Genomic DNA, 53,467 nt, shown 5'->3' on the forward strand with positions numbered 1-53,467 from the left:
CCTCGGCCGCAAGAGTGATGGCCTCGGCCGCAAGAGTGATGGCGAGCCTGGCGTGAAGACGATTTGGCTGGGGCTGAAAGAAGTTCATGTCGCGGCGAAGACACTGCGAGGCTTACGAGCCGTCGATGATGGGGACAATTGTGTATAACCACATGCCTTCAGGTGTCTCTACCGGATGCCGGATTTACACCGGCTTAGTCGCGCCGGCGGCCGCTGCTCGCCACCAGGAGCCCGATCAGAACGCCAACAGCGACGGCGATGCCGACTGTCTTCAGCGGTGATTCGACTACACCTTGCTGCAAGCCTTCCACCRCATGATCCACTCGCACACGGACGCGATGCGCGCCATCCTGAGCCATTCCACGAATGCCGCTGCTCAGGACATGTCCCCTGTCCTGCAGGCGACTTCCCGCCTTGGCCACTTCTTCCGGAGCATCGCGGGCGCGCGCTTCGATGAGGTGCTCCAACTGCGCGATCAACGCCTTGCCTTCCTCCAGCAGTGGCGTCGCCCCTTGGATAGCGGCCCGCCGCGTGTCTCGGACAGCGCGTTGGATTTCCCCTACCGGACTGTCGACGCTATCACTGAGGTTGAGCGCGGCCTTGGGAACCCTTGAATGGTGGAACAGCATGACGTGGCCTCCTTACTAGCTTCGAAATTGACGGGCATCATCTGCCCTTGCGGACCAGACTCATCACGAAGGTCACCAGCGCCACCACGAGAAAGATGAAGAACAAGATCTTGGCGATTTCCACAGCGCCTGCGGCGATGCCACCAAAGCCGAACACCGCAGCAACCAGGGCGATTAAGAAGAAAACCAGCGCGTAGTACAACATGATGTCCTCCCTTGTTCAAACCACGGCGGAGACGGCACTCCGCGCTGCTCGCGGGCAGCATTGCGTGGCTGGCACAGCACCTCATCCCCGGGAACGGAGACCCGCTCAATCCCATCGCACCTGGCGGGCAGCCCGTCCGAACACCCCATCCACGCTCGCGGGGTACCCGCCAAGATTAAACTGAGGGCTGGCACTTACGGGCTGCGGCGCACAAGCATTTCGCTACCAAGAGAAACACCTGTCGTAACTGCCGCAAGAATCTCCCTACTCAGTGAGATGCACCAGCCCATTGAACTACGCCTACAGCTTGCTATCACGCTCCCAGGCCTTCATCTCTTCCTCAACCTGTTCCTTCGTGAAGCCATAGCGCTCCTGGATTCTTCCGGCGAGTTGATCGCGCTTGCCTTGGACCCGGGTAAGGTCATCGTCGGTCAGTTTTCCCCACTTCTCCTTGACCTTGCCTTTTGCTTGCTCCCACTTGCCTTCGATCTGATCCCAATTCATGGTCAACTCCTTTTCGGATTCCTGATGGTGAGTCCGCGGCCGGACCCGCTCACCTCCAACAAGCGGCGACAGCATGCGCCGCGCACCTAGCCAACTACTCCAACTACTACTTTCCGTACTTCGCCTTCGTGTCCGAGATGCATTTGTCCTTGGCGCCGCCGGACATTGCGTCGCACTTTTGCTTGTCGGCCTCATAGTTAGCGTCCATGGTGTCCTTCTTGGCCTCGCGGCGGGCCTCGGAGACATCAGCGCCGGCACTCTCTTTCGCCTTTTCTATCTTGATGGCGCCTAGCGCCTTCTCATGCGCAGCCTTAGCTTCCTTCACGCACACGTCCTTCGCGTTGCCCGTCTTGTCGTCGCACATCTCCTTTGCGACATCGTAGTCCCGGTCGGCTTTGACCTTATGTGCGTGAGCCTGTGCTTTCTCTGTGCCCTCGCGCTTCACCTCAGCTTCCGCCTTAGCCACGTCGCGATCACGCTTTGCCTCGGCCTGGCAAATATCCTTGGCATTGGCTTTCAGTCCGGCGCATTTGTCACTAGCCACCCTATAGTCGGCGTTTGCCTGCTTCGTTGCGGCGTCGTATTCTGCTTTCGATCCCGCGGCGGGTGTAGCCAGCGCAATGCCTGCCGGTGCGGCGAACACCATCGCGTAAATCGCTGCCGATAGAAACTTCCTGATCATTGTCAACTCCTCTCAAGTAGCGAGCCTGCTTGCGGCTTGCGCATCACTGGCGTGTGATGCGTTGCTGCTCACCTCATATAGCCAACATATCGCTTCCTGACGCGCGCTCGGTCATACTAGGGACTCCACAGGGCGTGGAAGTCCAAGAGCGAAAATCTGGCAAGTGGTCTTTGACTTCCAAGCGCTGACGGTTAACTCACTATATTTGAGGAGTGGCCTTGAGAGTTGTCGTGCATCAAGCTTTCGAGACTATGGACCGTGGCTGCTATGGCTATAACGACCAGCCCCCCCGTGCCAATATGACGTGCGTCACCTATCCCTGATAGATTAGTGAGCAACGAGGTAGGTATGACCGTCAACAACTCATCCAAGGCAACGATGGCYGCCGTCAAGAATGTGTCCGATCCGGGCGCAACGCAAGGAGCCCGTAGGGCGACTGAAGAKGYGCCCGGATCGGCGACGCTAGCGTCAGCGTCCGGCACCGAYTCAGAGGTCGTTGCCCGCGCTCGACGCAGGCAATTTTCCAACGCCGACAAGCGCCGCATACTGGAGGCGGCTGACCGCTGCACCAAGCCCGGAGGGATCGGCGCGCTGATGGGCCGTGAAGGCGTGTACTCGTCGTCCTTGAGCACATGGCGGCGCCAGCGCGAGGCTGTCGAACTGGCTGCCCTTGCCCCACAAAAGCGCGGACCCAAATTCGACGAGAATCGGGCCGAGGCGCGGCACATCGCGCAGCTCACACGCGAGCGCGATCACCTCAGGAGCCGACTCGACAAGGCCCTGCTGGTGATCGACGTCCTAAAAGAACTGCTTTCGCGGCGCTTCCTCGGCCCTGTGGAAAGAAACACGCCTTTGCCTACACTGTGAGCGCGGCGGAACAGTGGCCGTCAAGTTTTTGGAGGCTCAAGTCCCCTAAAAAAAACTGGCCCAGGGGAAGCTGCGGACCCAATTGTGGTGGCACCACGCGTGACCCCGTTTAGGAAAGTGATCAGATCCGAGTCCCCGTCCGACGTATTCAACCGAATGGAGGTGATCATGTCGAAGGGATCGAAGGTGATGGGAATGCCGGTCATCAACGCGCGGGCGGCGGCGATCGATATAGGCGCGCGGATTCAAGTCGTCGCAGTGCCGCCTGAGATGTGCGACGAACCAGTTCAGACGTTCCAGGCATTTACGGCGGACATCAACCGCATGGCGGTCTGGCTCGTTTCGCTGGGCATCAAGACCGTGGCCATGGAGTCGACGGGCGTGTACTGGGTGCCCGTCTACGAAGTGCTTGAAGACCGCGGTCTCCAAGTCATTCTGGCAACGCCCGGGAATGCAACGCGGTGCCTGGCCGAAAGAGCGACGTCAACGATGCGCTGTGGCTACAGCAGCTGCACGCGTGTGGTTTGCTACGGGCCAGCTTCCGGCCTGGGCGCGACATAGCCGCGCTTCGTGCCTACATGCGGGTACGTGAGCGTCATGTGGAATACGCAGCCGCCCATATCCAGCACATGCAGAAGGCGCTGACCTTTATGAATTTGCAGTTGCACCACGTCGTCAGCGATATCACAGGCGTGACCGGGATGAAGATCATCCGCGCGATCGTCGGGGGTGAGCGCGATCCCTCGGTCCTTGCTGCCATGCGCGACGTGCGGTGCAAGGAAAGTCCCGAGACGATCCGGGCGGCCCTGGTGGGGAACTATCAGCCCGAGCATGTCGTCGCGCTGACCCGGGGTCTGCTGTTATACGACTCGTACCAGGCCCGAATACAGGAATGTGATGCGCAGGCTGAGCAAGCCCTGACGGCACTGATCGCCGACAAAGCGCAGCCGCAGGAGCCGTTGGCTAATGCGCGAGGTCGCACTCGGCAAGCCAATTCGGTGAACTTCGACACTCGTGCGCTGTTGCATCCACTCCCAGGTGTGGATCTCACGCAGATCCATGGGATTGGACCCAGCSTGGCACTGGAAATGGTGGCCGAATGCGGCACGGATCTGAGCCGCTGGCCCACCGAAAAGCACTTCACATCTTGGCTGACGCTGTCGCCGGGCTGCAAGATCAGCGGCGGCAAGGTGCTCTCATCGCACACTCGCAAGAGCAGTAACCGCGTCGCGGCTCGCCTTCGGCTGGTCGCGATCACGGTTGGGCGAACCGATACTGCGCTGGGAGCCTTCTACCGACGACTGGCCGCGCGCGTCGGCAGGGCCAAGGCGCTGACCGGCACGGCGCGCAAGATCGCCATCCTCTTCTACCGCGCCATGCGCTTTGGCATGCGGTACCAGGATCCAGGCACCGACCAGTACGAGCTCAGGTACAAGGAGCGCGTCATCAAGCAGCTTCAACGTGGTGCAGCGCATTTTGGCTTCACGTTGCAGCCGGCGGAGGTTGGTGTTTCTTAGGAAACTTGCAGCCTTGCTGGGCAATCCGATCGACGACGACACCGACAAGCCGTAATGGCGGCTGTGCAAGAGCTCACTCCGGCCCTGGGCGCGAGCGCGGCCTGCCATGCGCTGGGCGTGCCGCGCGGCACGCCTGCCTGGCAGCGGGCCCACCTGCGTCGCATGGCCTTCATCGGTCCACTGCCACGATCCACTGCCCGGCCCCGGCCACCGTTGGCTCTGGACGCCCTGGAAAATCAGGTGCTGCTGGACACCCTTAACAGCGAGCGCTTCGCCGACACCGCGCCGGCGGCGATACACGCCACGTTGCTCGACGAAGGCCGCTACCTGGCCCCCCATGGGAACCGGACCAGCGGGCGGAGAATCTCCAGGAGATTGATCGAATTCCTGCGTAATCTGCCATCCCGGACACCGCCTCCGGTGTGGAGGCTGGCTGGTCGGTCCCTTCTTGTCGCCGGAGCACACCTTGAGTTCGACCAACCCTGCCTCCTTGACGCCCCCAATATTAAGGACGTTGGTTGAACTCAGAGATCCGCATGGTGGCGCAATTTCAGAGCAGGAACGGGGCAGGCTTGTCGGCGTCGATGCCGTATCGCACCAGCGCCTGCGCAACCATCGCGGCGGACACCGTACCTTGTGCCGCAAGTGCCCGCAGCGCGGCCACGCAGACATACGCGCGATCGACCTCGAAGAAACGGCGCAGGGATGGACGGTTGTCACTGCGCCCGTAGCCGTCCGTGCCCAGCACAGTGAACGGTGCCGGCACGTAGGGCGCAATCAGCTGGGGATAGGCGCGCACGTAGTCGGTGGCTGCCACCACCGGGGTGTCGCCGGCCAACAGCGCTTCGACATGGCTGGGGGCGATGTTGTCCTGCGGATGGTGCAGGCGCTGGCGCGCGGTCTCGCGCGCCTCGCGCTCCAACTCGGAAAAACTGGTCACGCTGAACACCTCGCTGTCGACCTGCCAGTCCTCGGCCAGCATCCGCGCCGCGGCCTCCACCTCGCGCAGGATGGTGCCGCTGCCAAGCAGCCGCACCTTGGCACGCCCGCCTCCGTCCATTTGCGCAAGCCGGTACATGCCGCGCAGGATGTCGCGCTCCACGCCGGCCGGCATCGACGGCTGGGCGTAGTTCTCGTTCATCACCGTCAGGTAATAGAACACGTCCTCTTGGCGCTCCATCATCGCGCGCATGCCCTCGCCGACGATCACCGCCAGTTCATAGGCATAGGCCGGGTCATAGGCGCGGCAGTTCGGGATGGTGGCGGCAATGATGTGGCTGGTGCCGTCCTGGTGCTGCAGCCCTTCGCCCGACAGCGTGGTGCGTCCGGCCGTGGCGCCGACCAGGAAGCCGCGCGCACGCTGGTCGCCGGCGGCCCAGACCAGGTCGCCGATGCGCTGGAAGCCGAACATCGAGTAATAGATGTAGAGCGGCAGCATGGCCGTGCCATGGGTGCTGTAGGCAGTGCCAGCGGCAATCCACGACGACATCGCCCCGGCCTCGGTGATGCCCTCTTCCAGGATCTGGCCGTTGACGTCCTCGCGGTAGTACAGCATCGAGCCGGCGTCCTCGGGCTCGTACAGCTGGCCCTGCGACGAATAGATGCCGACCTGGCGGAACAGGCTGGCCATGCCGAAGGTGCGCGCCTCGTCGGCGACAATGGGCACCACGCGCGGGCCGAGCGTCTTGTCCTTGAGCAGGCCGGTCAGCATGCGCACCATCGCCATGGTGGTCGACATTTCCTTCTGGCCGGCGTCCACGGCGAACTGGCCGTACTGCGCCAGCGGCGGCACCGGCACGATATCGGCCTGGCGCCGGCGCACCGGCAGGTAGCCACCCAGGGCTTGGCGGCGCTCGCGCAGATAGCGCAGCTCGGCGCTATCCTCGGCCGGGCGATAGAAGCGCATGGATTCCAGGTCCTGGTCGGACAGGTCCAAGCCGAAGCGGCTGCGGAAAGCCTTCAGCGCCTCGATATCCAGCTTCTTCTGCTGGTGGGTGGTGTTCTGCGCCTGTCCGGCATCGCCCATGCCATAGCCCTTGACGGTCTTGGCCAGGATCACAGTGGGCTGCCCCTTGTGCTCGCGCGCGGCGGCAAAGGCGGCGTGCAGCTTGCGCAGATCGTGGCCGCCGCGGTTAAGCGCCGCCACTTCCTCCGGCGTCATGTGGGCAACCAGCGCCTTCAGTTCTTCGTTCTGGCCGAAGAAGTGAGCGCGCCCGTAGTGCCCGTCCTTAGCCTTGTAGGTCTGAAACTGGCCGTCCTTGGTGGCGGCAAAGGCGCGCAGCAGCGCGCCAGAGTGGTCGCGCGCGAAGATCGGGTCCCATGCACTGCCCCACAGCACCTTGATGACGTTCCAGCCTGCGCCGCGGAACAACGCCTCCAGCTCCTGCACGATCTGGCCGTTGCCGCGCACCGGCCCGTCCAGGCGCTGCAGGTTGCAGTTGATGACGAAGGTCAGGTTATCGAGCTTTTCGCGTGCTGCCAGTGGCAGGGCTGCGATCGATTCCGGCTCGTCCATTTCGCCGTCGCCGAACACGCCCCAGACGTGGCGCTCGGAGGTTGCCTGCAGGCCGCGATGTTCCAGGTAGCGCATGAAGCGGGCCTGGTACACCGACTGGATCGGGCCCAGGCCCATGGAGCCGGTTGGGAACTGCCAGAAATCCGGCATCAGCCACGGATGCGGATAAGAACACAAGCCCTTGCCTTCGGACTCGCGGCGGAAGTTGTCGAGTTGCGCTTCGGACAGCCGGCCTTCCAGGAAGGCGCGCGCGTACACGCCGGGCGCCGAGTGCGGCTGGAAGTAAACCAGGTCACCGCCGTTGGCGGCCGCCGCGCCACGGAAGAAGTGATTGAAGCCGACCTCGAACAGATCCGCCGCGGACGCATAGCTGGAGATATGACCGCCCAGCTCGCCGTAGGCCTTGTTGGCGCGCACCACCATTGCCAGTGCGTTCCAGCGCACGATGGCGGTAATGCGCTCCTCCATGGCCAGGTCGCCGGGATAAGGCAGCTGCCGCTCGACCGGAATGGTGTTCTGATACGGCGTATTGCTCTGCGCCGTGGTGGACACCCCCAGTGCCGGCGCGGCATCGAGCAGCCTGCCCAGCAGGTAGCGCGCACGCTCCTGTCCGCATTGCGCCACGACGGCTTCCAGTGCGTCGAGCCATTCCCGCGTTTCCTGCGGGTCTTCGTCGCCGTGACCCGCGACATGCGCGAGCAAACGGGCGTGGGGAGTGGCGAGGTTGGTCATGGGTGTGTCTCCGATAAGCTTTTCCTCATTCTATGGAAGGGTCCGCAGCATGAGATGCCGAGTTGGCGAACGGGCTGCGCGGATTTCGGCATAAGCCACTATCGCAGACATGATCCGCGAGCAACGATGCCGCCGGTTCAACGCCTGCCCGCATGTCGTGCCGGGGCGCGGCGGAAACGGCGGCGCTCGCCCGGCGGGGCGAGGCTCCGGAGAAGGTGGGGGGAGTGCGCTGCGTTACCGATGGGGTCGCCATCGGGGGCGCCTGGTTCAGGGCCTGAACGTATCGGCTGGCATGCGATCCACGAATTCGCTGGCGCGCGTGAGGTGCTCGCGGATCAATTGTGCGGATTTGCCGGCATCGCCACTCATGATGGCCTGGGCAATGAGGCGGTGCTCGTTGACCGACTCCTGCTGCGCTTCACCGTGAATGGCATTGCCAAGCTGGAACATGATCATCGGCAACTGCAGCCGCCCGATGAAATCAATGAGTTTTGCATTTCCGCATTCGTCGGCAATGGCCTGGTGAAAGCGCCTGTTCTCTTCGAAATAGGCAGCCGGAGTCATTGCATGGTGGTCTTCCCAGATCGGCTGGGTCGCCTGCATGAAACGTTCGCGCACGCATGCCTCGTTCATGCGGGCGGCCGCGCGGCGCGCCGCCAGCGCTTCAAGCTCCGCGCGCACCTCGAACAACTCCAGCATTTCAGTGTGAGAGTAGCGCCTGACCATGGCGGTCTGGTTCGGAACGCTCTCCACCAGACCTTCAGCGGATAGCCGGCGGAAAGACTCGCGCACGGGACCGCGACTCACGCCAAGCTCGCGCGTCAGGTCAGCCTCGACCAGGCGCTGCCCCGGGACGAGGCGCCCGCTCAGGATGGCCTGCCTCAGGCTCTCGACGACATATTCGAGCGTGCTGCGTGGTGGGGCGGATGGGTTCGTCATGTCTGTGGCTCCTCGCGATTACCCTGATTGTACCTCACCGCCTCGTACACTATTGTCCTACAATATCGTAGGTTTAAATAATAAAAAAGCGCTTAAAAAGACACCTGAAATACTTTGACAATCTCACCGCCCCCCACCTTTCTGTCTCATCCAACTACTGGGCAACCGGCTTCGACGGCTGCTCGCCAACCCGGAGGTAACAAGATTGAAACGGCATCCGCAATACAAGCGTGCACGGCGCGCGGGATTAATCGGCATCCTGGCGACCGGACTCGGCGGCGCCGCCGCCAATGCAACGGCGCAGACAGAAGCGGGGGCCCTAGGAGGGAGCGTTAATATTTATGGAGTACTCGATGCCGGTTATGTCTACCAGAGCGGGTCGGTCAATAATGCGAACGGCACTTCCTCTGGGCCAGTAGTAAAGAGTGCATTGCAAGGCGGGGTTGCGCGCGGCTCGCGCCTTGGCTTCCGAGGCAGCGAAAACCTCGGCAACAACCTGAAGGCCATATTTGCGGCGGAAATGGGGTTCTATGTCGACACCGGCGTGTCATCCCAGGGTGCGCAGGTGCTCAACCAGTATCCCGCGGGGCCGATGTTCGGCCGGCAGGCTTTTGTCGGGCTCGCCAGCAACGCCGGCACGCTGACCATGGGCCGCCAGTACACGCCGGCGTTCCTGGTGACCACGCTGGCCGACCCGTTCTTCCAGGGAATGGCCGGCAACATGGCCAATATGCAGAACACCAGCGGGCGCGCCAACAATTCGCTGATCTATCTGACGCCGGCATTTGGCGGCCTGACGGCTTCCGCCATGTACGCTTTCGGGGAAGTCCCCGGCGATAGCGCAAAGGGCCGCCAGTACAGCGCCAACCTGATCTACCAGGCATCCCGGCTGAATGTCGGGCTGGCTTTCTACAATGCCAGCAACGCCAGTGCCACCGCCGCCAGCAGGACCACCACGCTGGCAGCCAATTACGACGCTGGCATTGCGACCCTGTACAGCGACATCCAGATCCAGCGCGCCAGCGCCGAGAATGCGCCCGGCTCGGCGGTGCTTGGCGCAGATCGGGTCTTTACCAGCTACAACAGCTTCCTGGCTGGCGTTTCTGTTCCGCTTGGCCGCCATCAGTTCCTGCTCAGCTATATCTATAACCGGGACATGCGCAGCGGGCCTGGCTCGAATCGCAACGCCGGCCAGTTCGCTGTAGGTTATAAATATCATTTCTCGAAACGCACCTACCTTTATTCCGCTTACGGCGCCATTACAAATCACAATGGCGCCTCATACACCATCGGCGACGCACTTTCCGTGAATGGCAACGCGCGCCGCGCCTTCAACCTCGGCCTTTCCCACGATTTCTGAAATCCGGAGCGGCTACCCCCGCCCGCCATCGCCCAGACCTGCCGATTTCGGCACTTTCACAACCCTGATCCGGGCTAACCCTCATTGGCACGGCATGACCATCCACACTATTGTCCTACAAATTGGTCGATCAATGACGTGATGCTCGGGGGCCGACTAAAGTCTGGCAGCTTGAAGCACATCCGATGAGCGGCGGTGCGCGATGCCCATGCATCCCGACAAAAATGAATGGAGACAGTAATGAGCGCAAGCATTCAGCAAACCCCGATCGAGGCTGCGGTGCCCGATCTTGAAAAGAGYRCCTATGACAAGGTGTTCTGGCGGACAGTGCCGCTGTTCTTTGTCTGCTACGTGATCTCATACCTCGATCGCGTCAATATCGGGTTCGCCAAGCTGCAGATGCTTGGCGACCTGAACCTGAGCGACAACGTCTACGCGCTTGCGGCGAGCATGCTCTTCTGGGGCTATGTGCTCTTTGAAATGCCGAGCAACCTGATCCTGCACCGGGTCGGCGCGCGCCGCTGGATCTCGCGCATCATGATTAGCTGGGGTTGCGTCTCGATTTCGATGATGTACATCGAGCCGCTGGCCGCCGTGTTTCACACCAGCTCGGCAAACATGTTCTATGTGCTGCGTTTCCTGCTGGGCGTATGCGAAGCCGGCTTCTTCCCGGGCGTGGTGCTCTACCTGAACCAGTGGTTCCCCTCGCACAAGCAGAATCGCGTGCTGGCCGGTTTCATGTTCGCGCTGCCGCTGAGCCTTTGCATCGGCGGGCCGGTATCGGGCTGGGTACTGCAGAACATGAATGACGCGTTCGGCCATCGCGGCTGGCAATGGATGCTGCTGGTCGAAGGCCTGCCCGCCGTGATCCTCGGGGTCGTGGTGCTGGCCCGCCTGACGGACTCGGTCGACAAGGCGCGCTGGCTGAACGCCGATGAGAAGGCGCTGATCAAGCGCAACCTCGCCACGGATAACGCGCACAAGACCCACAATTTCGGCGCGGCCCTGAAGAGCCCCGTAATCTGGCTGCTGTGCGCGATCCTGTTGACCATGAACACCGGCTTCTACGGCCTCTCGTTCTGGCTGCCCTCCATCATCCAGGCCACCGGGCTCCAGAACGCCTATCACATCGGTCTGCTGTCCGCGGTGCCCTACGTGGTGGCAGGCGCGTTCATCGTGGCCAATGCCATGCACTCGAACCGGACCGGCGAGCGCCGCCTGCACGCCGCCATTCCGGCGGGCTGCGCCGGCATTGCCCTGATCCTGAGCGCCGCCTGCGCCAGCCAGCTGGAACTGTCGCTGCTGCTGATCTCCGTGGCGGCGGCCGGCATCCTGGGCATGGCGCCGCTCTTCTGGATTTTCTCGGGGCGCGCCCTCACCGGCGCCGCCGCCGCCGCGGGGCTGGCCATGATCAATTCGGTCGGCAGCCTGGCCGGCATCACCGGCGCCATGGTCACCAATGTCGCCAAGAACATCACGGGCAGCGTCAACAGCGGCACCTATGTGCTCGGCGCATGCCTGCTGCTGTGTTGCCTGCTGATCCTGCTGCTGCCGCGCGCCATCGTGTCGACCGACGCGCCCCTTCCCTGAACGGCAGCGCCCCTGGCGGGCCAACATATTCAACTGGAGCAAGACGATGGAAAAACAAGAACTGCGATCGGACATGGGCTGGAGCACGGCCGACCGCATCACGGTGCGCGGCCTGGATCTCTGCCAGGACGTGCTGGGCAAGATCGCGCTGGGTGACTTCGCCTTCCTCGAAGTGACGGGCAGAAAGCCAGGCGCCGCCGAATCAACTGTCTTCAACGCCATTCTCGCGGTGCTGGTGGAGCACGGCATGACGCCTTCCGCGATGGTGGCCCGCCTGACCTATCTGGGGGCGCCTGAGTCGATGCAGGCCGCCATCGCGGCCGGCCTGTGCGGCATGGGCACGACCTTCGCCGGCACGGCCGAAGGCGCCGCCCGGCTGCTGCAGGCGGTGCATCCGCTGCGCACCGCGAAAAGCTACGACGTGGAAGAGACCGCTGCGCGCATCGTCCACGACCATCGGCAAAGGCGCCTGCCGGTGCCCGGCATCGGCCATCCCGTACACAAGCCGGTCGACCCGCGCGCCGTGGCGCTCTTTGCCATCGCCGCGGAAAACGGTCTGGCCGGGCCTTACGTCGCGCTGATGAAAGCGATCTCGGTTGAAGCCGAGCGCGCTTTCGGCAAGCCGGGGCAACTGCCCGTGAACGCCACCGGCGCAATCGGCGCCATCGCATCCGAGCTTGGCCTGTCCTGGAAGCTGTGTCGCGGCCTGGCTGTGGTGAGCCGCGCCGTCGGCCTGCTCGGCCATCTGGCCGAGGAGATCGAGAACCCCATCGCCAATGCGTTGTGGGTGCGCACCGAGGAAGAGACCTCGTCGCACCTTGTACCGAAGGAGTCGTAATGAAAGTCCTGCAGAATATCCGCGTCATCGAGATCGGCCGTTTCATCACCGCACCGCTTGCGGCCCAGTTGCTGGGCGAACTCGGCGCCGAGGTGATCAAGGTCGAATCGCCCAAGGTAGTCGACCCGTTCCGTACCTTCGACGGCGGCCTGTACGCTGGCCACTTCCAGTCGCACAACCGCAACAAGCGCTCACTGGTGCTCGACTTCGCCTCGCCCGACGGCCGGGAGGTGCTGCAGGAGCTGCTGCGGGACGCGGATGTGCTGCTGCTGAACATGCGCCCCGGCAGCGAAGGCAAGCTGGGCCTGGACGCCGGGCACCTGCACCAGATCAATCCGCGGCTCGTGCATTGCTCGATCACGGGCTTCGGCGCAGACGGCCCCTACGCGCATCGCCCGGCCTTCGACAATGTCGGGCAGGCACTGTCCGGCTGGATGTCGATGTTCCATCGCGGCACCGACTCACGCGTGCCCGGTCCGCCGGTCTCGGACACCATCTCCGGCGTCTACGCCTGCATCGGCATTCTCGGCGCGCTGGTCGAGCGCGCCAGCACGGGACGCGGCAGGAAGGTAGAGGTCTCGATGCTGGAAGCGATGATCGCGCTGGCCACCGAACCGCTCGGGCAGCTGTCGGCCTATGGCAGCGCGCCAGAGTTCTTCAGCCGCGCCTCGAAGTCGCAGTCGTATCTGGTCACCTGCAAGTGCGGACGCCGTATCGGGCTGCACCTGTCGTCGCCGGAAAAATTCTGGCAAAGCCTGCTCGGCGCGATCGAGCGCCCGGACCTGGCACAGGCGTACCCGGACCGCCAGAGCCGCGTGCATGGCTATGACGCCATTGCGGCCGAGCTCAGCGCCGTCTTTGCCACCGCCGACCGCGACGCCTGGATGGCTCGCCTGCAAGCGCACGACGTACCGGCAGCGCCGGAACTGCGGCTAGACGAGTTGGAAGACAACGAGCAGGTGCGTCATCTCGACATCTTCTACCAGTTGGACCATCCTGAGTACGGACCGGTGCGCGCCGCCAATCGCGCCATCCGCTACGACGGCGACAATGCCAGCGGCTTCCGCGTGCCACCGGCCTTCGGGGAGCATTCGATCGAGATCCTGCGCGAGGCCGGTATCGAAGAGGCACGCATCGAGAAACTGATCGCCTCCAGCACGGTGCTCGATCATCACCGGTCGCAGGCCGGCGGCGCGCAAGGCTGAGGGGAACGGGGAACGGACGATGGGAAAGACGCTCTATGAAAAGGTGTTCGACAGCCACGCGCTGCGCGAGCTCGCGCCCGGCCAATACCAGATCGTGGTGGACCGCCACATGCTCAACGAAGTCTCCAGTCCGCAGGCGTTTGCGACGCTGCGCGAAAGGGGTCTGAAGGTGGCATATCCGGAGCGCACCTTCTCCACGTCCGACCATACCACCTCGACCCTGGGTGACCCCGAGGCCGTCGATGACGAGACCAGCACACTGCAGATCGCCACCATGCGCAGCAATGCCGTGGCATCCGGCATCCGCTACTTTGATCCGCGCCAGGGCGAACACGGCATCATCCACGTGATCGCGCCGGAGCGCGGGCTGATCCATCCTGGCATGGTGGTGGTCTGCGGCGACAGCCATACCTCGACCTACGGCGCATTTGGCGCCGTGGCATTCGGCATCGGCACCACCCAGGTGCGCGACGTGCTTGCCAGCCAGACCATGCTGTGCGAGAAACTACGGGTGCGCCGCATCGACATCGCCGGCCAGCTTGCGCCAGGCGTTCACGCGAAGGACGTGGCCCTGTTCGTGATCGCGCTTCTCGGTGCCAAGGGCGGCGTGGGCTACGCCTATGAATTCGGCGGCGACGTCGTGGAGCGCTTTTCGATGGAAGAGCGCATGACGCTTTGCAATATGGCGATCGAGGGTGGTGCGCGGTGCGGATACGTCAATCCCGATGCCACCACCTATGGCTACCTGCAAGGTCGCGCGCATGCGCCCGACGACGAACACTTCACGCAGGCCACGGAGCGCTGGCACACATTCCGGTCGGATCCGGACGCACGCTATGACGATAGGGTCACGGTGCACGCGAACCAGATCGGCCCGATGGTCACATGGGGCACTTCGCCGGATCAGGCGGTAGCCGTGCACGAGCGGATTCCCGTCGCGTCGCCAGTCGTAGCCGAGACGCTCCGTTTCATGGGACTTGAGTCGGGACAGCACATTGCCGGCACCCGCATTGACGTGGCGTTTATCGGCTCCTGCACCAATGGCCGGCTGTCCGACTTCGAAGCCGTCGCCAACCAACTGCAACGCGGCGCATATCGCGTCGCGGGACACGTGAAGGCGTTAGTTGTGCCGGGCTCGCGCGCGGTGCATGATGCGCTGGTTGCCAGCGGCATCGACCGTATCTTCACCGACGCTGGCTTTGAAGTGCGCGATGCCGGCTGCTCGTTGTGCTGCGGCATGAATGCTGACCGCCTCAGCGGCCAGGAGCGATGCGCCTCGTCGTCCAACCGGAATTTCCGCGGTCGGCAGGGTTCGCCCGAGGGGCGCACGATGCTGATGTCGCCGGTCATGGTGGCCGCTGCGGCAATCGCGGGCGAAATCGTCGACGCACGCCAGCTTTTCGGCATTATGTGAACCGCTTTCCGACCCTCATACACCATCGAGCGACATGAACCAGCGGATAGAACAGATTGCGGGCCGTGCCATGCCATTGTGCGGGGATGACATCGATACTGATCAGATCATGCCCGCGCGGCATCTGAAGTGCATTACCTTCGAAGGCCTGGAGGCCCATGTATTCGGCGACGAGCGGGCGCTGGCACGCGCTCAGCACCGTCTGCACCCCTTCGACGACCCGCGCTTCACCGGCGCCGAGATCTTGCTGGTCAATGCCAACTTCGGCTGCGGCTCATCGCGCGAGCACGCTCCGCAGGCCCTGCGCCGGTTAGGCATACGCGCCATCGTGGGCGAGTCGTTTGGAGAAATCTTCGCCGGCAATTGCGTGGCGCTGGGCATCGCATGCGTTCACTTGCCTGCTGATGCGGTGCGGCAGTTGCAGGCGTACTGCGAAACCCGGCCGGCCACCACACTCCAAATCGACCTGACCACGATGACGCTCACCCTTCCCGATATGACGCTGGCCATCGACATGCGCAACGGCCCGCGGCAGCAATTACTGAGCGGCAACTGGGACTCCCTGTCCGTGCTGATTCAGGCCGGCGCCGAGACCCACGCCAGGCTCGACGTCCTGCAGTCTCAACCTTGATTCGCCCATGATCGACCTCGACAAAATCGACCTCAGGATACTGGCCGAGCTGCAGCGCGACGCCAGTCTCACCAATGTGGAACTGGCCGCGCGCATCAATCTCTCGCCGTCACCGTGCCTTGCCCGTGTGCGCTTGCTGAAGCAGTCGGGACTGATCAGCGGACATGTCACGCTGCTGGATCCCCGCAAGCTTGGCCTCAACGTCAACGTGTTCATCCAGGTCACGCTGGAAAAGCAGACCCGTGCCGGCCTGGACTCGTTCGAGCGCGCGGTCCTGGCACTGCCGCAGGTGATGGAGTGCTATCTGATGAGCGGCGATTCCGATTACCTGATCCGGGTAGTGGTTTCCGAAGTGCAGGCACTCGAGCACTTCATCGTCGACAAGCTGACGCGGCTGGCTGGCGTGGCCAGCATCCGCTCAAGTTTCGCCCTCAAGCAGGTGAAATACCAGACTGCACTGCCACTGCCGGAGCCCACGCCAAGAAAGCAGGGGCGATAACGGCGGCCTGCCCGGAGCGCGGCACTTGCCGCAGATGCCAGCGCACGCGTGAGCGCAGCACATCATGCCGCCCGGACTTGTCACCTCGAAACTTTCGACGGCGCACCCCGTGCATTCGGCGCGGGAACAGCACTTCATGCTTCGTTCTCCTCCGTAGAATGGCCGAAAGCGATGCACATAACTCATCAAACTACAAATTGGCAGGAGACAGCATGCATTACCCGAAGATATTCCTCGGCCTGTTGGGCATCACCGCCGCGATTCTCGGCAGCATGCCTGCCCGGGCCAACGCCGAGGCATACCCTTCCCGCCCCATACGCCTGGTTGTGCCGTTTGTGCCGGGTGGCGTCACCGACGCCACCGCGCGCCTCGTGGCGGACAAGCTGGGCCAGTCGCTGGGGCAATCCGTCATCGTCGACAACCGGCCGGGCGCGTCCGGCAATATCGGCGCGGAGATGGTGGCAAAGTCGAACCCCGACGGCTACACCCTGTTGCTGGGCTTCGATGGGGCGCTGGTGACCGCCACCCACATCACGAAGCCGCGCTTCAACGTGCTGACCGACTTCGCGCCCGTCACCAAGGTAGGGGATGCCACCCTGATCTTCGTGACGAGTCCTTCCGTGCCGGCCAGGAACTTCAATGAGCTGGTCGCCTACGCGGGCACCAGGAAAGGCACAGGCCTGTCATTTGGCAGTTCCGGCACCGGCACCACTTGCCACCTTGCCGGGGAATTGCTGAAGGAACAGGCGGGAATCAACCTGCAGCACATCCCGTACAAGGGCGGCTCACAGGCGCTGACCGATGTGCTCGGCGGCTCCCTCCCCGTGCTATGCACTGCGGTCGCCAGCGTGTCCCAGTATGTGAAGAGCGGCCAGGTCCGCGCCATTGCCGTCACCGGCAGCCACCGGATCGCCTCGCTCCCCGATGTGCCGACGCTGATGGATTCCGGGGTCAAGAACTTCAGCGTGGATTCCTGGGTAGGCATCCTCGCGCCCGCCGGCACGCCGGCCGCCGTGGTCACCCGCCTGCAGCGGGAGACCAGGAAGGTGCTGGAGCAGCCGGAAACCAGGGCCAGGATGCTCGACCTCGGCATCACCCCGGTCGGCAACACCCCGGATGAATTCGGCAAGCAGATCCGCCGGGACTACGCACGATACGGCGAGGTGGTGAAAAAGGCCGGCATCACGCTCAACTAAAAATGTTTCCCAAGATCACGACAACGCTTCCTGCTTGTCGTTCCCGCGAAGGCGGGAACCCAGTGACTTGTCCCCAACAGGGACGTGAAAGACGCTGGATTCCCGCCTCAGCGGGAATGACGGTGGTTGTTCTTATGATGTCGCGAACTAAGGAAAGCTGAATAGGCAGGTGCGGCCATGTGGCGTCATATGGCTGCGCACATTCTTTTGCTTCCCACTCTCCTCTTGCCATGTTCTCTACCAGTGATCTTTCCGACGAGCACCCCGACACGACCTCCGTCTGCCAGCTGCAGTTCCGCAGCTTCGGCTTGCGCAAGCATTTCGCAGGCCCCTGCGCGACCCTGCGCGTGCAAGAGGACCACAGACCCGTCCTGCGCCGGCTTTCGACGCCAGGCGCCGGCCGCGTCCTCGTGGTCGATGCAGGCGGCTCCCTGCGCATCGGCGTCTTTGGCGACCGGCTGGCCGGACTGGCGTCAAGCAATGGCTGGGCCGGACTGGTCATCCATGGCGTCATTCGCGACAGCAAGACCGTCAATGGCATCGACATCGGCGTGAAGGCCCTGGGCACGACGGCATTGCGCAATGCCAGCGAGCAGCCCGGCGCCGAAGATGACGTATCGCTGACCTTCGGCGGCGTGACGTTCAGGCCGGGCGAATGGGTCTATTGCGACGCGGATGCCGTGCTCATCAGCCCGGAGGCGATCCGGGCAACGGAGCCGCCGCAAGCCTACTGACCAGCATGGCGGTGGGCGCGCACTGCGAACGTGCGCGCTTGCGGATTGCCTCCTCTCGTTCCACTTTGTGGCAGAGCCGCCGTTGCGCCGGCGGCCCTGCCCATCAGCATATTGCAGCCTATAGATCTTCCGAACGCCCGGACACGCGCCCGGCCTGTGCCTCCCCCAACACGCCTGCCAGATGGATCTGTTCAAAGTCAACTTGAATCTGCTGGTTGTATTCGATGCCTTGCTGATGTCGAAGAGCGTGACCAAAGCCGCCCGACAGCTCGGCCTGAGCCAGCCCGCGATGAGCTACGAGCTCAACAAGCTGCGCACGCTGTTCAACGATCCGCTGTTCATCCGGATCCATAACGAGATGTGCCCCACGCCGCGCGCACAGGCCTTGTCGGACCCGGTCCGGCGCGTCATCGAAGCCATCCGCACGGAAGTCCTTGGCTCGGAAGCCTTCGACCCGCTCAGTACGCGCCGGGAGTTTGTCTTCTGCATGAATGATGTCGGGGAGATGTACTTTATTCCCCGCATCATTCGGGCGCTGCAGCAGCATGCACCGCACGCGCGAGTCCGGGCGGTATCGCTAGGCCCGTCCCAGCTCGACGAAGCTCTGGAGAGCGGCGAAGTGGACCTAGCCATGGGGTATTTCCCCGATCTGATTAAGGCCAGCACCTATCAGCAGCAATTGCACAACGGCAGCTTTGTCTGCATTGCGCGCTGCGGCAATCCGTTTATCGGCAATGCCCTGTCGCTGCAAGGCTTCCTGGCCGCCCCGGCAGTCGCTGTCAGTTCCACGGTGCGGACCTGGGAACTGATTGAAAAGGAACTTCGCGCCGCCCGCTTCCCCTTGCGGATCGAACTGCGCGTCTCTCACTTCCTGAGCCTGCTCGACATCGTCGCAGAGACTGACATGATCGCGGCCGTGCCGCTGAATGCCGCAGAGTTCCTGGTTAAGAACGGGCGCGTGCGCATCCATGCGCTGCCGTTCGAGTCACCGACCTTCCCGGTACGGCAGCACTGGCACAAGCGCTATCACAACACGCCGGAAAACATTTGGATCCGCAGCCTGCTGCGCGATCTGTTCCAGGCTCAGCCGATAGCGCCGGCACGGTTCGCGCCCCATGCGATCTGACGGCACGCGCCCTATACCCTGAACTGCGCCAGCGTCTGCGGCGCGAACAGCTGCGCCGGCTCCCATCTGCGCTTCGACAGGCCCTGCTCACGGTGGTAGCGCAGGAAGGTGTCGAGCACGGCGTGGTTCTCGTGCAACCCGTAGGGCCACCAGTCGTCGCCCAGCGCCTGCCGTGTCTGCCTGGCATGTTCGCCCAGCCACGGCAGCATGGTCGTCAGCGCCGCCATGTCGTCCAGCTTCTGCTGTGCCAGCCGCTTTGCCGCCACGAAGCCCTTGTAGAGGGTCTGCGCCAGCCACGGATGGGCGCGGTCGAGCTCACGGCGAATCACGATGGTGTGCATGATCGGGAAGATGCCGGTCTTGCGGAAATAGGCGCGCTCAACCTCCGCGGGATCGGCAAACAGGCGCCTGACGCCAGCGGTGCCGAAACTCGAAGGGGTGCGCGCGGTATACAGCGCGTCGATTTCTCCATCCGCGAGCATGCGCGCCAGGGTCTTGCCCTGCCCTGCCGGGCGAATCCGGATCTCGCCAGGCAAGTCCAGCGCCAGTTTTTCCTGCCGGCCCGGCTCTTCCAGCCCCCCTGTCACATACTCGACGCTATGGACAGGCAGTCCGTACTCATCGGCCAGCATGCCCCGGATCCAGACCGAGGCCGTCATCTGGTATTCCGGCACACCGATCCGTTTACCGGCGAGCTGGGCAGGCTCACGGATATCGCTGCGCCCCGATACGAAAACGCAGGAGTGCCGGAAGAACCGCGAGGGAAACACCGGAATGGCAATGAAAGGCGGTTCCTCCCCCCCCAGCGACATCACATAGGATGACAACGACATCTCGGCACAATCGAATTCCCTGCCTTTCAGCATCCGGAAGAAGATCTCCTCCAGCGGCAGGGAAAGGGGCAGAAGGTCGACCCCCTCCAGGCCGATGCTGCCATGCGTGAGTGCCGCGGTGCGATCGTAGTCGCCGCAAGCGAGGGTGATTCGCAGTCTGTTCATGGTTCCGGTCCGTAGTGAAATGGCTGGATACTGCGGTGGTCGTATTACAGACGTATGCCCCGATAGAGCCATTCCGCCTCCGCGTAGGTATTGGCGGGCACTGACATGTTATTTCTTTCATCCCGTCAATTCATCGCATCGAATATGCAGAATCCAACAATCTAATTGCAACGGGTTTCTCCTGCCTGAATGGCGATGCCGGATGGAATGAAATCGAACGACGGCGCATCATTCCAGCGTGACCGACAGATTCCGCCACCACGCGGTCGCTCCCTGGCCGTGATTCGAAACGCTGCCGACACCAGGCATCGGCTTCTTCAGCGTGAACAGGCCAAGCCCGGGGGTAACGCTCTCGATATCAACCGGGATACCGGTGGTCRCATAGAAGCGCTTGCCATCCACGCTCCACTCGCAGGTATGCGCGCTGCGATCCAGCCTAATCGAATAGTGATGAAACGACTCCGGCGTGTTCTGCGTGACCAGCGGAGACTGAATCACGTGCACCCAGTCGCCGCCCGCTGAGATAATGCCCGGCAACGGCAGGCGCTCGTAGACAACTCCCGTCCTGGTTTCCGACACGATAAAATCGAACACCATTCCGGTCGCCTGGTCCACCACGTTGAAGGCGGCGAAGCCGTCCAACAAATCATCCGGATTGCCATGGTGCGACTTGCATGCCATGTCGCATGAAATGGTCACAGCTCCGTCCCTGGGTAGCCTGATGCGCTCGCGCATCATGTAGAGCAGCTTGGGATTGTCGAACATCGGGATCTGGTCATGCTGAAGCCGGAAGCGTTCGATTTCCAGCTTCAGCACGCCATGCTCCGCCTGCACCCGGGAACCGGGATCCTCATACCTCCATATGCCGCCGCCCTCCATAGGCAGCTGCACCACTTCCCATCGTTGCGCATCAATCTCACCAGAGTTGAAGCGGTCCAGTATCTGAGTAGTCATAGTGGCTCCGTTGTGGCATCAGCCGGATGAACCGGGAAGCGTCGCGCCGGCCTGCAAGCGGGCGTCCGACGAGGTTGGGCTGGCTCCGGCAAGCGGCTCGCCGTCCGCCCAGATGAATGTCACGCTCACGCGTACGAACCGCCATCCGGCCGGGGTGCGGCGGTAAACGTTGTCATACCACCCCCCAAGAACACTGCGTTTTGCCGGGGAGCCGGCACTCGCCACGCAAGTCGCCTGGAAGTAGGCGCGCGCAGTCGCGGAGTCGCCATCCAGCGCAATCGCATGATTCGAGATCATGTGATGCGTTGCCGAGAATTGCCCCAGTACTTCCGTTGAGAACGACGCGATGTCGGCCTTTCCCACCCGGCCGAACGGCAGGTCCAGCACGCCTTCTTCCACGAAGAGATTCGCTAACGCGTCAAACTCGCCGACGTCCACGCAGCATGCGTACTGCATCAGCAGCGCACCGATGGCTGCCTGATCCGTCAGCCACCTGAGTTGCGCTTGCGGCGATTGCGGTAACCGTTCCACGTTTCGATCTCCTGTGGCTGGATTGTTGGCAAGACCACGGTCGGGATGCAGGCGCTACTTGTGCAGGCCCCAATGCCCCGTCTCCATCCGTTGCGCAGCCGCAAGGCCCGACTGGGTCAGGCGCAGCGTGTCCCTGGATTCAAGCAGCCACGCCCAGTTCCCTTCAGGAACATCCTCCTCCGGCCCCCAGTGGGCGACCCCTTTGGGAACCCACGTCAGCGTGCCGGGCTGGTCGATCACCCCGCGCGCGCCCGGGCCGCGAAAATAGAGTTCGATCTCGTCATAGTCCGCGTTGTGGTGCAGAGGCGGCCGCGGATTCTTGCGCGAACTCATCGTGAAGAAGATCGTGTCGCGCGTGCTGGTTTCGGCGAACTGGGCGGGTGCGCCGGGCACGCCTGCGCCGAAGGAGATGCGCCCGATGCGCGTCAGGTTGAGCTTCCAGACCGGGGCCTGGCCACCCAGGTGCGCCGACAACGCGAGCGGATCACGCGGCAGCAGATAGCGCGTGATGCCATCGAAGGACTTGACCAGCAGCCGCGTCTGCCCCGAGCAGGTCGAAACCCGTGCCGGATCGGGCCGGTGCACGTCGCGGTCGACATCGACGACGCCAAACGGCTCCAGCGTGGCGATGCGGATGCGCTGCGGCGTTTCGACGATCAGTCGCAGCGTCGGCGTCGTTAACGGCATGACCCGATAGGTCACTGCCCGCCCCAGGTAGATGAAATCGCCGGGCTCCGCACGCAAAGTACCGAAATCAGTCACGTAGTCGAGCGTTCCCTCCTGGACGAAGTGCATCTCGTCATGTTCGGCATTGCGCCAGGCATAAGGCGTGGGCGCCGCCAGCGCCGACGCGCTCAACGAAAGGCCGCCCCGCCCTGCCAGGAACGCAACAGGAAGTGCCGAAGGATCGTTCCTGTCCGCCAGATCCAGGCTGGCGAGATCCAGGCGGTGCGGGGCATGTGGCCCATCCACTTCGATGTACTCGTGCGTGGGATAGGGCCGCAACACGGCACAGACATCACCGGCGAAGCCGTCTCGAGTGTGTACTGCCAGCGTATGGGGAGTTGCCTGCTTCGCTTCGTCCGGGCTCTTTGCGGCGAGAGGCTGCGTGATTGGCTGTACCATGCTCCGTCCTTTCTTCCGTCCTTTGGTTAACATGGAAGAGCACTGCGGCCCGACGGCTACAGTGCCTTGTGACGCGCTTACTTCATGGCCTTGCGCTTGGAGATGCCGATCATCTCGCGGTACTCGGCAGGCGTGGCCAGCCTTCTCCCGAGCACCTCGGCGGTCGCCTTGACGCGCGCCACCATCTCGAGATTGCCGCTCACGATCTCGTCCTTGTGGGGATATCGGTAGATCGCATCCTCGGTGCCCACGCGAACGTGCAGGCCAAGCATGATGGCCGCCGTGGCCAGGTAATGTCCGGCCCGGCCCGATGCGCAGACATAGATAAAAGCGTCGGCGTCGATCTCATGGATGCGGTCGACGATCTGGATCAGCTCGGTCATCATCGCCTTCGTATGCGGCAGGTAGGCGCCCAGCCGGTCGGTCGCATCGTCGATCGGATAGCCGATCAGGATGCACCAGCCCGACGGCTTCTTGACAATGCCGGTCGACAGCAGATAGCGATTCGCCAGATCCACTTCCGAGGTGGAGTGCACCGAGAAGAACAGTGCGGCCCCGTGCTCCTGCGCAACGGTCGCGGCCGATTGCATCCACTCCACTGGAAAATTCGGTGCCATCGGCATCGTTTCCGCATAACCAGCCAGGATCGGATAGGCGTTTTCGTAGAAGTTGTTGCCACGCAGGATGTTGCAGTCCACCACCCAGTCAGCATCGGTCGCCTTGCGCACGTCACTGATCACGCGGTCATGGCACTCCATCACGCTGAGCCCGGACTCCTGGATCGCGGCAAGGCCGCCGAAGTCGATATGGACCCCGCAGGCACCGGCTTCGACCACTTCGGCGGTCGCCCGCGCCACGCCCTCGAAATCCACCGGAAAGTCCACCGGCATCCCCGCGTCGTGCTCGAGCGCGATACGGCCGGAAACCGCACACGTGACCACCAGCAACTCGGGGATATCCCACTTTGCCTGGACTTCCGGCGGCGGCGGCGACTCCAGTTCGCGGCTGGCGCGGCGCTTCATCATTTCGTTGCGGGAAGGCAGTTCCTTCCAGTCCTTCGTGAGGTCAAACATGCTTAGGGTCTCCTTTGAGGTAGGACTTTTCTCGCGCCGCAGGACACCGCAGCTCCTGTCCGGGCAAGCGATGCCGCAGCCGATCGCTCGGCATGGGTCGCCACCGCCGGCAACGCCCGGTCGATTCTGCAGATGGAACTGCTACTGATGCTCGGGACAGTCGGTGTAGCCGCCGGCGCCGCCGCCGTAGAAGGTGGCGGGGTCCGCCGGGACCAGCGGGGTACGAAAGCGCATGCGGTGGGCCCGGTTCGTTGAGGGAATTCTACTCACCCCAGCGGCTTGATCAATGAGGCAAGTTGGATTGATCGAATCCAAAAATTCGATTTCCGTGTTTTCCCTTATGAAGGATGATCGAAACTCCCGCACCCGCAGGTACCCATAGTCAAGGTACTGGCGACGCGAGCCGCTGCGGCGTAAGCTCAAGTGCCATCGGGGAGATATTTGAACGCATTTGGCGGCGAGCGGCAGCTCAGGCGCGCCTTGTGGTAGGGCACGCGGCGCTGCGCGCCGGTGAAGCCGCTGATGGTCGGCACCTGGCTGACCACGCACTTGATGCGCTTGTCGAGGGCGGCCACCGCCAGCGCATGCTGTGCGTGCCGCAGGACCATCCCTTCGCCAGCGCACGCCTGCTCGATCCCGAACTGCTGGCGCAAGAGCGGCTGGTGCGCCTGGTGCCGTGCTCGATCAGCCAGGAATGGCAGGACTACCACTTCCCCCGCCACACCCCGCAAGGCAAGCCGATCGGCGATGGCCCACTGGTGCGTACCATCCGCGAGGCGCTGGCGGCGGTGGTCGCCCGCCAGGGGCTGGTGATGCTGATCAAGCGGGCGTCGAGCTACTGCGCCACGCCGCAGATCGCCGTCGTCGAGATCGACCTGCCCGACATGCCGTCGACGCTGATGTGGCGCGCCGACGACCCGCGGCCGATTCTGCGCGAGATCGACGCGCTGCTGCTGCGCATTGCCCGGCGCTACGGAATCGCGCCGGACTGTGCGGCGGGCACTGGACGAACCTGCGCTGCCACCGCCGACCTCAACGGCTGCCGCTCGTCGCCGCGATTCCCCCGATTCCCGGCGTCGCACCCTGACCGAGGTCCTCGACCCGGTAGTACCGGGTCCAGCGCATCAGCTGCTCGTCGCTGATCGAACAGATCACGCTGTCCTCGGTGGCATGGTGCGAAACCCGGCTCCACGCCGGCGCGACGAAGGTATCGCCAAAGCGCCAGTCGACTTCCAGGTCACCCACCACGGAGCGTCCGCTGCCGCGCATCACCACATAGATGACATTGGCGGTATGGCGGTATGGCCGGTTCGGCCAGTTCGCCGGCCACCGGCTGACCTTCAGCGTGACCGTCGGCATCATCGGTGTAGGCAACGCGATGGTGGTGCCGAAATGGCCGGTGGGGTCGTCCTCTGCCCGATCCAGCGCGGCCACGGTGTCGGCCCACGCGAACCGCATCGGCGAATGCGCGGTTTCCTGCGCGACCCGCTCCCAATGATCGGGATGCGGCTCATAGAACATCGGCTCCAGCAGATGGGTGAGCGGCACGTCCAGCCCGTCCAGCCAGTAGGCCTGCTCGCTGCCCTCATGACCATGGCCATGCCAGGAACCGCCCGGCGTGAGCACGATATCGCCGCTTTCCATCGGATGCTTGTGCCCGTCGACGATCGAATAGGCACCCCGCGACTCCAGTATGACCCGCATGGCATGGGGAGAATGCCGGTGCGACTTCGCCTTTTCCCCGGGCAGCATGGTCTGGTAGGCGCAGATCAGCGTGCGCAAGGTGGCGTGGTCGTTGTCCGGAATCGGATTGCACATGATCAGGTTGCGCCGCTCCGCTTCCTCGGTGGACACCTCATGCGCCGCTTGCTGCAGGCACTCGCGGACTTCCTGGTACCGCCAATGGGCCGGCACGCACTGCGACCGCATCTCGCGCCACAGCAGCGGCGTCGGCCGCCTGAACCACCCCGGCAACAGGTGCAGCGCTTCGGCACGCTCCGCCAGCGTCCCGGGTTCCTCCAATTGACTCGGCTTCATCCAATCCTGATCCATATCCAATTCTTCTCGTTCAGTTTCAATAGTGGCACCATTGCATCGCATCAGCCGGAGGAACCGGACGCCGTTGCGCCAGCCGGCACCCGGGCACCCGACGCGGCATGAGGAAAAAGGAAGCAGGCCAGGGCCGGCAGCAAGATGAGTGCCCCGAGCATGTTCCAGATGAACATGAAGGCAAGCAGGATGCCCATGTCCGCCTGGAACTTGATGGGCGAGAGCATCCACGTGGCAACCGCGATGGCAAGCGTGATGCCGGTCAGTACGACAACCTTGCCGGTAAAGAGAAGCGCGCGGTAATAGGACGCCGACAGGCTGTTGCCCTGGCGCAATTCCGCCAGCGTGACGGCAAGCACGTACAGCGCATAGTCGACGCCGATGCCCACGCCCAGCGCGATCACAGGCAGCGTGGCCACCTTGACGCCGATGCCCAGCATGACCATCAGCGCTTCGGTCAGGATGGTCGTCAGCATCAGCGGAATCACGGCACACAGCACCGCCCGCCAGGAGCGGAAGGTCACGAAGGCGAGCAGGATCACCGCCACGTAAACCAGCAGGAGCATCTGGCCGTTGGCCTGTCTGACCACGATATTGGTAGCGGCCTCGATGCCGGCGTTGCCGGCCGCGGAAAGGAACTTCAGATCCGCCGTATTGTTGGCCTGGCCGAACTCGTCTACCACTTTCACCACGGCATCCAGCGTGTCCGACTTGTGGTCCCTGAGGTAGACGTAGACCGTCAGCAGGTCGCAGTTCTGGTTGAACAATTCGCGCGGCGCTCGCGTGGTAATGGCATTCAGCATGTCCTGCGTGCGAGGCACGTCGTACCACTTGAAGCTGCCTTCGTTCATGGCCACGGCGGCGGTCTTGGCCAGGCTGGCGAAGGAATTGGTGCCGTCCACCCCCGGCAGTTGCCGCAGCTTCCATTCCAGGTCGTCCACCAGCGAAAGCGTGCTGAAGCGGGAACACTGGAATTGCTGCGTTTTCACCATCACGACATAGGTGTCGCTGCTCGCGGCGTAGTTGGCGACCATGAATGCGGTGTCCCGGTTGTAGCGGGCGTCCCGACGCAGTTCGGGCGCGCCCGGCTCCAGGTCGCCAACCTTCAGGTCAAGCCGCACGACGAAGCTCGCGGTGCCCAGCACCACGGCGACTCCCAGTGCCAGCGCAGCCCATTTGCGCTGCGTGAAGCGATCGAGAAATGCCCAGAACGCTTGCTTGCGCGGTGCTGCCCCCGCCCCTGCGTTCGCACTTGCGGCGCTTGCGCCGTCTGCGCGCACGCTGCGCAGCGCCGCCTTGGGGTTAACACCGACATAAGACAGCAGGATGGGCAGCAAGACCAGGTTGGTAAAGATCAGCACGGCCACACCCAGGCTGGCCGCGACCGCGAGGTCGTGAATGACCTGGATCCTGATCATCATCAGCACCGCGAAGCCGACCGCGTCCGCGAGCAGCGCCGTAAGCCCCGCGACAAACAGCCGGCGATACGTCAGGCGTGCAGCGGTAAGGCGGTGCAGGYCACGCCCGATGTCCTGCATGATCCCGTTCATCTTCTGCGCGCCATGGCTCATGCCGATGGCAAAGACCAGGAATGGCGCGAGGATCGAATAGGGATCGAGCTCGTAGCCAAGCAGGGACAGCAGCCCGAGCAGCCATATCACGGACAGCAGCGAGCAGAACACGACCAGCAGCGTGCTGCGAATGCAGCGCGTATGCCAGTACAGCACGGCAGCGCAGACGGCGATCGCCAGGCCGAAGAACAGCACCACATGCTTCAGGCCTTCGATCAGGTCGCCCACGACCTTGGCGAATCCCGTGATATGCAGGCGGACCGACCCGCTTTCATATTTATGCCGCAGCCGTTCCAGCTTGCCGGAGAACTCGTGATAGTCGAGCCGCTGGCCGTGCGCGTCGACATCCAGCAGCGGTACCACGATGACACTGGAGCGGAGGTTCGCCGCGACAAGCTGCCCGACCTGCCCCGAGCGCTCGATGTTGGCGCGCAGCGCCTTCAGGCTCTGCGCCGAGCCATCGTAGGCGTTCGGGATGACCGGGCCACCCTCGAGTCCGTCCTCGGTGACGCCGATCCATCGGGTCGACGGCGTCCACAGCGATTTGACATAGGAGCGGTCGACGCCCGGCAACAGGAAAACCTCGTCGTTGATCCGGCGCAGCGTCTCCATGTAGGACGCATCGAAGATGTCCCCCTTGGGGTTTTCGACGGCAATCCGCAGCGTATTCCCCAGCCCTGACAGTTCCTGCTTGTTCTCGAGATAGGCGGCAATGAACGGGTGGCTGGTGGGAATCATCTTCTCGAACGCCGCGTTCAGTTGGAGCGCGGTCGCGCGATAGCCGAGCAGCAGCGTAGCCAGCACGCAAAGCGCGACGACCACGCGGCGATGGTTGAACAGGATCCGCTCGAGCAGCGAACCCGAACCGGCATCCAGATCGGGGACATTCGGCCCCTCTTGCCGGGACGATGTATCCATGGGCTTCATGGTTCGACTCCTGTGCCGATCTTGTCCAGCGGCAGGCGCGCTACGCCGCGCAGGCCCGCCAGGATCAGGCTGCCGTCGGCTGCCTGCGCAATGCTGTTGATAGGCCCCGCAATACCTGTCGGGATGTTCCGGAACGTCTCGCCATCGTCGGTGCTGCGCATCATGCCTCCGGAGCCGTCGACAATCAGGATTGCGCCGTCATCGGCCCGCATGCCGTCGGTCAGGGCCGCGCTGCGGCCGCTGCCGATCTGACGCCAGTTCTGCCCCGCGTCCTGTGTGCGGTAGAGATTTCCGCGCAGGCCGAAGATCAGGAGCTTGTCCGGCGAACCGGTCACCATGCCGAAGTAGCTTCCCGGATAGGCTGTCTTTATCGCGGCGAAGTGGCCGCCGCCGTCGCGCGATCGATACAGCGTTCCTTGCTCGCCCGCAACATAGAGATCGCTGCCAACCGCGCGAATCCGGTAGAGATGCCGGCCTTCCGGGTTCGGCAGCCTGCCATCCACCGGATGCCAATGCTTGCCGGCATCCCCGGTCGAGAATGCCAGACCATATGCCCCGACGGCCAGGCCTTCGCGCTCATTTGCGAAGTAGACGTCGAGCAACGGCTTGTCCGGGCCGTCGGCAACCAGCCGCTCGGCTTCGCGCAGGCGGCGGGCGGCGGCGCCGGCGTTTGCCACCCCGGTTTCGGCCGAGGCGCCCTGTGCTGCCGCCAGCACCAACTGCGCGGCGCGCACGCCGTCCAGTTGCTTGCTCCAGGTCTCGCCGCCATCGGCGGAATGCAGGATCACGCCGCCGTGCCCCACCGCCCAGCCTTGCGTGGGCGTGGCAAAAAAAACGCTCGTGAGCGTGACACTGACCGGCACGCTACCCTGCCGCCATGACTGGCCGTGATCGTCCGACAGCAGTACGATGCCGCGCTCGCCTGCGGCAACGAGTCTTTGCCCTGCCCGCGTCACCGCCAGCATCAGGCTGGCAGGGGCCAGCACACTGCGCGATGACTGGCGCTCCAGTACGTCCGCTGGTCCTCCCGTGCGCACCGGGGCGGCCGCGCCGGACAGCCCCACGCCAACCGTGCATGCCACGGCGGCAATGCACAGGGCCACACTTCTCATTTGCATACTCACTTGTCTCCCGGGCATCGTGCCCCGATCGCGCCGGCGGCAATGCCGGCGCCTTGTCGTCAGGCTGAAAGGCTCAGCGCACCCCTTCGCCTGCCACGGCCTCCGGTGTGAAGTAGGTCGCGGGCAGACGGTCGAGCAGCTTGAGATAGGACGAGGTCGACGAATTCTCCCAGTCCGTGTCACCCATGCTCACCCAACTACCAGCCAGCAGATTGAAGACCGAAATCTGGGCGCCGGTGTAGATGAACGGCCCTTCGGGAACGATCATCGGCAACTGGATCTGGGCGCGCCACAACTGCCCATCCGCATCCCAGCCTTCACCCATGACCGCGGCCCACGTGTCCTCGTCCAGATAGAAGCGGCGCTTGTGGACCACATGTCGCTTTCCTGACGCCAGGCTGGCTTCGACCACCCACACCCGATGCAATTCCCACCGCACCAGGTCCGGATTAACGTGATGCGCCATCAGACGCTGATTGACCGGCGTCTTCTGGTAGTACTTACTGTTGTTGTAGGGAATGTAGACTTCCCGCTTGCCAACCAGCTTCCAGTCATAGCGGTCAAGGTCGCCATAGAAGACAAAGGCCTCGTCGTAATAGCTCTGCCCCGAATTGACATCGTCCGGCGTGTCATAGCCGATGGTTGGCGCCTTGCGAACCCGGCGTTGGCCGGTCAGGTACTGCCAGGCCTGCCGTGGCTTGTTGATGGAGTCGACGATCAGGTACTGCTCGCCGGACTTGAACGGCGGGTCCGTCATGAAGATGCGCAGTAACTGGTTGGCGCCCTTGAAGGTCTCCAGCGAACCGCCTTTGTCGTAGTACGGGTTCTGCACCCTGGTGTTGAGCCTGGCCGCGAGCACGCTCTTGCCCTCCGCCGTGACAAGATAATTGGCGGCTGTGAATGCAGTGGTTTCCCCCATCCAGTGCAGCTTGTGGTTCCACATGGCCTCGAAGCCATCCTTTGGAATCGGAAACGGAATGCCTCCGAAGGCACCCTCCAGGCCGATGCCATTGCCGGTGGTTGCGGCACGCGTCGCATTCTTGTACGTGTTGTCATAGACCCACTGCGGCGCCGCCGCGGTGCGATGGGTGGGATAGACATCGAGCCGGTAGCTGTCGGGATACTTCTTCAACAGCGCCTTGACGCCATCCGACAGTTTGTCGCCGTACTTGTCGAGATTTTTCGCGGAAATCGAGAACAGAGACGTCTCGGCGCCGAACGGGTCCGGTCGTGGCGCGCCGCTCTTGTAGCCCTGCGGCACCTCGGTATAGCCGCCGGTCCAGGCCGGGATGGTGCCCTCTTTGTTGCCGGCCCGTTCGGCCCCGAACGGTGTCAGGGTGGTCTTCAGCCGTGCGGCCTCCTCCGTCGGCACCGCTGCACCAGCCAGCTGCGAGACGGCAAGGAGGCCGCACAGCGCCGCGCGTAAGTACAAGTTTGAATGCTTCATGCCATGGCTCCAACAAGCGATTAGAAAGTCCGCGAAATCGACAGCGAGACAAAATCCCGGTCACGCAACGACTGCGCATAGGAGTAGTTCTGCACGGCGGCGTTTGCCGGCGTGATCACGCCGTCCGCGGAACCGAAGTAATGCGTGTAGTTCAGCGAGAATTTCCACACCTTGAGATAGTCCCCGAGCACGCCGACACTCACGTCGCCAGCATGGCGCACGCCAAAGCCGGGATGGATGACCGAAGACTTGCCGCTCAGGCCGTAGCCGACGCCGATCGGCACGGACAGATCGACGCCGTCGAAGACCTGGAAATAGGACGGTTGGAACACCATGCGGATCGCCGTGGCATCGCGCGAGGCATTGGGGTCGAGCGCCGCTGCGTTGCTGGCCACGCTGAGCCGCCGGTTCCAGGCGATTTCGCCCAGGAAGTTGCCGCCTTGCCAGAGCGCCGATGGCGACAGCAAGGCAACCCACGAGAGCTGGGCATGGGCCGTCCCGCCCACCGGGTACAGCGGGTTGCCGGCATTGTCCGCGCTGACGCCCGCCGGCACCGCGACCGAGCCGCCCTGCGGCACCAGCGGCATATTCCGGCGAATCGACGCCTCCGCCGACACATTGACATCGGCAATCGTGGTCGTGACGCTCGCGCCGTAGACCTTGATGTCTTGCGGGAAGACCAGCTGGTAGGTCCCAACCTGGCCGCTGACCGGATTGAAGCCGGCCCCGGGGTGGGCATAGACGACGGGAGACTTGGCATGGAAGCGGGCCGCGTAGAAGCCGAACTCCATATCGCCGCCTTCGGGCCGGAAGCGCAGTTGCACGCCGCCCTGCCCCTGGTTCCTGGCCTTCAGGTCGCCGGTGCGGGTAAGATAGAAGGGCGAGCCGCCCGGAATGATCGTATTCGGCCCGGCCAGGATGCGCTCGCCGCCCGCGTCCAGAATATCGACCTGCGAGAAGTAGCTGCCCACCCCCGGCAGACGATCCCGTTCCCAGTGGGCCTGGTAGTACCCGCCCACCGCCACGTTCGGCGAGACCTGGAACTGGCCCGAAAGCTGCGGCACTGGCCGGATCACCTCCTTGAACGGCGTGTTCGGCACCGACAGCAGCTTGATCAGGTCAATGGGCGATTGCGCGGCGGCGATGCCATTGTTGCCAAAGAAAAGGCTCTCCCCGTACAGCAGCGAATGCTGCCCCACGCGCCCGGTGGCCGACATGTCGCCAATGTCGGCTTTGCCGAAGGCGAACAGATCGAGCAGTTCCGCTTTGCGGCCATGCAACCGCTCCGTGGCATCGGGAAAGTGGTTGCTGCTGACCGACGCCGCGTTTGCCGTGGCCGGTGAGTTGTTGTCGTTCGCGCGGTTGTAGACCTGGTCGTACCAGGCGGCGCCGCTCACGCGCATTCCCACGTCCCTATAACGCAAGTCGAACTCGGAATACAGGTCGACGCGGTTCGAGACCAGGCCGTACCGTCTGAAGTTGCGGTCGCCGTCATCGAGGTTCGCGTCAGCCGTCAGGGCATCGGACGGACGGCCCAGGCGCTGTGCGACGCTGTACTTCAGGGTGTTGTCCCAGCGCGCCTTGAGATCCTCGTTGCCGGTATCGAATTCAAAGGCGTTGGCTGCCGACGCCACCGTCATGGCAACCGCCGCGAAAACTGGTGTGGCAATGGCGATCGGCCTGGCTCGTCGTATCCGCCTGCGTGGTGAAGCCCGCCGCCAGATGGCACATGCAGCGTTTCTTTTCATGTCTCCCCCATTTTTTATAGTTGATTCCCGCCACTCTCCAAACGGCGATACGCTCGCCACTCCCACTTCCCGCGTCCGGCGGGCGCTCCCCACTAACGGCTGCGAACTTCGGTACTGAGCTCTCCAAGGCACTCAATCGACAGCGAGACGTTGTCGCCATCCTTGAGATACTCGCCGCGGCCATGTCCGACACCAGCCGGTGTCCCGGTCGCGATGATGTCTCCGGGCATCAGCGTCATGACCGAGGAGAAGTACTCGATGATTGCGGCAACATCGAAGATCATGTTTGCCGTCGTTGAGTCTTGCTTGACTTCACCATTGACGGACAGCCGGATCGCAAGATTCTGCGGATCCGGCACAAACTCGGCTGGCGTGATGAGCGGTCCGAGCGGGCCGAAGCCGTCGAACGACTTGTGAAGGATCCAGTCCATGCCCAGACCGGGCACCGGTTGAGAAATCCAGTCGCGAGCGGAGATGTCATTGAATGGGCAATATCCAGCCACCACATTCCATGCATCCTTCGCCGCAACCTGATAGGCCTTGCGTCCGATGACGATGGCAAGCTCGGCCTCCCAGTCGACTTTGCGGGTGACGGGTGGCAGCCACAGCGTCTGCCGATGCCCAAGCAGCGTGTTCTGCGGCTTGATAAAGGCGAATGGACGCTCCGGACTGACGCCGGCGCTGCCCATCTCGGCGACATGGTCGCGATAGTTCACCCCCACGCAAACAATCTTTCCTGGGTTCGGTATGGCGGGCAGCCAATCCAGGCGGTCGCGCTCGAGTGGCTGCACGCCGGCTGCGTTGCCGGCCAGTTTCGTTAGGATCGGCCGCCACGTGTCCCACTGCTCGATCACATCCCGAACGCCGGTCTGCCCGGGCGTAGCGGTTCCGGTTTTCGCGATCAGCTCATCCAGCAGATAAAGCGTGCCCGCTGCTTCGAAGACCGTCACCGGCCGCCCGGCAGAGGCAACCGTCCCGAGCCGCCACGCGTCGCCTCTGCCAGCTCCTTCCTGAATTCGATCCCGCGTCACAACATGTTCTCCGGTGGCCGCGTACCCCACTCGTCCAGCGATCGCTGGTCTTCGACGGACCAACGCATCGGGGAATAGGCCTCGTCATCGAAGATCACCTCTTCTTCCGCCGAATATTCGATGACGTGTCCGGCCTGGTCCCGGAAGTAGCAGGCAATGTTGTGTCCAGGCCCGTGGCGGACCGGCCCCCACAGCAACTCGACCCTGGCTTCGCTGCGCATCTTCTCCCAGGCTTCAAAGACCGCGGCCCCGTCCTTGAGCGTGAACTGCACGTGATGAAGACCGTTCGAGCCTGATTGAGCCAGGGCAATGCAGTGGTAGAGCTTGCTTGCCCGGAAGAAGGTCATCACCGGCGTGGCGTCGGGCGTCTCGATGCGGGACGATTCCATCAGCCCGAGCGTTCCGGCGGCGAACGCCGACTCGGCTGGCACATCAGTGCATCGAACCACCACATGGTCGCAGACGATTGGGCTGCCAGCGATTGCCGGACGCGGCGTGGTGGCCGCGATCGGCGTGTCGGCGATCAGCCCCGTGGTCAGCTGCAGAGTGTGACCGGCCGGCGTGCTGAACCGCAGCGATGCGCCTGGGTTCCACGCCGACGGCTCGCGTYGGGTCACCGGAATGTTGGCATTGGTCAGCCGCGCAGCCGCCTCGTCGAGCGCGGCATGATCCGCCACGATATACGAGATATGGTCGAGTCCGCCTTGCCCGGGCGTGTAGACCAGAGAGTATGGGTCAGGGCCGGCCGCCGAAAGATAGTAGCGGCCTTCGTCATCATGGCCGGCCAGCGTGAACCCCATCTGCTTGACGGCAAATTCAGCAGCGGCTTCGGGGTTCGGAGCGCGCAATGCCACGTGGCCCGTTCGGTGGATGCCCAACCCAGCCGCTCGGTTCGACGGTTGCCGGGCCTTCGGAAAGATATTTGGGGAAAAGTCAGTTTCGAGAGACATCGCTGCTCCGATAATGTTGATTCAGCTGCTTGAGCGAGGCGCTTGCCGGTCAGGCCGGCACCGCGAGCGACTCGAGGACTTTGACCATCACGGCGATATCTTCTTCGCCGTACCCGTCGTCGCAGGCGCGTTCGTAGAGTGTCTTCGCCGTATTCAGCAGCGGCATCGCCGCACCGGCGCCGCTGGCGGTGGCAAGGATGGCATCCATGACGTCGACGAGCCCGGTGACGGTGCCGTTGACCGGGCGGGATCTTCCTTCCGCCATCATCGGCGCCCTGATGTTGAACATCGTGGAAGTGGCGGCGGAAGCTGTGATCGTGTCAAGGACCAGCTTCAGATCGAGGCCAACTGCCTTCGCCAGCGCCACCGCCTCGGCCGCCGCCGCGGTGTGCACGGCGACGAGCGTGTTGGCCACGAACTTGAGTTTCGATCCGGCGCCGAATTCGCCGGCGTACACCACCGCTGTCCCCAACGCGGTGAGGAACGGGCGCACCCATTCACAGGTCGCCTGCTCGCCGCTGGCGAATACGACACCCTTTCGTGCGGTCACCATCGTTGGCGTGCCGCTGACAGGCGCGTCGAGCATTTCGATGCCCGCATCGCGCAACCTGTCCCGTGCGGACAGCTTGCGGCTAAGTGCCATCGCGCCGATGTCCACCACTAGGAGGTCGGAGCGTCCTGCGGCAAGGATCCCGTTCGGGCCGCCGATGACCTCGTCAAGCGCGTCAGCGGACGCAACACAGGTGAAAACGATCTGCGCCTTCTCGGCGACTTCTTGCGGGCTTCGTGCGGCCTTGCCTCCGACTGCCTCGAATTCGGCCAGCGAGCCGCGGCGGTAGCCCCAGACGGTGTGTCCATCGGCAATGAGATTGGCTGCAAATGGCAGTCCTATCTTGCCCGGGGCAACCAAGCCGACAGTGTGTGTGTGTTGGTTCACGGTGGTATCTCTGGATCTATGTATCAATCTTGTGGCTGCGTTTGCCACTGCTGTGGATCGCCCCTGTCAGGACAGGCGGCTCTTCTGGTCCGAGAGATCGATGGACATTTCGATGCGGCCCTGATGCACCTGCCATGCCTCGACCCGAAATGCCCTAGCTCCGCTGAAATGGAAAGGATCGCCGGCCGCGAGGGTATGCGCTTCCTCGCGGTTCGATGCGCGGACGATCCACATTCCGCTCGGCGCGGGTTCGCCAGACGTGTCAAGAAAGGGCCCTGACATGAACAACGCACCTCGCTTCTCGAGTCCGACCATGTATTCGATGTGGGCCGGGATGTGTTGCGCCAGCTCGCCAGGCCGTTCTCCCGGCTCACTGAAGACCACAAACAAGGGCCTGTTCAATGAGCGGTTCGTTTCGCCGTGCGCGGAATTCATCGGCTGGCACCTCGCGCCACGGCCAGCTCCATGATGCGGGGGTTGCCATCGCTCCAGAGCTGCACCATCGCAACGGCGTCGATGTTCCATTCGGCCCCTGCCCGGGCCAACTCGAAGGTGTAGGTCCCGTTCGTCGTCAACTGCGGGCTGCCGTTGCGGTTGGCGAGCCGCACGGTGACTTGCGCATGCACCACGCAGGTCGCCCGGTCCCCGGTGACGCGGATGCAGGGCATTGACAGGAAGTGCTGGGAGGCATCAGTGTGGACAATGGATGCCTTCCACCGGGCAGCGAGCGCGGTGGCGTCGAACTCGGCGGCAGGCTGGCCGGTTACGGACTCATAGTCCCACCTGACCCGCGGTGCGAGACAGGCGACGGCACCGTCGATATCGCGCAAGTCCAGCGCGAGCACAAAGCGCGCCACCGTATCTTCAATGTGCGCCCGGCTGATTGCGTACTCCAGGGTGCGCCCGGATTCTGTCATCGTGGTGGTCCCCATTTCATCTCCTTGCTGTAGCTAGCCCTGCCGATCGCGTGTCGGCGTGAAGAACTTCATCACCAGTTGCGTTCCACGACGGGGAGCAAGAGGTCTCCCATGCCATCGACTTCCGCGCGCACGACGTCGCCCGCCTCGATGGGTCCTACGCCCTCGGGTGTTCCCGTCGCGTAGATATCACCGGGTTGCAGCGTCACGACGTGGCTCGCCTGTTCGATCAGTTCGTCGATGCCAACGATCAGGTTCCTGGTGTTGGCCTCCTGGCGCAATTCGCCATTGACCCAGAGTTTCAAACCGATGCTGGCGTGATCGGCGACTTCGTCTGCGGTGACGATGAAGGGGCCGATTGGCGTGAACGATTCGAACGACTTGCGCATCGTCCGTTCCTCTTGCTGTTTGCCTTCGGTGCGAAGCGTAATGTCTAGAAGGCAGAGATAGCCAAAGATATGGTCCCGGACCCGCTCACGTGACACGCCGCGCGCGGTCTTGCCGATCACAACGCCCAGTTCCACCTCGTGGTGGAAGGCACGGCCCGGCATCGGCGGGAGTTCAATCGGATCGGCCGGTCCGGAGATCGATCCGGACGCCTTCACGAAAAAGCCGACCTCGCGCGGTGACTGGAGCGCTTGCGGGCTGGTCGGCGCGTAGCGCGACGTAGTCATCTCGGCTACGTGTGCGTGGTAGTTGGCAGGTGCCGCAAGTAGTTGCCCGGGGCGCGGAATCGGCGGGAGCAGCAGGACCTCGGCCAACGGATACTCGTCGGCCGTGCGGACGTATGCCTCGACATCGGACTTCAGTTCGTCCCAGTGAGCGATCAGTTCATTGATGACATAAGGCGTACCGTGCCATCGCTTGTCTACAACATTGGTGACGTCGCGAATGGTGGTCCCCTTGATGATGCCGATACGGTAGTTGTCGAAGAGGGCTATGCGCATTGGATGTGACCTTTCTTGGAATCGGGGGTGCAGCGAACGTCAGGAGGCATGGGGCGGCTGTGGTTTTTCTGGCGCCCACCCTGGCTGGATTCCAGCACGGCCGAGGATCTGGCCGGATGCGGCGACGGCCCGCTTGTTCAGCTCTGCCATGTCGACGCCGAGCAGTTTGCCGTCGCGTTTGACAGCGGCTCCGGCCACATAGACGTGATCGACGGTATGTCGGCTTGCATGATGAACAATCGATGCAATGGGATCGAGGGCAGGGATCATCGATATGTGATCGGCGCGAATCATGACGACGTCTGCCTGCTTGCCGGGAGAAAGGCTGCCGGTGGTCGCCTCCTGTCCGAGCGCGCGCGCGCCTTCGATCGTGGCGAACTCGAGCACGTCGCGGGCGGTCAGCTTCAGATCCCAGGGATTCTCGTGCGCCTCGATCATGGGTTGGTTGGCGAGGCCCCGAGGCACGGCCAGGGCGAATCGCATGGCGGTAAAGGGGTCGCCGCCAACAGCCATGCACGTGTCGATACCAATATTCGGTCGGATGCCGGCTTGCAGGAGTCCGGCAATGGGCGGCCACCCATGGCCCATGGCGGACTCATCCTCGGGCGTTACCGTGGCGGAAACCCCGGCGTCGGCCATCATTCGGAACTCGTCGTCGGTGAGCAGATTGCAGTGGCTGAAGATCAGGTCGTCGCCCAACAGCCCTTCCTTGTGGAGCCGCGTTACGTTCGGCCGGCTGCCCAGATCCAGTGCGGCCATGCCGATATGGATGTTGATGCGCAGTCCGAGCTCCCTGGCCAGCGCCCAATCGGCGCGAACCACGTCCATGGTCGAAGAGTCAGGCCCCCGCGCTCCCAGGCCCATCGTCAGGAGACCCGTGTCGGAAGAGAAATACTGGCTACGGATGCGGCGGATTTCCGCCTGATTGCTCAGGGTGGCGCTCTTGAAGGGCGGCGCCAGAATCTCGGCCTGTTCGACCATCGATCCACCGTAGCCAAAGACCGCGCGGATTCCCGAGTTGCGCAAGGCACGGATCGCCGCGTCGGTGTGCTCAGGCGTTGACTGGTTATGTGAGAAGTCAAACACGCCGGTGACACCGGCATCGAGCGCGTCAAGGGCGCCCAGGGTCGTCCCCAGATACATGTCCTCCGGCGTCATGTTCGGCGCGAGCATGCCGAACATGGTTACGAAGTACTGGAAGAGCGACCAGTCTGACGCCAGCCCGCGCAACAGGGCCTGGAAGAGATGCCGGTGCGAATCAATGAATCCCGGCATCACGATGTGCTGGGAGGCATCGATCACCTCGGCGCTGCCGTCCGCGATGTCCAGGTGGGGCCTGATAGCAACGATGGTGTCGCGCTCGATCAGCACGTCGCCCACCAGCTCGCCGATATTGGGGTCCATCGACACGATATGGCCCCCGCGCAGTAGTGTTCTCGTGGAAGTCATCAGTTGGGCTCCTTGCCTTGCGAAGTACGATTCATCGCGTTCCTCCTATGGTGTTCTACTTTGCAGAACATGTATCTGCTATGTAGAACATGCTAATCTGTACGTTGGTGATCTGAAATCCGGGTAAACGCCCGGGTTAGAATCACATCAAGTTCAGACGCAGGACAACGCAGGCAAGGAGGAATACATGGGCGAATCCGACATTCAGCAAGATCAAATGAAGCCGAACTATCCGATCGCATCGGTCGACAAGGCGCTACGGCTGCTGCGCAGCTTCACGGACCGCGGCGCAATCCGCGTGGCAGAAGCAAGCAGGGAGCTGGATGTGGCCAGGTCCACTGCCCATCGTCTCCTGGAGATGCTCCAGCACCACGAATTCGTGCAACAGGATCCGGTTTCCCGCGCCTACGTGCCGGGTCCCGCCTTGCTCAAGATTGGTTTGTCCGTGGTTCGCAACCTCGATGTTCGCGGCGTGGCACGGCCGGTAATCGAGGAATTGGTGGAAGAAGTCCAGGAATCCGCGCACCTGGTCATCCTGTCCGGGCGCGACATGCTCATCATCGATGCTGTTGAGAGCCCCCGGATGCTTCGCATCGGCTCGCGCCTGGGCGGCACCATCCCGGCGCACGCTGCGGCAGGCGGTCGAGCGTTGCTCGCCACGCTCCCCGACGAACGCATCAAGGAGCTGTATCCCGCGGAAGAACTCAAGSCCGTCACCCCAGACACCTTGACCAGCCGCAAAGATCTTCTAAGCGAGCTCGAGCAGATTCGCGCTTGCGGGTATGCGGTAAGTGTTGCCGAGGTCGAGCCGGACGTGAGCACGGTCGCCGCGACGATCCCTGGCTCCGGCCGCACAACGCCAGCGGCGATCACCATTTCCATGCCACGCTCTCGCGTGAAACGGGACGATCTTCCGCGACTTGGGCAAGCCGCAATCTCCGCGGCACTGCGCGTTGCCGACCTGATGGCGCTGCCGCGGTAATCCGAATCAGCCGGGCAGAGGCGATAGGCAGAGGATGACGTATGAACGCGCTGCCATGCATGGATGCCTCCGGATTGCCAAGCTTTCATTTGGGGTGCAATTTTTTTCCGGGCTGACAACGCCGCCGCCGCTTGGTGTATTGCGGACCTCCGGGCCGGCAAGTTCATGGCGTATCCATCTTCTCGATACTGTCCCGCCAATGGCGCAGACGTGAAGATAAATTCTAGGAACAGACCGGCAGCATGGGCTGCCGAAATTGGCCTGCGGCACGGGCGCCTGCGGTAGATCGTGCCGCAGCTGGCGCCGGCACTGCGCATATCTTCCGCCGACAGGGAAAACGCAACAAACTACTGCGCTTGGTTGCCGCTATCTGGGCTCACCGGCCCGTACCCATCGTGCTGTCGCAGAGCGCTATTTGGGCTAACGGCGCACAGTATTTCCGCCAGCCTGCATGTCAGGACAGTTGTCGCTCCGACCGAGGCTGCTGGGCGCAATACGCGAGAGAAGTGGCTCGATGCCGACAAACCTTCAGGGAACCGGCTGCAGCGCGATGGCTACCGCCGCAGAGTACGGCGGTGAAAGTGGATTCACGGTAACCGAGGGTGGCGACGGGATGGCGACGCTGGAGCGCTGTCCATGCCCGCGCGTGAGCGGGCCGTGGACAGCGGGCGCCTGGTTGAACGCCGTGATGACGGCCGCTGCCGTCGATGAGGCCGCGAACCGCCGGCACTCCGATATGGTGGAACGCATCCCCGGCAAGCGTGCCGAAGGAATCCGGCACGCGCCAGGAGGGCGCTTACAGCGCGAAGATCAGCAGCCCCGTGGTGCCGATGTTGCAGCCGATGCATCCAGGGGGCGACGCGTCAGCCGAGGTCGGCATAAAGACCTGCCTGGTGGCAGGATCCACAGCGACAGAATGGGCGTTGTTCCCGCTCGGCACCATCCCCGAGCGACTTTCCTTGTCCCCGCATCGACGACGGTCAGCACCGGCGTGACGCACGGAGTACCGGCGGGACAGCTTGCCCCCGAGGACTTGCCGCCTTGCGTCCGGCGGCTCGCGGCACTGTAGAGCGGTTCGTCGCCGCGTCATACACAAGCTGGTCTCCGCCGCCGGCATTCAGCGCTGCGACGATGTTGCCCTTGTTCTTGTCCAGGATCTGCAGCAATAGCGGCGCTCCAGCCGTGGCCTCGCAGTTGACGGCAATATCGTTGCCCGGACCGAGCGCCAGGCCGGTCGGGTCGCAGTTGCCGAGGGGGAACACCTTGGTTCCGGCCAGGTCGAAAAGTCCGGGAACGATCCCGCAAAGGCATTGGCGCCGGTTGGCTTGATCTGAGCGACCTGCTTCCTGGTGCTGGTATTGAACACGTCCACCGAAGCATTGGCACGATCGGTGAAGTAATAGCGATTTCCAAGCACCGTGCCCAGATCGAAGCCGAAATTGGTGGTCGCTCCGATTCCCGACACGGTGGAGACCGTGGCCAGCCTGGCTACCGGCTCCGTGTCACTGCCACCGCCACAGCCCGATAGAATTGCTGCACCTGTCAGGCATAATGTTAATACTCGACGTATGATCCTTTCCCTCCTCCATTAAATTATTAGCTATCTCTTTTCATTTATCACGGGATTGCCGTTGGCCCATTGCGCTTGACTTCTTTCGCTTTATTTTTTTAACCGGTCAGCAGGTGTTCCGGCATTACTCTAAAAACAGCGTCCGCGCGCGTCCATTATCTTTTTTCTCTTGAACCCATGCCGCCCGGTTATCAGAAATGACTCAACATTAAGACAGGCAAGGTGGGTTTCCATAAGAAAGGACGCCTCGTGCAAATCGCGCGGCGAGGAGTGGCCTCACCCTTGCCCTCCGCTCCTGAGCTGAATCACTGCCATTGGCGCCCCGCCCATGCCATGCGAGCCAACCGGTGAGCTGCACGACCCGGCGATCCGGCCAGGACGCGTCGGGCGTCCTGCGCAGATGCACCGGCAGCCGCATAACGCACAGTCGACTCATATCAATTAGTTATCCCGTCAAGACGAAAATGATAATGGACGGCAGTTATTTCGGCCTTCTACACTTTACCTCGAACAAAAATCGGCGGGGCTTCCCATGCGTAGTGCTCGCCCGCAAGCCGCGCAGGCGGCAAAGGGAAATAGCGTCATTGCTTGTCGAGAACAGGCCGAATCGGCCGCCGCAAGGCGCACGCTCATTGCTCGTTTGCATTTTTTGCTTATCGCGCGGCGTCCCCAGGACCCGGAATTATCAGATTACGCAGCTTCTCGCTTTCCGCCCCGACCCGGGAATGTGTCCCGCACTGGAGAAGTCCTGCACGCCCGCGCCGAAGCAAGCTAGTCATTGCAGCACCACACAAAGAAACGAAAGGAGACACAAATGAGCAACGAGCAGGCAGAAATACTTGATGGGCTATCGGCCGCGCAGCCGCGCGCGGGCAAGGCGCCCTGGTACAAGGTGTTGTACGTCCAGGTCCTGCTTGCGGTCGCCATCGGCATCGTCCTGGGGGTTCTCAGCCCGAGCCTAGCCGCCGCAATGAAGCCGCTTGGCGATGGATTCATCAAGCTGATCAGGATGGTGATCGCCTTCGTGGTGTTCTTCACCGTTGCCAACGGCATCGCGGGCATGAAGGACATGCGACGAGTTGGCCGCGTTGGCGGCAAGGCCCTGATCTACTTCGAGGCAGTGACAACGATCGCCCTGATGCTAGGGCTTGTCATTGCAACCTGGCTCAAGCCAGGCGCGGGATTCAACATCGACCCCGGCAGCCTGAATGCCCACGCCGTCATGGAGTATGCGGGCAAGGCGCACGACCAGAGCGTGGTCAGTTTCCTGTTCCAGATGATCCCGGAGACCCTCATCGGCGCATTTGCGACGGGGAATATCCTCCAGGTGATCGTCATCGCACTGCTTTTCGGCGCCGCCTTGTCCGCCATGGGCACTCACGGCGAGCCAGTGCTGGTGGTCTTCGATGGCGTCTCCCAGGCGACGTTCCGCGTTGTGAATATCGTCATGAAGCTCGCGCCGATCGGTGCGTTCGGGGCGATGGCCTTCACCGTCGGCAAGTTCGGGATCGGCTCGCTCGGCCCACTGCTGAAGCTGATCGGCACCTTCTACCTTACCTGCGCGTTCTTCATCTTCGTGATACTTGGCGCGATCGCGCGAATGGCTGGCTTCCGCATCGTTCCCTTTCTGAAATACATTCGCGAAGAGTTGCTGATCGTGCTCGGAACCAGTTCCTCCGATGCCGTATTGCCAAGCCTGATGAAGAAGCTGGAACGCCTGGGCTGCTCCAGGCCGCTGGTTGGCCTGGTCGTTCCTACCGGCTACGTCTTCAATAGCGATGGCACATGCATCTACATGACCATGGCCACCCTGTTCATCGCGCAGGCCACCAATATCGACCTGACGCTTACCCAGGAACTGACCATCCTCGCCGTTGCATTGCTCACCTCCAAGGGCGCCAGCGGCGTGCAGGGCGCATCGTTCATCGCGCTGGTCGGCACCCTGTCCGTCATTCCGACAGTGCCGGTGGCCGGGATGGCATTGATCCTCGGCATCGACCGCTTCATGAGCGAAGCGCGTGCCCTGCTGACCGTGATCGGCAATGCCGTAGCGACTGTCGTCGTGGCGCGCTGGGAGAAGGAGCTGACCGCCGAGCAACTCAAGGTCAACCTGAACCGGGCCAACCAGAGCCTCGTCTGAGACCGGCGGGAGCTCGCCACCGGAACTCCCGCAGGCCTTGATATCGCACTACACGCACGCAGCGCCCCTGGCCTGCGTGCGCTTGGCATTCATGGGAAGAGAGAGGAGCATTGCCTGAGCCCGGCAACCGGATGTTCGATTTATGAGAACGTAGCGTTTTCCGCTCCACGGCTACTGCGTGATCACGGCGTATCGTGGAATCGCCTGGCGTTTTTGTGCAGGATCTGCCCTCCCGGCGAAGGCTGGCAGTCATGCATCTATTGGAGCAAGCAGACGCATGAGATCGAACACGGTGCACGTGCATTTCTCCGGATTGCGGTCATTGCCACCCTCAGCGCAAGCGGAGTGGCCATGGCGATGGCGCTGATCAAAATATTCGGCGATGCCGTTTGTGGCGCTGTCCTGGCGCCCGCCTGGCGGGCCCGGTCATCGGCCCGCTGATTTCGCTGGAGGTGCTGACTGCCTTTTTCCTCGAGGCGGGCTTCCTCGGTATCATGCTGTTCGGCATGGCGCGCGTCGGTCGGAAGCTCCATTTCTTCGCCACCGTCATGGTGGCGATCGGCACGGTCATATCCGCCTCGTGGATTCTCGCAGCCAACTCGTGGATGCATACACCAGCCGGGGTGGTATTCGACGCGGCTGCCCACCAGTTTCATGTTGTCGACCGGCTGCGGGAGATCTTCAATCCGTCCTACCTGGTCCGTTTTCCGCATATGTTGCTGGCGGCCTACCTGTCAGCGTCGTTCCTTGTTGCCGGGGTCGGCGCCTGGTATCTGCTCAGGCACAAGCATCTGGACTTCGCCCGCAGGACATTTTCGATGGGGCTCGGCTTCGCCTCGATTGCCATCGCGCTCCAGTTTCCGCTTGGCGATACGGTCGGCTTTCGCATGTTCGACCACCAGCCGGCGAAGTTCCAGGCGATGGAAGGCTATTGGGACTCTACGGCGCGCGCCCTATCTGTTGTTTATCGCACCGCACCTGAGCGAAGCACGCAACAGCGCGCAGTTCGGGATCCCGCTCCTGGGCAGCCTTATCGTGACCCGCTCCCTTGATGGCGCTGTGCCGGGCTTGACGAACACGCCGATCGCGGAACGCCCCCCAATGGGTCCGGTCTTCTATGCCTTCCGCATCATGTTCCTGCTGGCCTTGCTGATGTTCTCCGCGGCCTGCATCAGTATCTGGCTACGGCTGCGCGGGCGCCTTTTCTCTGCAAGATGGTTTCACCGGTTGATCAAGTACATGACCCCGCCGGACTCATTGCGACGATCGCAGGCTGGTACACGTCGGAGATCGGCCGCCAGCCGTGGGTAATCTACGGCTATCTTCGTACTGCTGATGCGGTGTCGCCGCTGCCCGGCACCAATATCCTGTTTTCCACCATTCTGTTCGCGCTCACCTATGCACTGTTCCTGGTGGCCTTTGTCGGCATTACGGCGCGCGTTATCCGCAAGGGACCGGACGCGGCGACCAACGCTGCGCCGTACGGGGCATCGCTGAAGCACGCGCCGATGCCGGAAAGCCCGGTTGACCGCGGCGATGACTTGCCTGGGAGCGCGTCTTGAACATTACCCTGGGAATGGCCTGCGCTCTGATTCTCATCTTTGCCATCACAATGTATGTGCTGCTGGATGGCTTCGACCTGGGCGTCGGCATCTTGTTGCTGACAGAGCGCCGTTCGCAGGAACGCAATGAGATGATCGAGAGCATCGCGCCGACCTGGGACGGCAACGAGACCTGGCTTATCCTTGCGGCACTCGTCCTGTTCGGCGCATTTCCGCGGGCCTACGCCATCCTCCTGCCTGCGTTCTACCTGCCGTTCATGCTGATGCTGATATCGCTGGGATTTCGTGGCGTAAGCATTGAGTTCCGTACCCCCACGCCATTCCCGCGCTTCTGCGACGCTGCATTCAGCCTCGGATCAGCAGTCGCGGCCTTTTGTCAGGGGCTGGTGGCAGGTGCGCTGCTTTCTGGCAACGTGTCCGTTTCAGATGGACAATTCACCGGGCAAACGCTGGGTGTCTTCAATGCCTCCAATTGCTTGATGGGGGGCGCTGCGGTTGCGGCATACGCCATGCTAGGCGCCGCAAGGATCCACTGGAGAACCGCAGGCCGACTGCAACGCCATCAGGCATCGAAGCTGCGGATCTCACAGGGCGCCTTTCTGCTTCTGGCAACGCGGGTCTGCGCGTTGGCAGCGAACACCCCGGGCGTTCCGTCGCTGTGGCGGCGCGCATCCTCTGCTGTCGATGCTGCCCGGTGTTGCGGCTGCCGGATTCTGGCTTGCAGCGTTCCGCACCATGCATAGCCGCTTCGACGCCCTGCCGCTGATGTTCGGCCTGGCTTCGGTCGGCACGCTGCTGCTGGGCTTTGTGATCGCCCTCTGGCCCTACCTTGCTCCCTTCCGCGTTTCGTTTGAAAGCGCAGCCGCATCGCAAGGGGTCAATGGATCATTGTCGTCGGTGCCGCGGTCATGTTACCGGCAGTACTCGCCTACAATGCGTTCGCCTACTGGGTATTCCGCGGCAAGGTGAACGCGTCAAAGGCACTGGTGCGGCAGTGAGTGCATTGCGGATCTGCTCCCTGACAGGCAAGGCGGCGCGACGCTGCGCGGTGCTTTTTATGCGCCGCTGCCTCGTGCGCCTCGTGAACACTCCGCAACGCCGGCAGCTTTCCTGGGCCATCACACTGTACCTGGCTTCAGTCCTGCTGACTGGCGCCGTCTGCAGGATCCTGCACCTGCTGATCGAACAATTCGCCAGGCGCTACATTTCCGGCTGAAGCCTATTGATTTTTCCGAAATTCGCGACAACGTTTCTTGCTTGACGGTCGTTGTTTTTGCGCTGTCGCGATTTAGGGAAAGCTCAATAATTGGCATTCCGCCTCGCTGCGACCCTCGCGTCAACAAGGAAATCCTTGGCCCGGATCGCTATCAGGCTGCGCCGGGCTAGCCCTGTGTCGAGAGTCCCGTACCGAGTACCACAGCAGCGATCCAGGCCCGCTCCGTCCCGTTGTTCAACCAGCGGTGGCGTGCCCCGTTCTGGATCACAGTATCTCCCGCGCGCAATACCATCGCGGCACCCCTGTCGAGCTCAAGCGTAATCGCTCCACTGAGAACATACAAAACGGATATGCGGCAAGCATCATAAACCGCCCGGCGCCGGTGGTCGACATCCACAGGAGCGCCTGGCTTACAGCCCCGACACAGGTCCCGATAAGCCGCCACCGGCGCCACGCTCTATCGGCTGGACAAGGCCGACCTTACACCAGCTCTCCGCGCTCGCCCGAAGGTCGGCCCAGGCTTGTGCCCGGTGCCAGCTCCTGTCTCAACGCGAGGCATCGATCGATGCGTCTTCGCCCAGCAGCATCTCGTCGAGCCCGCGTCCGCCGGGGATCATCGGCCAGACGTTCTCGCTGCCGTCCACGTGGATGTCGAGGAAGACCGTGCGGGTCTTCTGCGCCAGTGCCTCGCGCAGGGCCGGCTCCACCTCGGCCTCTGTGGTTACCGACAGGCCGACGTGGCCATAAGCCCGCGCCAGCGCCGGGAAATCGGGCAGCGCTTCCATGTACGACTGCGAATAACGGCGTTCGTATTCAACGTGCTGCAGCTGGCGCACCATACCCAGATAGCCGTTGTTGAGCAAGACGATCTTGACGGGCAGATCGTACTGTTTGCAGGTGGACAACTCCTGGATGCACATCTGGATCGAGCCGTCGCCGGTGATGGCAATCACATCGCGCTCCGGCAAGGCATGCTTGACGCCCATCGCATAGGGCAGCCCCACGCCCATCGTGCCCAGCCCGCCCGAATTGATCCAGCGGCGGGGCTGCGTGAAGCGGTAGTGCTGGGCCGCCCACATCTGATGCTGGCCGACGTCGGAGCAGATGATGGCGTCGCTGCCAGCCAGCCTGCTCAGCGTCTCGATCACGTACTGCGGCTTGATGCGCAGACCGTCGCGCGCGTAGGCCAGGCACTGGCGTGCGCGCCAGCCGTCGATGCGCTGCCACCAGTCGGCGCGGTCCGCCAGCGGAGTTTTCGCTTCGCGCAGCATGGCGACCAGCTTGTCCAGCACCCGGCGCGCATCGCCAACAATCGGCACGGTCGGGCGCACGCGCTTGCCGATGCTGGCCGGATCAATGTCGATATGAATGATCTGCCGTGGTGTCGCGCAGAAGTCGGCGACATTACCAATCACCCGGTCGTCAAAGCGCGCGCCGATGGCAATCAGCACGTCGCACTCCTGCATGGCGCGATTGGCCTCGTAGGTGCCATGCATGCCTGGCATGCCGAGGTAGCGCGGATCGGCAGCGGAGAAGGCCCCAAGCGCCATAAGCGTGGTGGTGACAGGCGCATCGGCGAGCACGGCCAGTTCCCGCAGGGCCACAGTGGCGCCGGCCGTCACCGCCCCGCCCCCCACGTACAGGTAGGGCCGCCGTGCTTCGCGCAGCAATTGGGCAGCCTGCCGAATCTGGCCCTCATGGCCTTCCACCGCCGGCCGGTAGGAGCGGATTTCGACCTTGTCCGGATAGTGGAATGGCCCGCTGGCGAGCGCGACGTCCTTCGGGATATCCACCAGCACCGGTCCCGGACGCCCCGTGCGGGCCAGGTGGAAGGCCTTCTTCAATGTGACTGCCAGGCTCCCGATATCGGACACCAGGAAGTTGTGCTTGACGATGGGCCGTGTGATGCCGACCGCGTCGCATTCCTGAAAGGCGTCTTCGCCGATCATCGACGTAGGCACGTTCCCCGACAGCACCACCAGCGGAATGGAATCGAAATAGGCCGTGGCAATACCGGTGACGGCGTTGGTCACGCCTGGCCCGGACGTTACCAGTGCCACGCCCACCTCACCGGTGGCGCGGGCGTAGCCATCGGCGGCGTGCACGGCTGCCTGCTCGTGGCGCACCAGCAAGTGCTGCAGTACGGATTGGCCGGCGATGGCATCATAGATCGGCAGCACCGCCCCACCCGGGTAGCCCCATACTGTACGCACGCCCTCTGCGAGCAGGGCTTCGACAATCATTTCCGCGCCGCGCAGGACTCGCGGCGCATTTGCGTTGGGCGTGGCAGGGGTATTGCGGAACTCCGGGGCCGGCATGTTCATGGCTTGACTCTCCTTCTTCTCTCGATACAGTCCGCCATTTCCGCGGATACGGAGGGAAATTCTAGAGGCATGCCTGCGGCATGGGCTGCCGAACTTGACCGCCCGCGCCGGTGCCAACAGTGGATCGTGCTGCAGCCGGCAGCGCGTGGCGCAAATCTTCTGCCTGCCAGCGCGCGCCGGAGCAGGCGCTGCTCCGGCAGTCGCGCGGGGTGCAGCCCGGCGAGGCATTGCCGCCCTTCCGGATGGTCTTGAAACTCATCCACATCAGGGCTAGTCAGTTTTTTGTGTGCAGGGCGGTCAAAAAGGCTTCGGTGACTTCGTCCATGACCGCACCGTCACCATACTGATGAAGGCGAGACCTCGGTACCGTCTTGTTCGACCGGAAATACCTGGATCTCGCGCACAGTCATGCGCGGGCGTACATTGCAGCGATCTTGTCGTCGAATCTGGTGAAGCGTCGCTCGTGCTTTGGAATCAGGATCAGGTCGAAGGTACCGTCGCGATCGCGGGCATGTCTACCCGTAGCGGCGTATTTTTGGCCAATATCCCGGGGTCTATCGACCAGATAGTTCGATGTTGCCCACCTCACCCGGTATCAGAATCCGCTCAGTTCCAGAATGCGCAGCCATGGCCCTCACCCAAACGACCTTCCCGGATGGTCCTGGCAGTCGCTCACACGGGTCGAATATCACGCTGACTGCCGTATCAACGGATGGTGAACGGATTGCCGGTGGCTGCACCTGTGTTGATCCACACACTCTTCGTCTGCAGATACGACTCAATGGCGGCCATGCCGTTCTCCCGGCCAAGGCCGGAATCCTTGTATCCACCGAAAGGCGACATGAAGCTGACCGCGCGATAGGTGTTCACCCAGACCGTGCCCGCCTGAATCCTTTCCGACATCCGGAAGGCCCTACCGATGTCGGACGTCCACACCCCCGCTCCAAGCCCATAGCAACTGTCATTGGCAATCGCGATGGCTTCGTCTTCGTCCTTGAACTTCAGGATGGAAAGCACCGGCCCGAATACCTCCTCTTGCGCGATGCGCATCTTCGGCGAGACATTTGCGAAGATTGTCGGCTCGACAAACCATCCCTTGCCGCAAGCGGCCGGCTTGCCACCTAGCAAGAGCTGCGCCCCTTCATCCTGAGCAATCTTGATGTAGGACAGCACCTTCTCGTACTGCGCGGGGGTCGTGATAGGTCCCACCTGGGTGGAAGGGCTCATGGGGTCGCCGAGCTTTGCGGTGCCGGCCAGTGCCAGCAGCTTCTCGACGAAGACATCGTGAATGTCTTCCTGCAGCAACAGCCGTGAGCCGGCGATACAGGTTTGCCCGCTCGCGGCGAATATGCCGGAGACTGCACCGTTGACGGCATCATCGAGCTTCGCATCGTTGAAGACGATATTCGGCGACTTGCCACCCAACTCGAGGCTCACGTGCTTGAACTGCGCCGCGCACTGCTGGTTAATGATGCGCCCGGTGGCATCGGAACCCGTGAAGGTGACCTTCTTGACCAAGGGATGGGTCACGAGCGGCGAGCCCACCTGTGCGCCATACCCGGTTACCACGTTGAAGACGCCCGCTGGGAAGCCCGCTTCTTCGAACAGAAGCGCAAGCTCCAGTGCCGACACCGACGTGAACTCGGAAGGCTTCACGACCACGGTACAACCTGCTGCCAGGGCCGGCGCGATTTTCCACGCCAGCAGCATCAGTGGCGAATTCCACGGCGTAATTGCAGCGACCACGCCCAATGGCTCGCGTCGCGTGTAGTTGAAGTAGCCCTTCTTGTCTAGGGGAATGACCGAACCTTCAGTCTTGTCGGCCAGGCCGCCGAAGTAATAGAACCACTGCGGCAGGTACCTCAGCTGCGCGCCCATTTCCGCCAGAAGCTTGCCGTTGTCATGCACTTCGAACTCGGCCAGCCGCTCGGCGTCCCGGGCAATCAGGTCACCGAGCTTGCGCAGCAGTGCGCCACGCTGCGTAGCAGTCATCTCCGACCAGGGGCCGGAACGGAACGCCTTGTCGGCCGCCTGCACTGCACGGTCAACATCCGCTTCGGTGCCGCGAGCCACTTCGGCCCAGGCCTGCCCAGTATAGGGATTCTGGGTTTCAAACCAGCGACCCTCGTTCGCATTCACGAAGGTGCCGTTGATGAACATTTGATACTGCTTCATGGCGCAATGCTGTCCGAGTTCGTTGGCAGACTAGAAGGGTGCGAAGCCGAGATGCTGACGGAAACGGTTCTTGACGAACGTGCCATCACGCGGCGGCAACGCGCGCTGCGGCTCCTCGGTCGAGATATAGACTTGCGCCACGGTCATGCCCTCAGCCTTCTTGATTTCTTGCGTGAGCTTTCCCAGATCATCGATGTCCGAAATCTCCAGCGTCTTCGGCACGCCGACGGCCTTTGCCACCTGGGCGAGATTGGTGCCCAGACTGGTGTGGCTTTGCTGCATGCCGGTCTCACCAAAGTGGCCGTTATCGAGAATCACGATGTTCAGGTTCTTCGGCCTCTGCGCCGCCGCGGTCGCCAGGCTTCCGATGCCCATCAGCTGCTCGCCGTCACCAGTAATGGCAATAACGGTCTTCTCGGGCTGAGCGATGGCGAGGCCAAGCGCCAGCGAGGTGGAGCCGCCCATCGCTCCCCACAGGTAGAAATTGCTGGGGCGGTCGCCAGCGGCGAAAACGTCGTACGACGGGGAGCCGAGGCCTGTCACGACGAGTGCGTCAGGAAATTGCTTCAGCAGTTCGGCAACGAACTTGCGGCGGTCGATAGCCAGCTTGGAGATCGAGGTAGTCATAGGTTCAGCGCATCCACTTTTTGCGGCCGATGAGGCTCTGGGACAGAAGAATGGCAACGCGGTTGCCTGCGTCAAATGCGGAAACCAGGCCAGCGTCGACGAGCTCAGCGGCCTCGTCCGGCGAATTCACGCGATAGACAGTGATACCCATCAGCTCCAGCGCCCGCGCCGTGGCGAGGCCCATCGGGTTCTGCCAAGGATTGAACTCGGCGTATTCCCCGCGCATCGTGACGATGGTGAAGAACGGGAACTTGCAGCTTTCCAGCAGCGAGAACATGTTCACGCAGTTGCCGACCCCGCTGCTCTGCATTAGCAGCACGGCGCGTTGGCCGCCCAACCAAGCACCGCTGACGACGGCTACGCCTTCCTCTTCCGTGGTCAGCACCACGTCGCGGATTTCCGGGTCGGCCTTGGCCCGCTTGATGACGTGAGAATGGCCGGCGTCGGGCACATAGGCCACCTGTTGAACGCCGTTATGTTTGAGGGCCTGGAAGATGTCCTCTTGCCAGGCAAGGGGCTCAGAGTTGTTCGTCATAGTGCGAAAGTTTGAGAAAGGGGAAAGCGGGTGTCAACCGTTTGCCATCATAGAGTTGACTGGCTGTAAGCATGAAATTCAATTAATTGATGCCTGCAATCACGAAGTTGAATGCCCGACCCAGTACTTCCCGAGCGCCTCTACAGATATGGACATCAAGCAGCTTCGCGCCGTTAGCCATCGATCGGCACCGCCGCTACCACGGAACGGCACCTGGGCATCGACGGCGGTCATAGGGCAGCGCGGGCAAGGAGCGCACAGCGCGCTCAAAGGCGTCCAAGCCTTCTCAGGCCTGCCACGCCAGCGAGACGTGAACGAAGTTCACATTAAGACCGGGCTTTTAAGGATTGAGAAACGTCACGCGCTGTTTGATCAGGTCGCGCTGCTCCAGCGCCCGTACCCTTGCTAGGCAAGGCGATGGAGAGAGGTTGACGCGGCTCGCAGTTCGACATTCGTCAGGCACGCGTTGCGTTGCAGTTCTTCGACGATCCGGAGGTTGATTTCGTCGGGGCAAATTTGGGACGGTCAGAGCTATGGCTTCGGCGTGGCGTGGCCTAGTGCCACCGCCAGCAGGAACTGCTCCTTCGACGGATCCAGCCCCAGTGCTTCGTTGAGAAGCGCGTCGAAAACCCCGCCGAACGGGCGTGCGCTCAATCCCAGCGCGGTGGCGGCGAGAATCAGGTTCTGCGAGAGATGGCCGGACTCCGCGACGAGCATGCGATAGCCCCCTTCGCCATACTTGCGTTCGTGCCGGGGAAAGTACCCCGTCAGGCAGATCAGAGCGGCGCAGCCCGAGATCATTTCCCGTTCCGCCGGCAACATGGCTTCAATTAGGCGCTCGCGGGCAAGCGGCCGCACACATTCCAGCTCGCCCTCATCCGGTCGAAGGTGGTAAACGGACGCGGGAAGCCCTTCCACGTTAAGTATGACCGGATAGATCTCCACCGCGTAGAGCCCCCCGCTTGACGGATAGGCGCGCAGAGTGGCTTCGCGCGACGCTCCGCTCAGAGTGCCTGTCGCACCGCACGCGGTATGTAGCAGAGCGTCGAACTTCTGACGCGCGACAGGCAGGCCGGCAAAGGAGCGCTGCGAACGCCGGGCCCGCGTGATGGCGTGGAAAACCTGGAGCTCTGCGGGGATGGACCGTTCGAGCGGCGTCTTTGGAGCGCCAGGATAGCTGCGATGCCCACCGTCAGTGGCTAGATGCAAGACGGCGTCACGGTCCAGACCACCACCGAGAAGCACGCCTTTCTTCGTCAAGGTGTGCAGTAGCCGGCCTGCGGCCCTGCCCGAGAGGTCGATCACGCCAGCGTCGCCCAACGCGCGCAACAGGGCGTCCCCAACGCGGCGGTCGGAAAGGGGAAGCTGGTCAAGGAGA

The 53,467-nt window shown here is 62.9% G+C and carries 48 protein-coding genes and 4 pseudogenes; 20 read left to right on the forward strand and 32 right to left on the reverse strand.

The window, feature by feature from the left end:
• The coding region (locus tag AC1DT6_RS33515; RefSeq protein WP_477115312.1) for an IS4 family transposase at window positions 1–148 on the forward strand (148 nt) is incomplete at its 5' end.
• A gap of 46 nt (window positions 149–194) precedes the next feature.
• Here AC1DT6_RS33515 and AC1DT6_RS33520 read toward each other — a convergent pair.
• From AC1DT6_RS33520 to AC1DT6_RS33535, 4 genes are all read right to left on the reverse strand, one after another.
• Window positions 195–629: a glycine zipper domain-containing protein gene (locus AC1DT6_RS33520; protein ID WP_477115268.1), complete on the reverse strand. Its 435-nt coding sequence runs from the start codon at window positions 627–629 to the stop codon at window positions 195–197.
• A 37-nt stretch (window positions 630–666) separates the two neighbouring features.
• Window positions 667–834, reverse strand: a complete 168-nt coding sequence (locus tag AC1DT6_RS33525; RefSeq protein ID WP_477104776.1) for a DUF1328 domain-containing protein — start codon at window positions 832–834, stop codon at window positions 667–669.
• A 300-nt stretch (window positions 835–1,134) separates the two neighbouring features.
• Window positions 1,135–1,338: a CsbD family protein gene (locus AC1DT6_RS33530; RefSeq protein WP_477104775.1), complete on the reverse strand. Its 204-nt coding sequence runs from the start codon at window positions 1,336–1,338 to the stop codon at window positions 1,135–1,137.
• 106 nt (window positions 1,339–1,444) lie between these two features.
• Entirely contained in the window at window positions 1,445–2,020 is a 576-nt protein-coding gene (locus tag AC1DT6_RS33535) for a hypothetical protein (protein WP_477104774.1), read from the reverse strand.
• 348 nt (window positions 2,021–2,368) lie between these two features.
• On the opposite strand from AC1DT6_RS33535, the gene AC1DT6_RS33540 reads away from it, so the two are divergent.
• The 3 genes from AC1DT6_RS33540 to AC1DT6_RS33550 all read left to right on the forward strand — a co-directional run bounded on the left by AC1DT6_RS33540 (window position 2,369) and on the right by AC1DT6_RS33550 (window position 4,404).
• Window positions 2,369–2,887, forward strand: a complete 519-nt coding sequence (locus tag AC1DT6_RS33540; protein WP_477115269.1) for a transposase — start codon at window positions 2,369–2,371, stop codon at window positions 2,885–2,887.
• A gap of 168 nt (window positions 2,888–3,055) precedes the next feature.
• Window positions 3,056–3,448, forward strand: coding sequence for a hypothetical protein (locus AC1DT6_RS33545; protein WP_477115270.1), 393 nt, complete (start codon window positions 3,056–3,058; stop codon window positions 3,446–3,448).
• Window positions 3,349–4,404: an IS110 family RNA-guided transposase gene (locus tag AC1DT6_RS33550; protein WP_477115271.1), complete on the forward strand. Its 1,056-nt coding sequence runs from the start codon at window positions 3,349–3,351 to the stop codon at window positions 4,402–4,404. The genes AC1DT6_RS33545 and AC1DT6_RS33550 overlap by 100 nt, the downstream gene beginning before the upstream one ends.
• A gap of 550 nt (window positions 4,405–4,954) precedes the next feature.
• Here AC1DT6_RS33550 and mdeB read toward each other — a convergent pair.
• On the reverse strand, window positions 4,955–7,651 hold the full coding sequence (gene mdeB / locus AC1DT6_RS33555; protein WP_477115272.1) for an alpha-ketoglutarate dehydrogenase: 2,697 nt from the start codon (window positions 7,649–7,651) through the stop codon (window positions 4,955–4,957).
• A 267-nt stretch (window positions 7,652–7,918) separates the two neighbouring features.
• Entirely contained in the window at window positions 7,919–8,590 is a 672-nt protein-coding gene (locus AC1DT6_RS33560; protein WP_477115273.1) for a GntR family transcriptional regulator, read from the reverse strand.
• A 205-nt stretch (window positions 8,591–8,795) separates the two neighbouring features.
• On the opposite strand from AC1DT6_RS33560, the gene AC1DT6_RS33565 reads away from it, so the two are divergent.
• The 10 genes from AC1DT6_RS33565 (at window position 8,796) to AC1DT6_RS33610 (ending at window position 19,183) form a co-directional block, all read left to right on the forward strand.
• A complete protein-coding gene (locus tag AC1DT6_RS33565; RefSeq protein WP_477115274.1) occupies window positions 8,796–9,950 on the forward strand; it encodes a porin in 1,155 nt (384 codons plus the stop codon).
• Between the two features lie 240 nt (window positions 9,951–10,190).
• The gene (locus AC1DT6_RS33570) at window positions 10,191–11,540 is read left to right on the forward strand and encodes an MFS transporter (RefSeq protein WP_477115275.1); all 1,350 of its coding nucleotides are present in this window, start codon (window positions 10,191–10,193) and stop codon (window positions 11,538–11,540) included.
• A gap of 46 nt (window positions 11,541–11,586) precedes the next feature.
• Window positions 11,587–12,378 (forward strand): citryl-CoA lyase, encoded by a 792-nt coding sequence (locus AC1DT6_RS33575; RefSeq protein WP_477115276.1) that lies wholly within the window; start codon window positions 11,587–11,589, stop codon window positions 12,376–12,378.
• Window positions 12,378–13,583, forward strand: coding sequence for a CaiB/BaiF CoA transferase family protein (locus tag AC1DT6_RS33580; RefSeq protein WP_477115277.1), 1,206 nt, complete (start codon window positions 12,378–12,380; stop codon window positions 13,581–13,583). The genes AC1DT6_RS33575 and AC1DT6_RS33580 overlap by 1 nt, the downstream gene beginning before the upstream one ends.
• 19 nt (window positions 13,584–13,602) lie before the next feature.
• A complete protein-coding gene (locus AC1DT6_RS33585) occupies window positions 13,603–14,997 on the forward strand; it encodes a 3-isopropylmalate dehydratase large subunit (protein ID WP_477115278.1) in 1,395 nt (464 codons plus the stop codon).
• 34 nt (window positions 14,998–15,031) lie between these two features.
• On the forward strand, window positions 15,032–15,628 hold the full coding sequence (locus AC1DT6_RS33590) for a 3-isopropylmalate dehydratase small subunit (RefSeq protein WP_477115279.1): 597 nt from the start codon (window positions 15,032–15,034) through the stop codon (window positions 15,626–15,628).
• Window positions 15,629–15,635: 7 nt separating this feature from the next.
• Window positions 15,636–16,127 carry an Lrp/AsnC family transcriptional regulator gene (locus tag AC1DT6_RS33595; protein ID WP_477115280.1) on the forward strand — a complete coding sequence of 164 codons (492 nt, stop codon included), beginning with the start codon at window positions 15,636–15,638 and terminating at the stop codon, window positions 16,125–16,127.
• Window positions 16,128–16,339: 212 nt separating this feature from the next.
• Window positions 16,340–17,323, forward strand: a complete 984-nt coding sequence (locus AC1DT6_RS33600) for a Bug family tripartite tricarboxylate transporter substrate binding protein (RefSeq protein ID WP_477115281.1) — start codon at window positions 16,340–16,342, stop codon at window positions 17,321–17,323.
• Window positions 17,324–17,553: 230 nt separating this feature from the next.
• A complete protein-coding gene (gene rraA, locus AC1DT6_RS33605) occupies window positions 17,554–18,057 on the forward strand; it encodes a ribonuclease E activity regulator RraA (RefSeq protein WP_477115282.1) in 504 nt (167 codons plus the stop codon).
• 181 nt (window positions 18,058–18,238) lie between these two features.
• Window positions 18,239–19,183, forward strand: coding sequence for a LysR family transcriptional regulator (locus AC1DT6_RS33610; protein ID WP_477115283.1), 945 nt, complete (start codon window positions 18,239–18,241; stop codon window positions 19,181–19,183).
• 11 nt (window positions 19,184–19,194) lie between these two features.
• Here AC1DT6_RS33610 and AC1DT6_RS33615 read toward each other — a convergent pair whose 3' ends face one another.
• From AC1DT6_RS33615 to AC1DT6_RS33640, 6 genes and pseudogenes are all read right to left on the reverse strand, one after another.
• Window positions 19,195–20,181, reverse strand: coding sequence for a substrate-binding domain-containing protein (locus AC1DT6_RS33615; RefSeq protein ID WP_477115284.1), 987 nt, complete (start codon window positions 20,179–20,181; stop codon window positions 19,195–19,197).
• Between the two features lie 228 nt (window positions 20,182–20,409).
• A complete protein-coding gene (locus AC1DT6_RS33620; RefSeq protein ID WP_477115285.1) occupies window positions 20,410–21,135 on the reverse strand; it encodes a DUF6081 family protein in 726 nt (241 codons plus the stop codon).
• A gap of 18 nt (window positions 21,136–21,153) precedes the next feature.
• On the reverse strand, window positions 21,154–21,666 hold the full coding sequence (locus AC1DT6_RS33625) for a nuclear transport factor 2 family protein (protein ID WP_477115286.1): 513 nt from the start codon (window positions 21,664–21,666) through the stop codon (window positions 21,154–21,156).
• 54 nt (window positions 21,667–21,720) lie between these two features.
• Window positions 21,721–22,791: a homogentisate 1,2-dioxygenase gene (locus tag AC1DT6_RS33630; RefSeq protein ID WP_477115287.1), complete on the reverse strand. Its 1,071-nt coding sequence runs from the start codon at window positions 22,789–22,791 to the stop codon at window positions 21,721–21,723.
• Window positions 22,792–22,868: 77 nt separating this feature from the next.
• Window positions 22,869–23,864: a 3-keto-5-aminohexanoate cleavage protein gene (locus tag AC1DT6_RS33635; RefSeq protein ID WP_477115288.1), complete on the reverse strand. Its 996-nt coding sequence runs from the start codon at window positions 23,862–23,864 to the stop codon at window positions 22,869–22,871.
• Between the two features lie 473 nt (window positions 23,865–24,337).
• Window positions 24,338–24,451 (reverse strand): annotated as a pseudogene (locus tag AC1DT6_RS33640) (acetylxylan esterase); the annotation flags it as partial.
• A gap of 6 nt (window positions 24,452–24,457) precedes the next feature.
• On the opposite strand from AC1DT6_RS33640, the gene AC1DT6_RS33645 reads away from it, so the two are divergent.
• The gene (locus AC1DT6_RS33645) at window positions 24,458–25,006 is read left to right on the forward strand and encodes a type 2 periplasmic-binding domain-containing protein (RefSeq protein ID WP_477115289.1); all 549 of its coding nucleotides are present in this window, start codon (window positions 24,458–24,460) and stop codon (window positions 25,004–25,006) included.
• On the opposite strand, the gene AC1DT6_RS33650 is transcribed toward AC1DT6_RS33645, so the two are convergent.
• The 12 genes from AC1DT6_RS33650 to AC1DT6_RS33705 all read right to left on the reverse strand — a co-directional run bounded on the left by AC1DT6_RS33650 (window position 24,897) and on the right by AC1DT6_RS33705 (window position 38,958).
• On the reverse strand, window positions 24,897–25,901 hold the full coding sequence (locus AC1DT6_RS33650) for a cupin domain-containing protein (protein ID WP_477115290.1): 1,005 nt from the start codon (window positions 25,899–25,901) through the stop codon (window positions 24,897–24,899). The two genes, AC1DT6_RS33645 and AC1DT6_RS33650, sit on opposite strands and share 110 nt — an antisense overlap.
• Window positions 25,902–25,963: 62 nt before the next feature.
• Window positions 25,964–28,411, reverse strand: a complete 2,448-nt coding sequence (locus AC1DT6_RS33655; RefSeq protein WP_477115291.1) for an efflux RND transporter permease subunit — start codon at window positions 28,409–28,411, stop codon at window positions 25,964–25,966.
• Complete coding sequence (locus tag AC1DT6_RS33660; RefSeq protein ID WP_477115292.1) at window positions 28,408–29,529, reverse strand: WD40/YVTN/BNR-like repeat-containing protein; 1,122 nt, start codon at window positions 29,527–29,529, stop codon at window positions 28,408–28,410. Before AC1DT6_RS33660 ends, AC1DT6_RS33655 begins: the two co-directional genes overlap by 4 nt.
• Before the next feature lie 76 nt (window positions 29,530–29,605).
• The gene (locus tag AC1DT6_RS33665) at window positions 29,606–30,979 is read right to left on the reverse strand and encodes a DUF1329 domain-containing protein (protein WP_477115293.1); all 1,374 of its coding nucleotides are present in this window, start codon (window positions 30,977–30,979) and stop codon (window positions 29,606–29,608) included.
• A 20-nt stretch (window positions 30,980–30,999) separates the two neighbouring features.
• Window positions 31,000–32,727, reverse strand: a complete 1,728-nt coding sequence (locus tag AC1DT6_RS33670) for a DUF1302 domain-containing protein (RefSeq protein ID WP_477115294.1) — start codon at window positions 32,725–32,727, stop codon at window positions 31,000–31,002.
• Between the two features lie 92 nt (window positions 32,728–32,819).
• Entirely contained in the window at window positions 32,820–33,758 is a 939-nt protein-coding gene (locus tag AC1DT6_RS33675) for a fumarylacetoacetate hydrolase family protein (protein ID WP_477115295.1), read from the reverse strand.
• Window positions 33,755–34,708: a VOC family protein gene (locus tag AC1DT6_RS33680; RefSeq protein ID WP_477115296.1), complete on the reverse strand. Its 954-nt coding sequence runs from the start codon at window positions 34,706–34,708 to the stop codon at window positions 33,755–33,757. The genes AC1DT6_RS33675 and AC1DT6_RS33680 overlap by 4 nt, the downstream gene beginning before the upstream one ends.
• A gap of 49 nt (window positions 34,709–34,757) precedes the next feature.
• Window positions 34,758–35,645: an NAD(P)-dependent oxidoreductase gene (locus AC1DT6_RS33685; protein ID WP_477115297.1), complete on the reverse strand. Its 888-nt coding sequence runs from the start codon at window positions 35,643–35,645 to the stop codon at window positions 34,758–34,760.
• 66 nt (window positions 35,646–35,711) lie between these two features.
• On the reverse strand, window positions 35,712–36,080 hold the full coding sequence (locus AC1DT6_RS33690) for a YciI family protein (protein WP_477115298.1): 369 nt from the start codon (window positions 36,078–36,080) through the stop codon (window positions 35,712–35,714).
• On the reverse strand, window positions 36,077–36,577 hold the full coding sequence (locus AC1DT6_RS33695; protein ID WP_477115299.1) for a nuclear transport factor 2 family protein: 501 nt from the start codon (window positions 36,575–36,577) through the stop codon (window positions 36,077–36,079). The genes AC1DT6_RS33690 and AC1DT6_RS33695 overlap by 4 nt, the downstream gene beginning before the upstream one ends.
• A gap of 56 nt (window positions 36,578–36,633) precedes the next feature.
• Window positions 36,634–37,509: a fumarylacetoacetate hydrolase family protein gene (locus AC1DT6_RS33700; RefSeq protein WP_477115300.1), complete on the reverse strand. Its 876-nt coding sequence runs from the start codon at window positions 37,507–37,509 to the stop codon at window positions 36,634–36,636.
• A 39-nt stretch (window positions 37,510–37,548) separates the two neighbouring features.
• On the reverse strand, window positions 37,549–38,958 hold the full coding sequence (locus AC1DT6_RS33705) for an amidohydrolase family protein (protein WP_477115301.1): 1,410 nt from the start codon (window positions 38,956–38,958) through the stop codon (window positions 37,549–37,551).
• Between the two features lie 187 nt (window positions 38,959–39,145).
• Here AC1DT6_RS33705 and AC1DT6_RS33710 point away from each other — a divergent pair, with 187 nt between their 5' ends.
• Entirely contained in the window at window positions 39,146–39,940 is a 795-nt protein-coding gene (locus tag AC1DT6_RS33710) for an IclR family transcriptional regulator (RefSeq protein ID WP_477115302.1), read from the forward strand.
• 980 nt (window positions 39,941–40,920) lie between these two features.
• Here AC1DT6_RS33710 and AC1DT6_RS33715 read toward each other — a convergent pair.
• On the reverse strand, window positions 40,921–41,202 hold the full coding sequence (locus AC1DT6_RS33715; protein WP_477115303.1) for a hypothetical protein: 282 nt from the start codon (window positions 41,200–41,202) through the stop codon (window positions 40,921–40,923).
• 1,122 nt (window positions 41,203–42,324) lie between these two features.
• On the opposite strand from AC1DT6_RS33715, the pseudogene AC1DT6_RS33720 reads away from it, so the two are divergent.
• The 4 genes and pseudogenes from AC1DT6_RS33720 to AC1DT6_RS33735 form a co-directional block, all read left to right on the forward strand.
• Window positions 42,325–43,663, forward strand: a pseudogene (locus AC1DT6_RS33720) (dicarboxylate/amino acid:cation symporter); the annotation flags it as partial.
• Between the two features lie 376 nt (window positions 43,664–44,039).
• Window positions 44,040–45,212, forward strand: a pseudogene (locus tag AC1DT6_RS33725) (cytochrome ubiquinol oxidase subunit I).
• Window positions 45,209–45,955, forward strand: coding sequence for a cytochrome d ubiquinol oxidase subunit II (locus tag AC1DT6_RS33730; RefSeq protein ID WP_477115304.1), 747 nt, complete (start codon window positions 45,209–45,211; stop codon window positions 45,953–45,955). Before AC1DT6_RS33725 ends, AC1DT6_RS33730 begins: the two are co-directional and overlap by 4 nt.
• Before the next feature lie 338 nt (window positions 45,956–46,293).
• Window positions 46,294–46,428, forward strand: a complete 135-nt coding sequence (locus AC1DT6_RS33735; RefSeq protein ID WP_477115305.1) for a hypothetical protein — start codon at window positions 46,294–46,296, stop codon at window positions 46,426–46,428.
• Between the two features lie 545 nt (window positions 46,429–46,973).
• Here the strand turns inward: AC1DT6_RS33735 and ilvB are convergent.
• The 7 genes and pseudogenes from ilvB to AC1DT6_RS33770 all read right to left on the reverse strand — a co-directional run.
• Window positions 46,974–48,752 (reverse strand): biosynthetic-type acetolactate synthase large subunit, encoded by a 1,779-nt coding sequence (gene ilvB, locus AC1DT6_RS33740; RefSeq protein ID WP_477115306.1) that lies wholly within the window; start codon window positions 48,750–48,752, stop codon window positions 46,974–46,976.
• Window positions 48,753–49,093: 341 nt separating this feature from the next.
• Window positions 49,094–49,286, reverse strand: a pseudogene (locus AC1DT6_RS33745) (transposase); the annotation flags it as partial.
• A 171-nt stretch (window positions 49,287–49,457) separates the two neighbouring features.
• The gene (locus tag AC1DT6_RS33750; protein ID WP_477115307.1) at window positions 49,458–50,927 is read right to left on the reverse strand and encodes an aldehyde dehydrogenase; all 1,470 of its coding nucleotides are present in this window, start codon (window positions 50,925–50,927) and stop codon (window positions 49,458–49,460) included.
• Between the two features lie 30 nt (window positions 50,928–50,957).
• The gene (locus AC1DT6_RS33755; RefSeq protein WP_477115308.1) at window positions 50,958–51,554 is read right to left on the reverse strand and encodes a thiamine pyrophosphate-dependent enzyme; all 597 of its coding nucleotides are present in this window, start codon (window positions 51,552–51,554) and stop codon (window positions 50,958–50,960) included.
• Window positions 51,555–51,558: 4 nt separating this feature from the next.
• A complete protein-coding gene (locus AC1DT6_RS33760; RefSeq protein WP_477115309.1) occupies window positions 51,559–52,089 on the reverse strand; it encodes a phosphonopyruvate decarboxylase in 531 nt (176 codons plus the stop codon).
• Window positions 52,090–52,429: 340 nt separating this feature from the next.
• Window positions 52,430–52,552: a winged helix-turn-helix transcriptional regulator gene (locus tag AC1DT6_RS33765; RefSeq protein ID WP_477115310.1), complete on the reverse strand. Its 123-nt coding sequence runs from the start codon at window positions 52,550–52,552 to the stop codon at window positions 52,430–52,432.
• A gap of 68 nt (window positions 52,553–52,620) precedes the next feature.
• The coding region (locus tag AC1DT6_RS33770; protein WP_477115311.1) for a SagB/ThcOx family dehydrogenase at window positions 52,621–53,467 on the reverse strand (847 nt) is incomplete at its 5' end.

The organism is Cupriavidus sp. 01L45 (assembly GCF_056399885.1).

Excerpts from the sequence above, each read along its gene's own strand:
- AC1DT6_RS33755 (WP_477115308.1), bottom strand. The coding sequence starts at position 51,554 with ATGACTACCTCGATCTCCAAGCTGGCTATCGACCGCCGCAAGTTCGTT.
- AC1DT6_RS33600 (WP_477115281.1), top strand. The coding sequence starts at position 16,340 with ATGCATTACCCGAAGATATTCCTCGGCCTGTTGGGCATCACCGCCGCG.
- AC1DT6_RS33660 (WP_477115292.1), bottom strand. The coding sequence starts at position 29,529 with ATGCAAATGAGAAGTGTGGCCCTGTGCATTGCCGCCGTGGCATGCACG.
- AC1DT6_RS33560 (WP_477115273.1), bottom strand. The coding sequence starts at position 8,590 with ATGACGAACCCATCCGCCCCACCACGCAGCACGCTCGAATATGTCGTC.
- AC1DT6_RS33700 (WP_477115300.1), bottom strand. The coding sequence starts at position 37,509 with ATGCGCATAGCCCTCTTCGACAACTACCGTATCGGCATCATCAAGGGG.
- rraA (WP_477115282.1), top strand. The coding sequence starts at position 17,554 with ATGTTCTCTACCAGTGATCTTTCCGACGAGCACCCCGACACGACCTCC.
- AC1DT6_RS33665 (WP_477115293.1), bottom strand. The coding sequence starts at position 30,979 with ATGAAGCATTCAAACTTGTACTTACGCGCGGCGCTGTGCGGCCTCCTT.
- AC1DT6_RS33750 (WP_477115307.1), bottom strand. The coding sequence starts at position 50,927 with ATGAAGCAGTATCAAATGTTCATCAACGGCACCTTCGTGAATGCGAAC.
- AC1DT6_RS33695 (WP_477115299.1), bottom strand. The coding sequence starts at position 36,577 with ATGGGGACCACCACGATGACAGAATCCGGGCGCACCCTGGAGTACGCA.
- AC1DT6_RS33705 (WP_477115301.1), bottom strand. The coding sequence starts at position 38,958 with ATGACTTCCACGAGAACACTACTGCGCGGGGGCCATATCGTGTCGATG.
- AC1DT6_RS33760 (WP_477115309.1), bottom strand. The coding sequence starts at position 52,089 with ATGACGAACAACTCTGAGCCCCTTGCCTGGCAAGAGGACATCTTCCAG.
- AC1DT6_RS33575 (WP_477115276.1), top strand. The coding sequence starts at position 11,587 with ATGGAAAAACAAGAACTGCGATCGGACATGGGCTGGAGCACGGCCGAC.
- AC1DT6_RS33585 (WP_477115278.1), top strand. The coding sequence starts at position 13,603 with ATGGGAAAGACGCTCTATGAAAAGGTGTTCGACAGCCACGCGCTGCGC.
- AC1DT6_RS33610 (WP_477115283.1), top strand. The coding sequence starts at position 18,239 with ATGGATCTGTTCAAAGTCAACTTGAATCTGCTGGTTGTATTCGATGCC.
- AC1DT6_RS33615 (WP_477115284.1), bottom strand. The coding sequence starts at position 20,181 with ATGAACAGACTGCGAATCACCCTCGCTTGCGGCGACTACGATCGCACC.
- ilvB (WP_477115306.1), bottom strand. The coding sequence starts at position 48,752 with ATGAACATGCCGGCCCCGGAGTTCCGCAATACCCCTGCCACGCCCAAC.
- AC1DT6_RS33535 (WP_477104774.1), bottom strand. The coding sequence starts at position 2,020 with ATGATCAGGAAGTTTCTATCGGCAGCGATTTACGCGATGGTGTTCGCC.
- AC1DT6_RS33530 (WP_477104775.1), bottom strand. The coding sequence starts at position 1,338 with ATGAATTGGGATCAGATCGAAGGCAAGTGGGAGCAAGCAAAAGGCAAG.
- AC1DT6_RS33630 (WP_477115287.1), bottom strand. The coding sequence starts at position 22,791 with ATGGTACAGCCAATCACGCAGCCTCTCGCCGCAAAGAGCCCGGACGAA.
- AC1DT6_RS33595 (WP_477115280.1), top strand. The coding sequence starts at position 15,636 with ATGATCGACCTCGACAAAATCGACCTCAGGATACTGGCCGAGCTGCAG.
- AC1DT6_RS33525 (WP_477104776.1), bottom strand. The coding sequence starts at position 834 with ATGTTGTACTACGCGCTGGTTTTCTTCTTAATCGCCCTGGTTGCTGCG.
- AC1DT6_RS33545 (WP_477115270.1), top strand. The coding sequence starts at position 3,056 with ATGTCGAAGGGATCGAAGGTGATGGGAATGCCGGTCATCAACGCGCGG.
- AC1DT6_RS33690 (WP_477115298.1), bottom strand. The coding sequence starts at position 36,080 with ATGAATTCCGCGCACGGCGAAACGAACCGCTCATTGAACAGGCCCTTG.
- mdeB (WP_477115272.1), bottom strand. The coding sequence starts at position 7,651 with ATGACCAACCTCGCCACTCCCCACGCCCGTTTGCTCGCGCATGTCGCG.
- AC1DT6_RS33650 (WP_477115290.1), bottom strand. The coding sequence starts at position 25,901 with ATGAAGCCGAGTCAATTGGAGGAACCCGGGACGCTGGCGGAGCGTGCC.
- AC1DT6_RS33670 (WP_477115294.1), bottom strand. The coding sequence starts at position 32,727 with ATGAAAAGAAACGCTGCATGTGCCATCTGGCGGCGGGCTTCACCACGC.
- AC1DT6_RS33580 (WP_477115277.1), top strand. The coding sequence starts at position 12,378 with ATGAAAGTCCTGCAGAATATCCGCGTCATCGAGATCGGCCGTTTCATC.
- AC1DT6_RS33635 (WP_477115288.1), bottom strand. The coding sequence starts at position 23,864 with ATGTTTGACCTCACGAAGGACTGGAAGGAACTGCCTTCCCGCAACGAA.
- AC1DT6_RS33590 (WP_477115279.1), top strand. The coding sequence starts at position 15,032 with ATGAACCAGCGGATAGAACAGATTGCGGGCCGTGCCATGCCATTGTGC.